The following is a 55,690-nucleotide window of genomic DNA, read 5'->3' as shown; positions in this document are numbered from 1 at the left end:
CGGCTGGACGACGGTGAGGTCTCCACGTACCTCGCCGACGTGGTGGAGCCCGGCGACGAGCTGGAGGTCCGCGGCCCGATCGGCGGCTGGTTCGTCTGGGACGGCGCCAGCCCGGCGCTGCTGGTCGGCGGGGGCAGTGGCGTCGTCCCGCTGGTGGCGATGGTGCGGCACGCCCGCGACATCGGGCGGCTGGACCTGCTGCGGGTGGCGGTGTCGGCGCGCACGCTCGCCGAGCTGCCCTACGCCGAGGACCTCGCCGCGGCCGGTGCGCTGATCGTGACCACCCGGGAGGCGCACGGCATCCGCCCGGCCGCGCGGATGACCGCGATGGACCTGCTGCCGCTGTGGGAGCCGGGGCAGACCGCGTACGTGTGCGGGTCCGCCGCGTTCGCCGAGGCCGCCGGCCAGCTGCTGGTCGGGATGGGGGTGGCGCCGTCCTCGATCCGGGTCGAACGCTTCGGGGCCTCCGGCGGACCGGCCGCGGGGGGCTGATCCCGGCGCCGACGGCGCGTCTCCTCGCGGCCCGGGGCGGGGGGCGTCCGAGGGGGTGCGTCGGGGTGGCTACAGTCGACCCGGAAACCGTGCTTAGGTGTGCCTAGCCTCATGCCGAGGCTCACACGGTGCGCTCGTCTGCACTGCCCCTCGTTCCGACCTCGGAGGATCGACCGTGAACCGGCCCGGGCGCGTCACCGCCACTGCCATCGCTGTGCTCACCGCCTCCGGCCTCCTGGCCGGCTGCGGCGGGGGCGCCTCGGACGCCGAGACGCTCACCGTATACAGCGCGCAGCACGAGAGCCTGGTCCGCACCATGCTCGAGGGCTTCACCGCGGAGACCGGTATCGAGCTGGAGTTCCGCGAGGCCAACGACCCGGAGCTGGCCAACCAGATCGTGCAGGAGGGCGAGGCGTCCCCGGCCGACGTATTCCTCACCGAGAACAGCCCGTCGATCGACACCCTGGAGCGCGCGGGGCTGCTCGCCCCTCTGGACCAGGCGACGCTCGACCAGGTGGGGGAGGAGTTCCGGCCGGAGTCGGGGAACTGGACCGGGTTCGCGGCCCGCTCGACCGTGCTCGTCTACAACCCCGCCGTCCTGTCGGCAGCGGAGCTGCCCGCGTCGATCCTCGACCTGGCGGAGCCGGAGTGGGAGGGGCGCATCGGCATCGCCGCCGGTGGAGCGGACTTCCAGGCGATCGTGGCGGCCGTCCTCGCGCTGCGGGGCGAGGAGGTCACCCGGACCTGGCTGGCGGGGCTGGAGCGGAATGCGGACGTCTACCAGAGCAACAGCGCGGTGATGAAGGCCGCCGACGAGGGCGAGATCGACGCCGGCGTCATGTACCACTACTATTGGTACCGCGACCAGGCCGAGGGCGGTCTGGTCGGTGACGACGCCGAACTGCACTTCTTCCGCAACCAGGACCCGGGCGCCTTCCTCAGCGTCTCCGGCGCCGGCGTCCTGGCCTCCTCCGACCAGCCCGAGCAGGCCCAGCAACTGGTCGCGTACCTGACCGGCCCGGAGGCCCAGCAGCGGCTGGCGGACAGCTCGGCGTTGGAGTACGCCGTCGGCACCGGTGTCGCCTCCGCCGAGGCGCTGCCCCCGCTGGAGGGCCTGCAGGCGCCCGACGTCGACCCCGGTTCGCTGGACCAGCGGCGCGTCACCGAGCTGATGCAGGAAGTCGGGCTGCTCTGACCACCACGGCGACCCCGTTCGCGGGCGCCGGCGCGCCTGCTCCGTCGGCGCGCCCGGGCGAGGGCCGGTCTGCCCGGAGGCCGGACGGCGCCACCCGGGTGCGCCGGTCCCCGGCGGTGCTGGCCCTCGCGACGCTGGTCGCCGCGCTGGCCCTGCTGCCGCTGGGCCACATCGTCGGGTACGCCCTGGAGATCGGCTGGAGCGGCGTACGCGAGCTGGTGTTCCGCGACCGGGTGGCCGAGCTGCTGTGGAACACCGTCCGGCTGGCCGTGGGCACCGTCGTGTGCTCCGTCGTCCTCGGCGTCGGTGCGGCCTGGCTGGTGGAGCGGTCATCGGTCCCGGCGCGGCGGCTGTGGCACGTGTTGCTCGTCGCCCCGCTCGCGGTGCCGGCCTTCGTGAACAGCTACGTGTGGATCTCCCTGCTGCCCTGGCTGGACACCTACGCCGGGGCGCTGCTGGTGGTCACCCTGTCCTACTTCCCGTTCGTGTACCTCCCGGTGGCAGCGGCCCTCCGGGGGCTGGACCCCGCACTGGAGGAGACCGCCCGCGGCCTCGGGGCGGGGCACGGCGCGGTGTTCCGGCGGGTGCAGCTCCCCCAGCTGCGGGTCGCGGTGCTGGGCGGCAGCCTGCTGGTGGCGCTGCACGTGCTGGCCGAGTTCGGCGCGCTGCAGATGCTGCGCTTCCCGACCTTCACCACCGCGATCTACGACCAGTACCGGTCCACCTTCAACGGTCCGGGTGCGACGGTGCTGGCCGGCGTGTTGGTCCTGCTGTGCCTGCTGCTGCTGCTGGGTGAGCTGGGGCTGCGTGGCCGGGTCGGCCTCGCCCGGACCGGCGCCGGTGTCGCCCGGCGGTCCCGCCCGGTGGCGTTGCGCGGTCTGACCGTCCCCGCCCTCCTGGCGCTGGCGGTGCTGGCCGGGCTCGCGGTCGGCGTCCCACTGGCCGGCGTCACCTGGTGGTTGGTGCGCGACACCCGCGCCGCCCTCGACCTCTCGGACCTGGCCGGCACCACCGGGACGACGCTCGTCCTGGCCGCCGTCGCCGCACTGGCGACCACGGCCCTGGCGCTCCCCACGGGCTGGCTCGCCGTGCGGGCCCGTAGTCGGGTGTCCACCCTGCTGGAGCGGAGCACCTACCTGGGCAGCTCGGTGCCGGGCATCGTCGTCGCGCTGGCTCTGGTGGCGATCAGCATCCGGGCCGTGCCGTGGCTCTACCAGACGACCCCGGTGCTGCTGGCTGCCTACGCGATCCTCTTCCTCCCGCGGGCCATCGTGAACGTCCGCTCCGCGGTGGAGCAGACCCCCCGGTTGTACGGCGACGTGGCCGCGTCGCTGGGCTCCTCGGGGATCGATCGACTGCGCCGGGTGACGGTGCCGCTGCTGGCTCCCGGCCTGGGGGCGGGCGCGGCGCTGGTGTTCCTGGCCGTGGTCACCGAGCTGACGGCGACACTGCTGCTGGCGCCCACCGGGACGGCGACGCTGGCCACGGCCTTCTGGTCGGCGAGCAGCGCGCTGGAGTACAGCGCGGCTGCGCCCTACGCGCTGGTGATGATCCTGCTCTCGGCGCCGGCCACGGTGCTGCTCTCCCGCGACGCCCGACGAGGTCTGACCACATGAGCTCCCTGACCGTGCAGCAACTGACCAAGTCCTTCGGGTCCACGCCGGTGCTCGCTGGTGTCGACCTGACGGTGCCGGGTCGCAGTCTCACCGCTCTGCTGGGCCCGTCCGGGTGCGGCAAGACCACCCTGCTGCGGCTGATCGCCGGCTTCGAGGAGCCCGACGCGGGAACGGTCAGCCTGGGTGGCGAGGTGGTGTCCGGCGACGGGCGCACGGTGCCCGCCCGCCGGCGCGGCATCGGCTTCGTCCCGCAGGAGGGCGGGCTGTTTCCGCACCTCACCGTGGCCGGCAACATCTCCTTCGGGCTGCCCCGACGGGAGCGTCGCGACCGGGGAAGGGTGCGGGAGCTGCTGGCGCTGGTCGGCCTGGACCTCGCGCTGGCCGACCGGCACCCGCACCAGCTCTCCGGCGGGCAGCAGCAGCGGGTGGCGCTCGCGCGGGCGTTGGCTCCCCGGCCGTCCCTCGTGCTGCTGGACGAGCCCTTCTCCTCGCTGGACGCCACGCTGCGGGAGGAGACCCGCCGTGAGGTCGCCGGGGCGCTGCGGGCGACGGGGGCCACCGCCGTCCTGGTCACGCACGACCAGGCAGAGGCGCTGTCGATGGCCGACCAGGTCGCCGTCATGCGTGGCGGCCGGCTGGTCCAGCTCGCCGATCCGCAGACGCTCTACCGACGCCCCCGCGACCTGGACACCGCCGCCTTTGTCGGGGAGGCGGTCGTGCTGGACGCCGACGTGCGCGGCGGGTGGGCGCGCTGCGCGCTGGGCTCGGTCCCGGTGGCCGCGGGGTGCCCCGACGGGACGGCGCGGGTCCTGCTGCGCCCCGAGCAGCTCCGGCTCGGTCCTCCGGTCGCCGGTGCCGCGCTCGCGGTGGTGCACAGCGTGGACTTCTACGGCCACGATGCGCGCGTGCTGCTCGACCTCGCGCCGGGGCTGCGGGTGGCGGCGCGGCTGGACGGTGCCGACCTGCCAGCCGGCGGACAACAGGTCGCGGTCTCCGTCGCGGGTACGGCGCTGGCCTTCCCCCGGGCCGACGCCCCCCTCCGCGAGTCCGTTCCCTCGCCGTGACGGTCGTCGGACCGAAGGGCGGTGGAGGGCAACTACTTAGGGGTGCCTAAGCTAATTCTGTGGATTTCTTCGTCTTCACCGTGGATCCGGCTTGCGCGCACGACGTCGTCGTCGGCGGGGCGGCCGGCGTCGTCGTGGACTGGGAACGCCGGGGGAAGGCGCGTCGGCAGCTGGGAGAGGGCACGCAGATCAACGCGGACACTCCCGCCGACCTCCGCCGGGTGCGTGCCGCCACCGACGGCCGGGTGCTCTGCCGGCTCAACGGCTTCGGGCCCTGGACCGCCGGGGAGGTCGAGGAGGCGCTCACCTCCGGTGCCGACGAGATCCTGCTGCCGATGGTGCGTGAGGCCGAGGAGGTGGACCGCACCCTGGAGCTGGTCGCCGGCCGCTGCGGCGTCGGCATCCTGATCGAGACCCAGGGCGCCGTCGAGCAGGCGGCCGCACTGGCCGCCCGGCCACTGAGCCGGGTCTACGTCGGCCTCAACGACCTGCGCATCGACCGCCGCTCGCGCGAGCTGTTCCGGCCCCTCGTCGACGGCACCGTCGACGCCGTCCGGGCGGTGGTCACCGTCCCCTTCGGCGTGGCGGGGCTCACCCTGCCCGGCGGCGGGTGGCCGGTGCCCACCCGGCTGCTGGCTGCTGAGCTGGTGCGCGTGGGCGCCGACTTCACCTTTCTCCGCCGCTCGTTCCACGCCGACATGGTGGGCAGGGACCCGTCCGTGGAGCTGCCCCGGATGCTTGCGGGCCTGACCGATCTGAGGTCGGCCCCGGCCGACCGGGCTGCCGCCGACCGCCGAGCCCTGGTGGCGGCGGTCGACGAGGCCGGGCGGTCGTCCATCGAACCGTCGGTCCCCGCCCCGATGCCGCAGTCGGCGTGAGGGCCCTGGTCACCGGGGCCGGCGGATTCGTCGGCCGGCACCTGGTCGACCGGCTGCGTGCGGATGGCTGGGACGTCGTCGGCCTCACCCGGGCGCAGGTCGACCTGGCCGACCCGCGGGGCGGCGCAGCCGCCGTCGCCGCGGCCGATCCGGACGTGGTCTTCTCCCTGGCCGCAGGCCGGGCCAAGGCAACCGCCGCGGAGCGGGCCGCCACCACGGCGGTGAACACCAGCCCCTGGCTCGTCGACGCGCTGCCCGACCGCTGCCGCACGGTCGTCCGGCTGGGGTCGTCGACCGAGTACGCCGCCGCAGCGCACCCACTGGCCGAGGACGCCGCCCTGGCGCCTCGGGGCTTCTTCGGCGCGACCAAGGCCGCCGGCTCGCTGCTGCTGCAGGCGGCCGCGGCCGAGCGCGGTGTGCGGGCGGCGGTGCTGCGCGCCTTTCAGGTGTACGGGCCGGGGGACCACGCCACCCGGCTGGTGCCCACCGTCCTGCGGGCCGCGGCCACCGGCGGCGTCGTTCCGTTGCCGGGCCACGTCAGCCGGCGCGACTGGGTCTGGGTGGAGGACGTGGTGGACGCCTGCGTCCGGGCGGCGCGGGCCGACGACCTGCCCCCTGGAGTGGTGCTCAACATCGGCACGGGGGTGCAGACCAGCACCGAGGAGCTCGTGGCGATCGCCCGTGAGGTGACCGGCCGGGCGATCGCCACGGCTCCCGGGGCCCACCCCGGCCGCTCGTGGGACACCGCCGACTGGGTGTGCGACCCGGCCGCGGCTGCCCGGTTGCTCGGGTGGCGACCGACCGTCGACCTGGCCACCGGGCTGGCCCGGACCTGGGCCAGCTCCGAGGCGCACGGCGACCCCGCAGCCGGGGGCAGCGGGGCCGCAGCCCGGTGACCGGATCCCGGGTCGCCGTCGTCGTCCCCGTGTACGGCAACGCCCCGACCCTCGGCCCACTGGTGGAACGGCTGGCCGCCGCGCTGGCCGGGTGGGATTGGCGGCTGCGTCTGGTCATCGACGCCTCGCCCGATGACAGCCTGGCGGTGGCCGAGGAGCTGGCCCGCGCCGATCCGCGGATCGCGGTCACGGTGCTGACGGTCAACGTCGGTCAGCATGCGGCCCTCACCCGCGGCCTGGTGGACGAGCGGGATGCCGATGCGTGGGTGTGCCTCGACGCCGACCTGCAGGACCCACCGGAGGCGGTGCCCGGGCTGCTGGAGCGGTTGGCCCGCGGGGACGTGGGCGCGGTCTTCGCCGGGCGGCGGGGACGGTACGAGTCCCCGGTGCGGCGGGCCACCGGTGCGGTCCACCGCCGCCTGGCCGCCTGGCTGACCGGCCTGCCCCCCGACGCGGGTGCCTTCCTGGTGATGGGGGCGGACGTCCGTGCCGCCGTCGTCACCGGACGTGTGCCCAGCATCGTGCTGGCCGTCGGCACCTCGGGGCAGCCGGTCGCCAGCGTGCCGGTGATCCGGGATCCCCGGCCGGTGGGTGACTCGGCCTGGACCGGGCGGGCGAGGCTGGCCCAGTCGGTCCGGTCGCTGGTCTGGGCCCTGCGCTCCCGGGGCTGAGCCGGCGCACGAGTGCCGCGCCGGCGGGTGCAGGTCAGCGCCGGCCCGGACGGTCCCAGCGCTGGACGATCAGATCGGTCTTCGTCGCCGGGAACTCCCATCGTCCGGTCTGCCGGAGCCCGGCCCCGATCAGCACGGCGTCGTCGTCGGTGGGGACCGGTTCACCGTCGATCAACCGGCGGACCAGCCACACCCGGTCGGCGCTGCCCGGGGCGTCGTCCGGTGGCAGGACGACATCGGGGCGGAGGTTCGGAGCCGACACCCGGACGTAGTGGTCCAGTCCGGTGGCCGAGCGCTGGTCCGCGGCGACGACGGGCTCCCCGGGGCGGTGCACCTGCGCCAGCAGGGCCACCACCTCGTCGGCCCGCTCCCGCGGTCCCCGATCGGCCAGTGGGGCAGCGGCCACCAGGGAGCAGCCCACCAGCAGTGCGGCCACCGGGCCGCGCGCCTCCCGTGGCAGCGACCAGGCGCCGGCTGCGGCGAGCACGCCGAGCCCGATCAGCCCGACGAGCAGGTACCTCGGGTGGTAGACCGGCCGCAGCTGCTCGATGGCGATCAGCAGGGCCAGCGGCACCAGCACCCACGTCGCGGCCACCACGCGGACGCCGCGGGCCCGCGCTGCGCCCACCAGCGCCAGGCCGACGGTCAGGTAGAGCGCCGGGCCGCGCCCGCCCGTCCAGGCCGCCGCCGCCAGCGCAACCAGCTCCCCGCCGGTGTCGCGGAGGTGCTCGGCATTGCGGCTGCCGGTGCCGTTGAGCAGGTTGACCACGATCAGCCCGACGGTCGGCAGGACGGCGACCGCCCCGACGGCGGCGGGTCCGACCGCCCGGCGGCCGCGCAGCACCAGCGCCGCCACCACGAAGGCGGCGAGCACGGTCGCGGCGTACCAGTGGGCCAGGCCCATGCCCGCGCCGGCCAGGCCGAACAGCACGAGGCCGGAGGGCGGGTCCTGCAGCCAGCGGGTCAGCCCCAGCAGCGCCCCGCCGGTCGCGAGCACTGCCAGCCCGTAGCTGCGCGCCTCCACCGCCTGCTCCAGCAGGAGCGGGCTGCTGGCGACCACCACCCCCGCCAGGACGCCCGTCGAGGTGCCGGCCAGCCGGCTGACCGCGCGGGTGATCAGCGCCAGCCCGCCGGAGGCGGCCAGGAGCGACAGCACCCGCAGGGAGGTGTCCCCGCCCAGGCCGGGCAGCGTGCCCCAGGCCCAGGTGACCAGGTAGTACGGGGCGTTGTAGGACGGTGGCACGTCGACCAGGTAGCTCGTGGTGCCCTGGCCCTGGACGACCGCCCGCACGATGGTGCCCAGCGACCGCCGGGAGACCTCCGCGGTGAACAGCTCGTCGAACCACAGCCCGTGGCCGGGGAGCAGGAGCACGGTGCCGAGGGCGAGCAGAAGGGCAGGGGGCAGCATCTCCCACGGCCGCCAGCGCCGGCCGGCAGGCCGCTCGGCGCCGCGTTCGACGCGGGGGCCGACCGTTGCCCCGGCCACCTGTGTCACGGGCGCAGCCTAGCCGCCCCCCGGGTGACTTAGGGGAGGCTTCCCTCTGGCGTGAGCGATGGCATGCTGTGCTGATCACCTCCTGGGGGCTGCCGGCCCAGCGTGGCAACCAGGTCGCCCGCCACCGCTGCCCCGCCGTTGGCGGTGAGCACCCGTGCGCCGAGATGTCGACGCCGGCGGACCCAGCAGCGCGGTGTCGGGCCGGACTCCGAGCGCCTCGAGATGGCCGAGCGCCTTGAGGTGGCGGTTGCCGCACGCGGTGAAGACGCCGCAGCGCCCGGGGCGTGCACCACGGGCTCGGGGATCCGCTCGTGGTCGACGCGCACGCGCCGGGTCCGCTACCCGGCCCGGGTCAGCGGAGAAACGGCGTCCGGTCGACGTGTGACCCCGTCTTTGACGGGTGTGCGCACCTCGGCACCGGGTAGATCGCGCCCGGACCGCGGCGCCCGACTGCCCGGCCGTCGTGACAGGAGAGGAACACCGTGGCCATCCGCGAGGAGGACGCCCGGGAGGAGCTCGGCGAGACGCCGGGGCCGACCGAGGACGAACTGCAGCAGGCGTTCGACACCATCGTCAGCGACGGCGCGCAGCGTCTGCACCGCAGCTGGCGGGAGGTCCTCACCACCGGCTTCGCCGGCGGCCTGGAGGTGGCCACCGGGATCCTGCTGCTGCTCGCGGTCTACGCCGAGACCGGCAGCCACCTGCTGGCCGGCCTCGCCTTCTCGGTGGGTTTCATCGCCCTCCTGCTGGCCCGCAGCGAGCTGTTCACCGAGGGCTTCCTCGTGCCGGTCACCGCGGTGGCGGCCGGCCGGGCCGGCTACGCGCAGCTGGGCAAGCTGTGGAGCGGGACCCTGCTGATGAACCTGCTGGGCGGCTGGCTGGTGGCCTGGCTGGTCGCCCACGCCTTCCCGGAGCTGGGCGACACGGCCATCGAGAGCGCCGCGCACTTCGTGGACGCACCGCTGGACCTCCAGTCGGCCTCGCTGGCGATCCTGGCGGGGATCGCCATCACGCTGATGACCCGGATGCAGCACGGCACCGAGTCGGACGGGGTGAAGGTGGTCGCCGCGGTGGCGGGCGGCTTCCTGCTCGCCGGGCTGCAGCTGTTCCACTCGATCCTGGACTCGCTGCTCATCTTCGTCGCGCTGCACGCCGGTGCGCCGTTCGGCTACGGCGACTGGCTGGCCTGGTTCTGGTACACCACGCTGCTCAACATGGCCGGTGGCCTGTTCGTGGTCACCCTGCTCCGGCTGGTCCGCAGCAAGGACATGATCAAGGACGAACGCGCCGCGGCCGGCGACGACTGAACGGTCAGCCCCGGACCGCGCGGCGCATCGCCGTCACGTAGCGGTCCAGGGCCAGGGACTGCACCCAGCTGCTGATCGGAGCGCCCAGGCGGGCGAGCGGGGTGGCCAGCCGGGAGAAGGCGCGCAGCTCGTAGTGCACCTCGCCGTCGGGCGCCCGCGTGACGACGAAGCTCTCCTCGCCGCTCTCCGGGTGGCCGGGGAGCGTGCCGTAGCCGAACCCGCGGCGGTACGGCTCGTCGACCACCCAGACGACCCGGCACGGGATGTCCAGGCCCAGCCGGCGCAGCCCGGCGGTCATCAGGACGACGGTGCCGACCGTGCTGGCCGGTCCGCTGGCCTGGATCCGCAGGCCGGCGGCGCGCTGAGCCGCCCAGCGGAACACCGCGGCGGCGGCGCGGTCGAACTCCGTCGCGCCCGAGCCGATCCGCTCGCGGCGGTCGACGTGGTCGTAGCCGGCCGGCAGCTCGGCGTCCCGGGTGGCGCCCACCTCGGGGTAGGTGAACGGTGCGTCGGCCAGCTGGGTGAGCGTCGTGCGGCGGAGGATTCCCACCCGGCCAGTGTGCCCGGCCGGTCAGGACCGGGCGCTGTGCGCCCTCAGGCGGTGCTCCAGCTGCGTGACCAGCGCCGGCAGCTCGGCCGCGGGGACCGCCCCACCCAGCCAGAAGCCCTGGATCTCGTCGCAGCCCAGGGCGCGGAGGTCCTGCCACGTCGCGGCGCTCTCCACGCCCTCGGCGACCACCCGCAGCCCGAGGTCGTGCGCCAGCCCGATGATCGCCCGCACGATCGTCCGTGAGCCGGCGTCGGTCAACATGCCCATCACGAACGACCGGTCGATCTTCAGCGTCTGCACCGGCAGCCGGGTGAGGTAGGCCAGCGAGGCGTGCCCGGTGCCGAAGTCGTCCACCGACAGGCCGACGTCGAGCACCCGCAGCTGGCGCAGCACCTCCAGCGCCCGCGCCGGGTCGTCCATCACGGCGGTCTCGGTGATCTCCAGCTCCAGCGCGCCCGGGGCCACCCCGGCATCGCGGAGCAGCGCGGCGATGCGCCCGGGCAGCGTCAGGTCGCCGAGGCTGCGCGCGGAGAGGTTGACGGCGACCCGCAGCGGGCGGCCGGCGTCGGCCCAGCTGCGGCTGTCGGCGAGCGCCTGCACCAGGACGGCGTCGGTGAGCTCGTGGATCAACCCGGTGTGCTCGGCCAGGTCGATGAACGCCCCGGGCAGCAGGAGGCCCCGGCGGGGGTGCTCCCAGCGCAGCAGGCCCTCCACCCCGATCACCCGGCCCGTGCGCAGGCACGCCTGCGGTTGGTAGTGCAGCCGCAGTTCGCCGCCGGCGACGGCCCGGCGCAGCTCGCCGTGGAGAACTAGCCGGTCGGCGTCGAAGGTGTCGATCGCGGGGGAGTAGACGACCAGCCCCGTCCGGTGGGCCCGGGCGTCGGAGAAGGCGACGTCGGCCCGGCGCAACAGCTCGGTCGGTTCGGTCACCGGGCCGGCCGCCAGCCCGGCGGACGCCGAGAGGTCCAGCACCAGGTCGCCCAGCCGCACCGGCTGCTGCAGCGCGGCGAGCAGCTGCGCGGACGAGGTGTCCGGGTCTGCGGCGGCCGGCCCGCTGAGCAGCACGCCGAACTCGTCGCCACCCAGGCGCGCCACCAGGGCGCCGGGCGGCGCGTCGTCGGTCAGCCGGGCCGCGACCGCGCACAGGAGGTCGTTGGCGGTGCGGTGGCCGAGGGTGGCGTTCACGTCGCCGAAGCCGTCGAGGTCGATGAGCAGCAGGGCGGGCGGAGGGCCGGCGTCGCCGGCGAGCGCGGTCGCCAGACCGGAGAAGAAGGACTCGCGGTTGGGCAACCCGGTGAGCACGTCGTGGCTGGACCGGTAGGAGAGGTCGGACTCGGCGCACGCCCGGCGGCGGTGCTCGCGCTTGAGCTGGGCCCCACGCCGGGCGCCGAAGCCGATCATGAACAGGTGACTGCCGGCCAGCACCACGACCAGGTGGTCGACCGGCACCGGCCCCTGGGACCACCGGACCAGGGTGGCGGGCAGGTCCGCGACCACGCTGAGCGCACCGAGGGCGACGGTGAGGAGCACGACCACGCCGATCTCGACCAGCACCGTGCGGCGCAGTTCGGTCACGTCCCGCCCCGTGCCTCGCATGCCGCCTCCTGGCGCCGGTGGCGCCGGCCGTCCGTGACCGAGTGCCCGATCCGGACATGGTGGTGCACAACCCATGTCGGCAGGGGCGTCCCGGGGTGTCGGTCATCCCTTCGAGGGGCGGGATGGCCCGGGCCGGAGCGGTACGTTGTGCGCACTGTGCTGCCCGCCGTCACCGCCACCCGCTACGTCACCCCGTTGCGCGAGGGTGGCTCGCTGCCCGGCCTCATGGAGGCCGACGACCTCGGCACCTACGTGGTCAAGTGGCGGGCGGCCGGGCAGGGCGTGAAGGTGCTCGCCGCCGAGGTCGTCTGCGGTGAGCTGGCCCGCCGGCTGTCGCTGCCGGTGCCGGCGCTGGTCACCGTCGACGTCGCACCCGAGCTCGCGGTGGGGGAGCCGGACTTCGAGGTGCAGGAGCTGCTGCGCAACTCGGCCGGGGTGAACCTGGGCATGGACTACCTGCCCGGCGCGCTGGACTTCGAGGCCGGCGCCGCCCAGGTGTCGCCGGAGCTGGGCGGGCGGGTGCTGTGGTTGGACGCGCTCATCGGCAACGTGGACCGGTCCTGGCGCAACCCGAACATGCTGTTCTGGCACGGCCGGCTGCACCTGATCGACCACGGCGCCTCGCTCACCTTCCACCACAACTGGGCCGGCGCCGCCGCCGCGGTCACCCGCCCCTACGACGCCGCCCAGCACGCGCTGGTCGAGTGCGAGCCCGACGTGCCGGGCGCCGACGCCGCGCTGGCCTCCCGGGTCACCCGGGAGCTGCTGACCGAGGTGCTCGCGCTGGTGCCGGACGCGTGGCTGGAAGGGCCCACGCCCGACGAGGGGCCTGCGACGGTGCGCGCCCGCTACGTCGACCAGCTGCTGGCCCGCCTCGCCGCCCGCGACGCCTGGCTGCCCGGCCTGGTCGCCAGCGCCCGGGCCGGCGGCGCCGGACGGCGGTCGGCGCCCCGCGGGCAGAACCGGCCGTCCTGGCTGGGGCCGCCGCCGCCCGAGGGGGTGACGCAGCGGTGAGGCAGACCTTCGAGTACGCCGTGCTGCGGGTGGTGCCGCGGGTGGAGCGGGGGGAGTGCCTCAACGCGGGGGTGCTGGTCTACTGCCGGCAGCTGGACTACCTGGGCGCCCGGCTGCACCTGGACGTCGACCGGCTGCGCGCGCTCGACGCGACCGCCGACCCGGCGGCCATCGGCGCCGCGCTGCAGGCGGCCGGCGACGTCTGCGCGGCCGAGCCCGCCGCAGGGGCGGCCGGCCGGGAGGCGCTGGGCTCGCGGTTCCGCTGGCTCACCGCGCCACGGAGCACCGTCGTCCAGCCGGGCCCGGTGCACACCGGCCTGACCGCCGACCCGGACGCCGAGGCCGACCGGCTGCTGAGGCTGCTCGTCCTCCCGGTCGAGGGCTGAGGGCACGACCGCGCAGTCGCGGTCGGTCGGCACGGTGTGTGCCCGCCGTCCAGCGGTCCCGTCGGACCCCGCTGGTAGATCCGGTGCATGGAGATCACCGCGGTGGGCGTCGCCGCCACCGACCTGCGCCGGGCCGTCGCCTTCTACGAGCTGCTCGGGTTCCGCTTCCCGCCGTTCGACGACGGCGAGGAGCACGTGGAGGCCACGCCGGGCACCGGGGCGCGGCTCATGGTCGACACGATCGCGATGCTGACCGAGCTGCTCGGGGAGGCGCCCCGGCCGGGCACCGGCGCGGCGTTCGCGAGCCGCCTCGGCAGCCCGGCAGAGGTCGACGAGGTGGTCGCCCGGGTGGCCGCGGCCGGGCACACGGTGGTGCTGGCGCCGTGGGACGCTCCGTGGGGGCAGCGCTACGCCACGGTCGCCGACCCCGACGGGTACCGGGTCGACCTCTACGCGTCGCTGCCCGGCTGACGATCCGGTGCCAGCAGGCTGTCGACCTGCGCGGCGAGCTCCGGGTCGGTGTCGGTGAACGGGGCGAGCGCCTCGTCGGTGCGGCGGGCGTACTCGACGTCCAGCTCCGTCACGCCGCCGGCGGAGTGCGTCGTCAGGAAGACGCGCAGGGTGCGCCACCGGACGTCGACGTCGGGGTGGTGGTCCAGCTCGTCGGCGGCCAGGGCGAGGTCGGCCATCACCTCTGCGGCGTCGGCGAAGTCGATGCCCTGCACCGTCCGTTCGATGCCGGAGGTGTCACCCGCCCACTCGGGGAGCTCGGCAAGAGCGGCGGTGAGCTGGTCGGGCGTCAGCGGGGTGCGGCGGGCCATGCCCCGATCCTGCCGCTCAGACGTGCAGGCCGCACTCGACCTTGTTCTTGCCGGCCCAGCGGCCGGCGCGGGGGTCCTCGCCGGGGGCCACGGGTCGGGTGCACGGCGCGCAGCCGATGGAGGCGTAGCCGATCTCCTGCAGCGGGTTCACCGGCACCTGGTGCTCGGCGATGTAGGCGTCGACGTGCTCCTGCGTCCAGGCCGCCAGTGGGTTCACCTTCACCATGCCCCGCTTGGCGTCCCAGTCGACGACCTTGGTGCCCGCCCGGGTGACCGCCTCGTCGCGGCGCACGCCCGAGCCCCAGGCGACGAAGCCGGCCAGCGCCTGTGCCAGCGGCTGCACCTTGCGCAGCGAGCAGCACAGGTCCGGGTCGCGCTCGTACAGCTTGGCTCCGTGCTCCGCGTCCTGCTCGGCCACCGACAACGGCGGCTGCACGTTGTGCAGCGTGATCGGCAGCACGCCGGTGATCCAGTCGCGGGTGCCGATGGTCTCGGCGAAGTGGTACCCGGTGTCGAGGAACACGACGTTCACCCCGGGGACGGCGCGGCTGGCCAGGTGCGCCAGCAGGCCGTCGGCCATGCTCGAGGTGATCGCGAACCCGTCGCCGAAGGTCTCCCCGGCCCAGGTGAGCACGGCGAGGGCCTGCTCGACCGGGTCGGCGATGCCGGCGAAGCGCGCGTCGGCCTCGGCGGCCAGCTCCGGTGTCGGCTGGACGACGGCGATGGTCACGATCGGTTCACCCCAGTTCCGGTCAGGTGCACGGTGAAGGTCCGCAGGCAGGCGGTGCAGTGCCAGCCCTCGCCCTCGGGGACGAGCTCCTCGTCGCCGCAGTACGGGCAATGGAACACAGGAAGCTGACGGGAACTTCCCCGTCGCGGCTCGCCCTCCTCCGACATGGTCAGACCAGCCACTCCTCTTCGGCGCGGGAGACGTACGCGGCGAACCGCTCGCCGGGCTCGCGGCGCTCGAGGTAGCCGCGGAGCACCCGCTCGCAGTAGTCCGCGGTCTCCTCCTTGGTGATCTTGTGGCCGCGGAACTTGCGGCCGAAGGAGGCCTCGACCCCGAGGTGGCCGCCCAGGTGCACCTGGAAGCCCTCGACGCTCTCGCCGGCGGCGTTGCGGACGATCATGCCCTTGAAGCCGATGTCGGCGGTCTGGAACCGGGCGCAGCTGTTCGGGCAGCCGTTGACGTTGATCCCGATCGGCTCGTCGAAGTCGGGCAGCCGCCGCTCGAGCTCGGCGTACAGCTCCTGCGCGTGGTGCTTGGTCTCGACGATCGCCAGCTTGCAGAACTCCAGGCCGGTGCAGGCCATGGTGCCGCGGCGGAAGGCGCTGGGCCGCACCAGCAGGTCGTGCTCGGCCAGCGCGTCGACCAGGTCCTCGACGCGGGCGTCCGGGACGTCGAGGATCACCAGCTTCTGCTGGGTCGTCGTCCGGATCCGCCCGCCCTGGGTGCCGTACTCCTCGGCGAGGTCGGCGATCCGGGTCAGCAGCGTGCCGCTGAGCCGGCCGGTGCGCAGCGCGAAGCCGAGTGCGTTGAGGCCGTCCTTCTGCTTGCTGACGCCCACGTGGTCGCGCTGGTCGTGCTTCGCCGGCGCCGGGGCGGGTCCGTCGGGGAGCTGCTCGTGCAGGTACTCGTCCTGGAGCACCTGGCGGAACTTCTCCGGGCCCCAGTCGGCCATCAGGAACTTGATCCGTGCGTGGTTGCGCGACCGGCGGTAGCCGTAGTCGCGGAAGATCGCGGTGCACGCCGCCCAGACGTCGGTCACCTGGTCGGGGCGGACGAACACCCCGATCCGCTTGGCGAACATCGGGTTGGTCGACAGGCCGCCACCGACCCACAGGTCGTAGCCGGCCTCGCCGTCGGCGTTCACCACACCGACGAAGGAGACGTCGTCGATCTCGGGCTCGGTGCAGTGGTCGACGCACCCGGACATCGACGTCTTCCACTTGCGCGGCAGGTTGCTGAACTGCGGGTCGCCCAGGTACTTCTCCACGGTCTGGGCCAGCACCTCGGAGGCGTCGATGACCTCGTCCTCGAGCACCCCGGCCAGCGGGCAGTTCAGCATGACCCGGGGGACGTCACCGCAGGCCTCGGTGGTGGAGAGCCCGATGGACTCCAGTCGCCGCCAGATCTCCGGCACGTCCTCGATCCGGATCCAGTGCAGCTGCACGTTCTGCCGGTCGGTCACGTCGGCGACGTCCCGGCCGAACTCCGTGCTGATGCCGCCGATGACCCGCAGCTGCTCGGTGCTCAGCTGCCCGCCGTCGATGCGCACCCGCAGCATGAAGTACTCGTCCTCGAGCTCCTCGGGCTCCAGCACGGCGGTCTTGCCACCGGGGATGCCCTGGGCCCGCTGGGTGTAGAGCCCCATCCAGCGCATCCGGCCGCGCAGGTCGCCGGGGTCGATGCCGCCGAACCCGGTGTGCGCGTAGATGTCGAGGATCCGCTGGCGGACGTCCAGCCCGTCGGAGTCCTTCTTCATCCGCTCGTTCGGGTTCAGCGGTTCGCGGTAGCCCAGCGCCCACTGCCCCTGTCCGCGGACGGGGCGGTTGCTGCTGCGAGTGGGGGTCGACACGTCAGTCGTTCTCCTCTGCGCCGGCACGGGAGCGTGCGCGACGCGGCCGGGTGTGGGTGCAGCGGGGAGGCTGCGGGGGAGCGGGGCCGGGGTCAGCGCGCGGCGCGACAGGCGGCGCTGGAGACCCGCGCCAGGTCGACGTGCAGACGCGCCACGAGCAGGGCGCCGCAGTCCGTCACGCTTCGATGGTGCCACACCGGCCCGGCGGCGGTGTTCAGTCGGCCGCGGGGACGCCGAAGGACCGCCAGGCGCTCTCCAGCTCGATGAGCTCGGCGACCTGCGGCGGCATGGTGCCGGCGACGACGTCGGCCAGGGTCACGTTCTCCAGCACCCGTCGGTAGCCCTCCCGGGCGGCCACCCACACGTTGGCCAGCGACGCGGCAGGCCCCGGGTACTCGACGTCCTCGGGGCGCTGGCCGTGCACCTCGGCGAGGAATCCCTGCTCCACCCGCATCACCCGGGCGATGGAGACCTCCGACGGGGGCAGGGCGAGGCGGTAGCCGCCCTCCCGGCCGCGCTGGCTGGTGACCAGCCGGGCGTGCTGCAGGTCGCCGAGGATCGCCTGCAGGAACCGGGCCGGGATGCCCTGGGCCTGGGCGATCCGCTCCGACGTCAGCGACTCGGGCGACACGGAGGCCAGCTCGACGGCCGCCCGCACCGCGTAGTCGACCCGGGCTGAGATGCGCACGGGGCTCATCCTGCCGTGTCTGGTTGGCTGGACCGCGTGCTCCAGCTGAGGTTCACCACGTTGGTGGAGGCGCCGCTCACCGTCGCCTTCGACGTGGCGCGGTCGCTCGGCCGGCCGTGGCCGCAGCCGCTGCGGGAGGTCGCCTCCGACCGGCCGTGGTCCGACGTCTACGCGGCGGAGCCCGGCCGGGGCCTGCGCCGGCTGGTGCACACGCGGCACTTCTCGGCGACCGGCGCCGGCACCCTGGTCGAGGAGCAGGTCGACTGGGAGACGTCGCTGCCCGGTGTGCTCGGCGGGCTGGTCGACCAGACGCTGCTGCGCGGCCGCGTCGTCCGGGCGATGCAGGCCCACCTGGACGCCTTCGCCGCGGCGGCCGCCGAGCGGGCCCTGACGGTGACCCAGGTGGTCGGCGCCGCGCTGGTCGACGACCGGCGGCGGGTGCTCGTCGCGCAGCGCGGGTCGGGGCCGCTGGCCGGGCTGTGGGAGTTCCCCGGGGGCAAGGTCGAGCCGGGGGAGGCCGACCTCGACGCGCTGGTGCGGGAGTGCCGCGAGGAACTCGGCGTCGTCATCGCCCCGCAGTCGTTCCTGGGGGAGGTGCCGCTGGACGGCGTCGTCGCCGGGGGCGCGCCCGGGGCGTCGACCCTGCGGGTGTGGTGGGGGCGGGTGACCGGCGGCGAGCTGGTGGCCCACGAACACACCGAACTGCGCTGGGTGGCCGACGAGGAGCTCGAGGCGCTCGACTGGATCTCCGCCGACCGCCCGTTGCTCCCCGCCGTCCGCGCCCTCCTCGCTCGTCTCTAGCGGGGGCGGACGCACGAGAGCGCCGCACCCGGGAACAGGTGCGTCTCTCTCGGTCAGTGGATCAGCGGCTCACCCGACGGCGTCCCGGCCCTGGCCGCCGAGCTCCGGTGCCTCGTTCTTCTCCTGTCCATCGCCCTCACGGGTTCCTCGTCGGTCGGTCGTCTGCGGCGCGGAGCACTCCGTGTCGATGGTGCGCACACGGAAGGTGGGCCCGGCGTGTCCGGGTGTGTCTCGCCCCACACGCGAGATCGTTCGTCGCAGTCGGTCCCAACCCGGAAATCCCGAGGCGCGCCGCGCCGGTGTTGCACCGATCTTTCGGGTCGCGTGCAGCGATCCTGAGCAGAGGTCACAAGTTGGTGACGGTCGTGGACGGCCCCTCCGGGGCTGCTTACTGTCCTCCCGTCCGCTCTGCACGACCGGGTGTCTGCCAGATGCGTACGAACTCGTCACCGACCGGCCACCTCGCCGTCACCGGCAGGTCCCGGTTCCCGACCGCCTCCCGTGCCAGTCGCGGGTCGAGGAGGAAATCGAACGTGAAGTTGAGCAAGCGCAGCGCGATGCTCATCGCTGCCGGGGTCTCCGGCACGATGGTGCTGTCCGCCTGTGGCGGCAGCAGTGACAGCGGTGGCGGCGGGAGCGAGTCCGGCGGCGGGCGTGTCGTGTTCGGCGAGTCCACCGACTTCCCGGAGAACCTCTTCCCGAACATCGCCGCCGGGAACGCGGTGTCGACCGCCAACATCATCCACGGGGTCCTGCCCGGCGCCTTCAACGCGCTGCCGGACTTCAGCGTCGTGTACAACGAGGACCTGCTGACCGAGGAGCCGACCCTCGAAGAGGTCGACGGGCAGCAGGTGAACACCTACACGATCAGCCCCGACGCGGTGTGGAGCGATGGCACTCCGATCACCGCCGACGACTTCGAGTTCACCTGGCGCAGCAGCCGATCCGGTGACCCGGCGGACGGTGGCTGCCCGGCGAACCTGTCCACCACCGGCTACGAGCAGATCGCCTCGGTCGAGGGCTCGGGCGACGACAACAAGACCGTCACGGTCACCTACGAGACCCCGTTCTCCGACTGGCAGTCGCTGTTCAGCGGTGACTTCGGCGGCGGCGTCCTGCCCGCCCACCTGATGGACGACGACGACCCGGTGGCGCTCTGCGAGACCCTGACCGCCGGCTGGCCGATCGCCCAGGGCCTGCCCGAGGACATCTCCGGCGGCCCGTGGCAGCTCAAGGCGGAGAACATCGACGTCGGCAACCAGGTCGTCGTCCTGACGCCGAACCCCGAGTGGTGGGGCGAGGGGCCGAACCTCGACCAGCTGGTCATCCAGAACATCGGCAACGACCCGACGACTGCGGTCCAGGGTCTGCAGTCCGGTGAGCTCGGCGTCATCTACCCCCAGCCGCAGCTCGACCTGGTCGACCAGGTCGAGGGGCTGGCGCCGAACGTCGAGAGCGACATCACCTTCGGTCTGTCCTTCGAGCACCTGGACTTCAACGCCACGGACCCGATCCTGAGCTCGCTGCCCGTCCGCCAGGCCTTCACCATGGCCCTGGACCGCCAGGAGATCGTCGACCAGACCGTGGGCCAGTTCTCCAGCGACGCCGAGGTGCTGCAGAACCGGATCTACTTCAACAACCAGCCGCAGTACCAGGACACCGCTCCCGAGCAGTACAAGGAGCAGAACACCGAGCAGGCCCGGGCCCTGCTGGAGAGCGACGGCTGGGTCGCCGGCCCCGACGGCATCTACGCCAAGGACGGGCAGCGCCTGTCGGTCCAGATCGACACCACCGCCAACAACCCGCTGCGGCAGACCACCATCGAGGTCATGATCCCGCAGCTGGCCGAGGCGGGCATCGAGGCGACGTTCAACGCGAACCCGGACATCTTCGAGAGCGCCGAGTCGCCCACCTCCCTGGAGGGTGGCGGTTTCCAGGCCGCGCTCTTCGCGTGGGTCGGGTCGCCGTTCCGCGGCGCCACGCAGTCGATCTACACCCAGCCGCAGGGTGACAACATCCAGCAGAACTACTCGCGGCAGGGCACCCCGGAGATCGACGCCCTCTTCGCGGAGTTCGTGAGCGAGCCCGACCCCGAGGCGCAGGCCGAGCTGGGCAACCAGATCGACGCCCTGCTCTGGGAGCAGGTCGCCACGGTCCCGCTGTACCAGAAGCCGACCTTCATCGCGTACCAGAGCTCGATCAACGGCGTCGAGGACAACTCGACCCAGGCTGGTCCGCTGTGGAACTCGGCGACCTGGACCGTCGACAACTGACCTCAGGGTCGAGCACGAACCACCAGCACTGAGCACCACCCGAGCCCGGCGCCGCCGTCCTGACGGCGCCGGGCGCCGGATCCGCGGCCCCCTGGGACCTCCCTCCTGGGGGGCCGTGGCTCGTCCGGGCCGGGGCGCGTCGGTCGCGTCCACGCCCCGGAGCGGCCGGCGGTGGTCCCCGCTCACCGCCGGCCGGCGGGGACCGATGGTCGGCCGACTGCGGGCCATCCGGACGCTCCGCACACCTCGTCGTCCCGCACCGGACGGCTTTCGCTCCCGGCGTAAGGTCACCGCATGTTCTTCTTCACGATCCGGCGTCTGCTCGCGTCGGTCCTCGTGTTGCTGGTCAGTTCGTTCCTGGTCTTCGCGCTGTGCGCCGCCAGCTTCGATCCACTGGCGAGGTACTACAGCCAGAACCCCCGGCCGCCGGAGTCGTTCTTCATCAACCTCCGCGAGACCCTGGGCCTGAACGACAACTTCTTCGTCCGCTACTGGCGATGGCTCTCCGGGGTCCTCAGCGGCGACTTCGGCGAGACCATCAACGGCACCCCGGTCGCCGACCAGCTGTGGCCGCGGCTGATGGTGACCGGCCGGATGATCGTGGGTGCGGTCGTGATCGCCATCCTGCTGGCGATCATCGTGGGCGTCATCGGTGCCGTTCGGCAGTACAAGGCATCCGACTACACCCTCACGTTCATCGCCTACATCCTCATCGCGCTGCCGACCTTCTGGTTCGCCGCGCTGCTGAAGGAGTACGTCGCCGGTGGGGTGAACGACCTGTTCGGGCAGCAACTGCTGTACACGATCGGTGAGGAGACACCGGGGCTCGCGCTCTACGCCTCCGGCTGGGAACTCTGGTCCGACCGGCTCGGGCACCTCGTGCTGCCCACGATCAGCCTGGCCGCGCTGTCCTTCGCCGCCTGGAGCCGCTTCCAGCGCGCAGCGATGCTCGACGTGCTCGGGTCCGACTACATCCGGCTGGCCCGGGCCAAGGGGCTCACCTACCGCCGCACCGTGCTCCGGCACGGCCTGCGCAACGCGCTGATCCCGCTGACCACGGTGGTCGCGCTCGGCGTGGGCACCCTGCTCGGCGGCGCGGTCATCACCGAGACGGTCTTCGTCTGGCACGGCATGGGCGAGTACCTGCTGCGCAACGGCATCGGGCAGGACGACATCAACGTCGTGCTGGGGTGGCTGCTGGTCAGCGCCGTGTTCGTCGTCATCTTCAACCTGGTCGCCGACATCCTCTACGCGGTGCTCGACCCGCGCATCCGGCTGTCCTGACCCGGCATCGCGAGAAGGAACGAGCTCATGGCCTCCACCCAGACCACGACCGGCCCCACCGGGCCGGTGGTGCCCGCGACTCCGGGCGCTCCCGAGGGCACCGGGATCGACCGGGAGTTCGGCGTCAAGGCGCGCAGTCAGCGCCAGCAGATCCTCGGCCGCTTCCTGCGCAGCAGGATCGGGATGACCGGAGCGGTCATCTTCGCCCTGCTGCTGGCCTTCGGCTTCCTCGGCCCGCTGGTGACCGGCGTCGACTACGCCCAGCAGAACAGCAGCTTCCAGTCCGTCCCGCCGGGCACCGCCGGCTACGTCATGGGCAGCGACGCGATCGGCCGTGACCTCATGGCCGGGATCATGACCGGAGTCCAGCGCTCGCTGTTCATCGTGCTGCTCTTCGTCGTCATCGCGTTCCCGCTCGGGCTGCTGGTCGGGGCGCTGGCCGGCTACTTCGGCCGGTGGGTCGACAGCGTGCTCATGCGGCTGGTCGACCTGATCCTCACCGTGCCGCTGCTGGTCGTGCTGATCGTCGTCGCCAGCAACTTCCCCGGCTCCCGGACGCCGCTGGGCGTCGGCATCATCCTCGGTCTCTTCGGCTGGCTGGACCTGGCCCGCATCGTGCGCAGCCAGTTCCTCTCCCTGCGGGAGAAGGAGTACGTCGAGGCCGCGCACGCGATGGGCGCCTCCAACCGGCGGATCATCTTCCGGCACCTGATCCCCAACGCGCTCGGCTCGCTGATCGTCTGGACGACGCTGGCCGCGGCCACCGCGATCACCCTCGAGGCCGCGCTGACCTACCTGGGCTTCGGCGTCAACGGCGCCAACCAGACCTCGCTCGGCCGGCTGGTCTCCGACGGCGTCCAGGCGGCGAGCACCCGCCCCTGGCTCTTCTACTTCCCCGGCCTCGCCCTGCTGATCATCGTGCTGTCGATCAACCTGATCGGCGACGGCATCCGCGACGCCTTCGACCCGAGCAACCGCCGCGTGCGGGCCTGACAGACCTGATGACGGAGAGCTCCTTGTCCACTTCTGCCGGGTCCACTTCTGCCGGGTCCACTCCTGCCGGGTCGACCCTCGCCGGCGCGACCTCGCTGGGCAGCCTCAGCGACTCCCGCACCACCGGCGGCCGCGACGGCGCCGACCCGAACGCCCCCCTGCTGGAGGTCACCGACCTCAACGTCCGGTTCCCCACCGAGGACGGCCTGGTGCACGCCGTCCGCGGCGTCGACTACACGCTGCGCTCCGGTGAGGTGCTCGGCATCGTCGGCGAGTCCGGTTCGGGCAAGTCGGTCACCTCGCTGGCGGTGATGGGCCTGCTGCCGGGATCCGCCCGGGTGACCGGCTCGGTGAAGTACCGCGGCCAGGAGCTGCTGGGGCAGAGCGACCGCAGCATGTCGCGCGTGCGCGGCAAGGGCGTGTCGATGATCTTCCAGGACCCGATGACGTCGCTGGACCCGGTCTACAAGGTCGGGGCGCAGATCGAGGAGACGCTGCGCATCCACGACAAGTCGCTGTCGTCGAAGGCCTCCGAGGCCCGCGCCGTCGAGCTGCTGGAGCTCGTCGGCATCCCCAACGCCGGGGAGCGGGTGCGCTCCTACCCGCACGAGTTCTCCGGGGGCATGCGGCAGCGCGTGGTCATCGCCATCGCGATGGCCAACCAGCCCGAGGTGATCATCGCCGACGAGCCCACGACGGCGCTGGACGTCACCGTGCAGGCGCAGATCCTCGAGGTGCTGCAGACGGCGCTGCAGGAGACCGGCGCCGCGATGGTGATGATCACCCACGACCTGGGCGTCGTCGCCGGGATCGCCGACCGCGTGCTGGTCATGTACGCCGGCCGGCCGGTGGAGGTCGGCAGCGTCGAGGAGATCTACTACGAGCCGCGGATGCCCTACACCCTGGGGCTGCTCGGCTCCCTGCCCCGGCTGGACTCCAGCACCCGTGAGCGGCTGACCCCGATCGTCGGCGCTCCGCCGTCCCTGGTGAGCCTGCCCCCGGGGTGCCCGTTCGCGCCGCGCTGCCCGCTGCACGTCGCCGAGTGCGACGAGGCCGAGCCGCCCCTGCTGCAGGTGTCCCCGGGGCACAACGCGGCGTGCATCCGCACCGAGCAGGTCGCCGCGGCCCACGGTCACGCCGCCGACGTGTTCAGCGCTACTGCCCAGGACCGCACGCTGGCCGCCGGGGCACTGCCGGCCGACGTGGCCGGCACCGAGGTCGACCGGGACGCAGCCACCCCGGCGACCCCGCCGGACGACCAGACCGAGCCCGGTGCCGCGCGCACCGGGAGTGACACCGGCAGCGTGATCAGCGACCGCGGTGCCAGCAACGGAGGACGGGCATGAGCGCCCCCACGACCGAGCGCCCCGCGGGGGGCGCCGCGACCCGCGAGCCGATCCTGTCGGTGCGCGGGCTGGAGAAGCACTTCCCGATCAAGGGCGGCGGGCTGATCAAGCGCACCGTCGGTGCGGTCCGCGCCGTCGACGGCGTCGACCTCGACCTCTACCCGGGGGAGGTGCTCGGGCTGGTCGGCGAGTCCGGCTGCGGCAAGTCGACCACCGGGCGGGCCATCCTCAACCTCCAGCCGGCCACCGCCGGCTCGGTGGTGTTCCAGGGCCGGGAGCTCGTCGGCCTGGGCCGCAAGGCGATGCGGCCCCTGCGCCGGGACATCCAGCTGGTGTTCCAGGACCCCTACGCGTCGCTGAACCCGCGCCTGCCGGTGTTCGACATCATCGCCGAGCCGCTGATCATCCACGGGCTCACCCAGGACGAGACCGAGCTGCGCGCCCGCGTGCGCGAGCTGGTGGAGACCGTCGGGCTCAACCCCGAGCACACCAACCGGTACCCGGCGGAGTTCTCCGGCGGGCAGCGGCAGCGCATCGGCATCGCCCGGGCCCTGGCGCTGCAGCCCAAGGTGCTCGTGCTCGACGAGCCGGTGTCCGCGCTGGACGTCTCCATCCAGGCCGGGGTCATCAACCTGCTCGAGGACCTCAAGAACGAGCTGGGCCTGAGCTACCTGTTCATCGCCCACGACCTGTCCGTGGTGCGGCACATCTCCGACCGGGTCGCCGTCATGTACCTCGGGCGGATCATCGAGGTCGCCGACCAGGAGGAGCTGTTCACCCGGCCGGCGCACCCCTACACCCAGGCGCTGCTGTCGGCGATCCCGCTGCCCGACCCGCGCCGCGAGCGGCAGCGCCAGCGGATCATCATCAGCGGCGACGTGCCCAGCCCCGCGAACCCGCCGTCGGGCTGCCGGTTCCGCACCCGCTGCTGGAAGTTCGCCAACGTCCTGACCGACACCCAGCGGCAGCAGTGCATCGACGTCGACCCGCCCCTGGAGGAGCGCGGCACCGGGCACCTCAACGCCTGCCACTACGCCGAGGTCAAGTCGGTGCTGTGACATCGCGGTCCTTCCGGACCGCACCGCGGCCAAGTGCCCTGCCGCGCCTGTGCTGAGCCGACCCGCGGCGTCATCCCCCTGCAGCAATGACCGTCCCCCTGCATCAACGCTGCTGCGGGGGGAGGGCCGGTGATCAGGTGACCTGATCACCGCCCGCGGTCCGTACCGGGGTGCGTTCCCGGTCGTCACGCGCGCCCGGGAAGATGTCCCGGTGACCGCTGATCGTCGCCTGCTGCTCGTGCACGCCCACCCCGACGACGAGACGATCAACAACGGGGCCACCATGGCCCGCTACGCTGCCGCGGGCGTCCAGGTCACGCTGCTCACCTGCACGCTCGGCGAGGAGGGTGAGGTGCTGGTGCCCGAGCTGGCCCAGCTCGCCCCCGACCAGGCCGACCAGTTGGGCGGCTACCGGATCGGTGAGCTGGCCGCCGCGATGGCCGCCCTGGGGGTCACCGACCGGCGCTTCCTCGGCGGCGCCGGCCGGTACCGCGACTCCGGGATGATGGGCACCCCGGCCAACGAGGCGCCGCGGGCCTTCTGGCGGGCCGACGTCGCGGAGGCCGTGGACGCCGCCGTCGCCGTCGTCCGCGAGGTCCGCCCGCAGGTGCTGGTCACCTACGACGAGAACGGTGGCTACGGCCACCCCGACCACATCCAGGCGCACCGCGTCGCGATGGCGGCCGTCGGCGCCGCCGCCGACCCCGCCCACCGGCCCGACCTCGGCCCGGCCTGGGCGGTGTCGAAGGTCTACTGGAACGCGATGCCGCGATCCGTGGTGCAGCAGGGCATCGAGGCGCTGGCCGCGCTGGGCGAGGCCGCACCGTTCCAGGTGCTCGGCGACCTGGACCAGGTGCCGTTCGCGGTGCCGGACGACGTCGTCACCACCGTCGTCGAGGCCCCCGAACAGGCGGCGCGGAAGGAGGCCGCGATGCGTGCCCACCGCACCCAGATCACCGTCGACGGGCCGTTCTTCGCGCTGTCGAACGGCCTGGGGCAGCAGCTGCTGGCCACCGAGCACTACCGCCTGGTCCGCGGCGTCCGCGGTCCGGCCGGCCCCGGCCCGCAGGGCTGGGAGGACGACCTGTTCGCCGGGCTGCCCGGGTGAACGCGCTGCGGCTGCTGGGCTGGGCGGTGGCCGCCGTCGTCGTCTCCGGCTGGCTGGCGGTGGTCGAGGTCTTCTGGCTGCCCTGGCGGCCGGCCGGCATCCCGGTGCCCATCTCGATCGTCGTCGCCGTGGTCGGCAACGTGCTGCTGGCGTGGGCGGCCCGGGAGCTGTCCGGTTCCCGCCTGGTGGGCGTGCTGCCACCGCTGGTCTGGCTGGTCGTCGCGGTGGCCGCGATGAACCCCCGCCCGGAGGGTGACCTGCTGCTGCCCGGCGGTGACGCGGTCACCACCACGGTCAACCTGGCTTTCCTGCTGCTCGGTGTGGTCTCCGCAGCCTTCGCCGTGGGGCAGACCCTCGGCGGCCCGCGCCGTCCGGCGCTCAGCCCGGGAGCCGCCGGTAGTGGTAGCGGTGGTGCTCGATGAAGCCCGCCCGGCGGTAGAGCGCCCGCGCCGGGGCATTGCTGGTCGTCACCTGCAGGTAGACCGAGTGGGCGCCCCGCTCGGCGGCCCAGCGCTGCAGCGCACCCATCACCGCGGTGGCCAGGCCACGTCGCCGGTGCTCCTCGGCTACGGTGACCGCGCTGACGCCGAGCCACCCGTCGGTGAGCACGCCGCGCCCCACCGCCGCCAGCGGCGCCGGTTCGGGGTCCAGCCGCACCGAGGCGAAGGCGACCTGCTCGGCGTTGACCAGCACCTCCCGCGCGGTCGGCGGCAGGGGCCGCCCGCGGTGCCGGTAGCCGGCCAGCCAGGCGTCGTCCGGGGTGGGGGAGAGGTGGACCGGCACGTCCGGCGCCGCTGGTGCGGTCAGCGGGGCGGTCAGCACGTGCACGTCCTCGTCGCGGGACCAGCCCGCGGCGGCGAACGCCGCGTCCGCGGCCCGCGCCTGCACCCCGGGCAGCTGCGCGCACGGCGGAATGCCCCGCTCGGCGTACCAGCGGCCGACGGCGCCGACCGCCTCCGGCAGCGGCAGCCCCGGGTCGCCGGCGACGAGCACGGAGTTGGCGCGGCCGGTGAACCCGCCGCCGGCGCGCAGGAGCCAGTCGCCCAGCGGCTCCTCCTCCGGCGCCCGCCAACCGCGGGCGGCGACCCGCTCCAGGTCGACGACGCCGAGCGGTGAGCGTCTCTGTCCCATGCCCCGATCCTGCGTGGTGCCCCTCGCGCGCACGTCGCCGGGTCACCCGCGAGAGGGCGGGTCGACCACCCGTCGCGCTGACCGCGGGGGTGCCGGGTGATACTTGACGGCGTACCGCTGCGGCCCTGGTCAGTACCGGGGTCGTCGCCCCTGCACGTCCCGGAGGAGACCCGTGACCTACGTCATCACCCAGGCCTGTGTCGACGTCCTCGACAAGGCGTGCATCGATGAGTGTCCGGTGGACTGCATCTACGAGGGCGAGCGGATGCTCTACATCCACCCCGACGAGTGCGTCGACTGCGGCGCTTGCGAGCCGGTCTGCCCGGTGGAGGCCATCTACTACGAGGACGACGTCCCGGACAAGTGGAAGGACTTCTACAACGCCAACGTGGAGTTCTTCTCCGACCTGGGCAGCCCCGGTGGCGCCGCCAAGACCGGCAAGATCGCCAAGGACCACCCGCTGGTCGCCGCCCTGCCGCCGCAGGGTGAGGGTTCCTGAGCACCACCGGGCCCGCCGGCCGGCCGCCGCTGCCGGACTTCCCGTGGGACTCGCTGGCCGCGGCCCGCGCCCGCGCCGCTGAGCACGCCGGGGGCGTCGTCGACCTGTCCATCGGGACGCCGGTCGACGACACCCCCGCCGTGCTCACCCGGGCACTGGCCGCCGCCGGCAACGCACCCGGCTACCCGACGGCGCTGGGCACGGCCGAGCTGCGCCGCGCCGCGGCCGGCTGGCTCGCCCGCCGACTCGGCGTGGAGCTGGCCGACCCGCTGGGCGCCGACCCGTCGGTGATCCCGACCATCGGCTCCAAGGAGCTGGTGGCGCTGCTGCCCACCATGCTCGGCCTGCACACCGGCACGGTGCTGGTGCCCGAGGTCGCCTACCCGACCTACGAGGTGGGCGGCGTGGTCGCCGGGCTGTCCGTCGTCCGCACCGACACCCCGCCGGTCGAGGCCGGGAACGCGGTGCTGGTCTGGCTGAACTCGCCGGGCAACCCGCACGGCCGGGTGCTCGGCGACGACGAGCTGCGCGCCTGGGTCGCGTGGGGCCGCGAGCACGGCGTGCCCGTGGTGGCCGACGAGTGCTACATCGAACTGGGCTGGGACGTCTCTCCCCGGTCGGTGCTGCACCCGGCGGTGTCCGGCGGCGACCACACCGGCCTGCTGGCGGTGCACTCGCTGTCCAAGCAGTCGACCGCGGCCGGCTACCGGGGCGGGCTGCTCTCCGGTGACCCGGCGCTGGTCCGCCGGGTGTGGGAGGTCCGCCGCCACCTGGGCCTGCTGGTGCCGGCGCCGGTGCAGGCCGCGATGGCCGCCGCGCTGGCCGACGACGCGCACGTGGAGGCCCAGCGGGAGCGCTACCGGTCACGGCGGGAGCGGCTCGTGGCCGCGGTCCGGGCGACCGGTGCGCGGATCGACCACTCCGAGGCCGGGCTGTACCTGTGGGTCACCCGCGACGAGGACTGCTGGACGACGATCGACTGGCTGGCCGGCCTGGGCATCGTGGCCGCACCCGGCTCGTTCTACGGCCCCGCCGGTGCCCGCCACGTGCGGATGGCGCTGACCGCCACCGACGAGCGCATCGACGCCGCCGTGCAGCGCCTGGCCGGCTGCTGAGGAACCCGTCCCCCCCTCACCCGCTCGGGACACGTGCCGGGGCCGGGGCCGTCACCTGTGACGGTGCTGGGCGGGGCTCCGCCCGGTGGAGCGCTTCACCGCCGCACTCAGGGCGAACGGGGTCGAGTATCCGACCTGGCGGGCGATCGCGGCCAGGGTGAGGTCCGGATCGCGCAGCAGGTCGGTGGCCAGCGCGATCCGCCAGCCGGTCAGGTAGGTCATCGGGGGCTCGCCGACCAGCGCGGTGAACCGGCGGGCGAGCGTCGCGCGGGCCACGCCGACGGCGGCGGCCAGCGACACGACCGTCCACGGCCGGGCCGGCTCGTCGTGCAGCAGGGCGAGGGCCGGGCCGACCACCGGGTCGGCGTGCGCGGAGTACCAACCCGGCGCCCGGGCTCCGGGCCGGTCGAACCAGGAGCGCAGCGCAGAGACCAGCGTGACGTCGAGCAGCCGGTCCAGCACCGCGGTCTGCCCCGGTGCCTCCCGGGCGAGCTCGCCGGCCAGCAGACCGACCAGGGCACCGGTGCCGGCGTCCGCGGGGACGACGGCGAGCTCCGGCAGCGCCCGCACCAGCCGCCGGCCGACCTCGCCGGGATCGGGGTAGGTGCCGGTGAGCAGCACCGTCTCCCCGGCGGCGTCGTTGCCCCAGGTGCGCGGCCCGAGGGTCGTCATCCCGGCGGCGGTGCTCGACCCGGCGGCGGGCGTGCAGAGCTGGCCGGGCCCGATGGTGACCTGGGGCGGCGTCTGCGGGGTGTCGGCGACGGTGTACGGCCGTGGGCCGCGCAGGAGCGCGACGTCGCCGGTGCCCACGAGGGTGGCCCCGCCGTCGTCGTCGAGGACCCACGCCGACCCGGCCAGCACGGCCAGCGCGGTGAGCGGCGCCTCGTCGGCGATCCGCAGTGACCACGGGGCCCGCAGCACCGAGCGCAGCAGGAAGGCGTCCTGCGCGCGCGGCGCGGTCAGCAGCGCGGAGACGGCGTCCATGCCCGGCACCGTAGACGCTCGCGTATGCGCAGGGGAGTCCTGGCGATGGACCGTCTCACCGGCCGCCGCTGTACTCGTGGCATGACGACGATCCTCGTGACGGGCGGTACCGGGACCACCGGGAGCCGCGTGACCGCGCGCCTGCGGGCGGCCGGCCACCAGGCGGTGCCGGCGAGCCGGGGCGGTGAGCGCCGACTGGACTGGGCCGGGCCCGGCGGCTGGGACGCCGCGGTGGCCGGGGTGGAGGCGGTGTACCTGGCCTACGCCCCCGACCTGGCGGTGCCCGGGTCGGGTGAGGTCCTGGCCGCGTTCACCGGCCGCGCTGCCGCGGCCGGGGCCCGGCGGGTGGTGCTCCTCTCCGGCCGGGGCGAGCCGGGGGCGCAGGCCGCCGAGCAGGCGGTCGCCGCGGCCGCGGATGCCGCCGGGGTCGACTGGACCGTGCTGCGGTGTAGCTGGTTCGCGCAGAACTTCACCGAGGGGGCGTTCGCTCCGGCGATGGCCGCCGGTGAGCTCGCCCTGCCGGTGGACGGGGTGCGGGAGCCGTTCCTCGACGCCGACGACATCGCCGACGTCGCCGTCGCGGCACTGCTGGGTGAGGGGCACGCCGGCCGGGTCCACGAGCTGACCGGCCCGCGGGCGCTCACCTTCGCCGAGGCGGTGGCCGCCGTCGCGGCCGCCACCGGCCGGCCGGCCGGCTTTCGGTCCGAGCCGGTCGAGGAGCACCTCGCCGGGCTCGCCGCCGCGGGGGTGCCCGACGAGGTCCGGGAGCTCATGCGGCACCTGTTCACCGAGGTGCTCGACGGCCGCAACACCCCGATCACCGACGGCGTGCGCCGCGTGCTCGGGCGGGAGCCGGCCGACGTCGCCGCGCACGTCCGCCGCGTGGCGGACGTGCCGGTCTGACCATGGAGCTGCTGCCCGGGGTGACCGCGCTCGGCGCCGGTCTGGTCGGCGGCGCCTTCGCAGTATTCAGCCTCATGGTGATGCCCGCGCTGGCGGCGCTGCCGCCGGCCCAGGGCGTGGCGGCGATGCAGTCGGTGAACCGGACGGCGCTGCGCCCGGTCTTCCTCACGCTGCTGTTCGGCACCGCCGCGCTGTGCCTGGCCACCGCGGTGCGTGAGCTGACCGGCGACGGTCGGCCGGCGGTGCTCGCCGGCACGCGGCCTACCTGGTCGGCGTCGTCGGGGTGACCGTCGCCGGCAACGTCCCGCTCAACGAGGCGCTGGCCCGGCTGGACGCCGGGTCACCCGCGGCGGGGGAGCGGTGGCCGGGCTGGGTGCGCCGCTGGACCGGCTGGAACACCGTCCGGGCGCTGGCCGGGACGGCCGCCGCGGCGCTGCTGGCCGCCGCGGCGGCCGGCTGACGTCAGGTCGCCAGCTCCAGGCGCAGCGGCCGCCCGCCGGTTCCCGGCGCCTCGGCCCAGCCGCCGTCCAGCGTCCACCGCCAGCCGTCCAGCGACACCCGGGCCAGCTGCAGCCGGTCGGCCGAGGCCACCGCCCAGTGCGCCGCGGGCCAGCCCTCGCCGGGTACGGTCAGGGCGCCGCCGACGCCGATCTCGGCCGGACCCGCCTCCCGGCGGACCGCGTCGGCCACGGCAGCGACGCGCTGGTCGACCGGGGTGTCGGTGGCGGTCGGGGCGTAGCTGCACGACAGCGTCCCCGGCCCGTCGGCGAGCAGCGCACCACCCAGCGCCTGCCCCAGCGGCTCCCACTGCTGGTAGGCCTCCGGGAAGCCGCTGCGCTGCACGGCCTGGGCCACCTCGGTGAGCCGGCCGGTCTCCCAGCCGGGCACCTCGACCAGGCCGTCGAAGAACATCCCGGCGGCGTACACCGGGTCCCGCACCTGCTCGGGGGTGCCCCAGCCCTGGGACGGGCGCTGCTGGAACAGGCCGAGGGAGTCGCGGTCGCCGTGGTCGAGGTTGCGCAGCCGCGACTCCTGCTGGGCGGTGGCCAGGGCGATCACCGTGGCCCGCGCCGGCAGCCCCCGGGAGCGGGCGACGGCGGCGATCGTGGCGGCGTGGGCCGCCTGCTCGGTGGTCACGGTGACGTCGGAGTCGGTCACCGTGCACGTCCCGCTCGCCACGGGGGCACTCTCGTCCCCGGCCTGCCAGACCGCCAGTCCGCCGAGCAGCAGCACCAGCGCCAGCAGCACCGGACCCAGGGGGCGCCGGCGGGCCCGTCTCCGCGCCCCCGGCCGGCGGGAACCGCGCGCCGCCGGCCGGGCCGGGGGGCGCCCCGACCGGGCCGGGGGGCGCCCCGACCGGGCCGGGGGGCGCCGCGTCGACGCCGGGGAGCTCGCCATCGCCGCCGATGCTAGGCAGCCAGGCTGTGCCTTCCCTGGCAGGACGACGCGGCGAGCCCCCGGTCAGCCGGTGGCGTGCGGCTCACCCGTCGGCGTGCTCAGTCGTTGGCGTGCAGGGCGGCGTTGAGCGAGCCCCAGTCGCCGTCACGGGGGGTGGCCTCCAGCGCCCCGGTGACCGAGTTGCGGCGGAACAGCAGCCCGTCGCGCCCGGAGAGCTCGGCGGCCTTCACCGTCGATCCGTCCGGGAGGGTGACCTTGGCGCCGGCGGTGACGTAGCAGCCGGCCTCCACCACGCAGCGGTCGCCGAGGGAGATGCCGATGCCGGCGTTGGCGCCCAGCAGGCACCCCTCGCCGATGGAGATGACCTGCTTCCCGCCGCCGGACAGCGTGCCCATGATCGAGGCGCCGCCACCGACGTCGGAGTCGCGGCCCACCACGACGCCCGCGCTGATCCGGCCCTCCACCATCGACGGGCCGAGGGTGCCGGCGTTGAAGTTGACGAAGCCCTCGTGCATCACCGTGGTGCCCTCGGCCAGGTGGGCGCCCAGCCGCACCCGGTCGGCGTCGGCGATCCGCACCCCGGAGGGGACGACGTAGTCGACCATCCGGGGGAACTTGTCGACCCCGAAGACGGTCAGGTGGCCGTGCGCGGAGCGCATCCGCGCCCGGACGGCGTCCAGCTCGGTGGCGAGCACCGGTCCGGCGCTGGTCCACGCCACGTTGGCCAGCAGGCCGAAGACGCCGTCCAGGTTCGCGCCGTGCGGCCGGACGAGCCGGTGGGAGAGCAGGTGCAGTCGGAGCCACGCGTCGTAGGCGTCGGCCGGGGGCTCGGCGAGGTCGGCGATCGTGGTCGCGACGGCGATCGAGGAGACCCCGCGCACCTCGTCGGAGCGGACCAGGTCGGAGTGGTCGGGGCCGAGCAGGCCCTCCAGCTCCAGCACGCCCAGCTGCTGGGTGCCGCTCCCGCCCTGGTCGGCGGAGCTCAGCGAGGGGGTCGGGAACCAGACGTCGAGGACGGTGCCGTCGGCGCTGAGGGTGGCGATGCCGACGCCGTTCGCGCCGGTGGTCTCTGCAGGGGTCGTCACGGTCGACCACGCTACCGAGCCCCGTGATCGACGCCGCAGACGATCGGAGCCGGCGGCCCCGGGCTGTTGGTGATCACGATGCCCGCCGTTGGCCGGGACGGCACCTGTCTCGGCCAGGGGCCTCCCGCGGCGGACGGTCCGCCCGGAGCCCCCAGGATCAAGCGGTGCAGGTACAGGACGACCGGGCGGCGGCCGGTCAGGGCGTCAACAGGCGGAACTTCCTCAAGGTCGGCGCGGCGGGCTCGGCCCTGCTGCTGGCGCCGGCGACGCTGTTCCGCCCGGCGCGGGCGCTGGCGGCCCCGGGTGAGGCGGCCCAGGTGGCGAGCGACAGCCCGCTGCTGCCCTTCGTCGACCACTACGACACCAACACCACCGACAACCTCAGCGCCGAGACGAACGCCGCGGTCGTCATCCTCTCCGGGATGCAGGACCTGTGGGTGACCGGGGCCAGCTGGGACGACGGCGTCGCGGTCGACCCGCTGCTGCGGCAGAACATCACCCACGTCGTGCAGGTCACCCGGGCGCGCACCGCCGCGGAGGCCGAGCAGTCGTTCATCTACGACCGCCAGCACCAGAGCTACTCGGTGACCGGCGGCCTCGGCCCGCTGACCGAGCTCTACCGGACCGGGGCCAAGGCGGTCACCAGCATCACCTCCGCGCCCGACGGCACCCCGCCCACCAAGATCGACGACGCCGTGCCGGCCGGTGCGCCCGCCGGCTCGTCGACCGGCGCCGGCTCGCCGTCCTCCGAGCTCGGCCGGGTGGTCGACCTGGTCAACACGCTGCGCGGTTCGAACACCTCGAGCAACCCCACCAAGTACACCTACCAGTACCCGCGCCCCTGGCGGCTGACCAGTGCCAGCACCGTCGTGCCCACCGGCGCCACCGACGACCTCGGCTACCCGGTGTACCGGTCCGACGTGGTGGTCGCCCCGCAGCTGCTGCGCCAGCGCAGCACCACCTCGGCCACGGACGGCGGCTACCCCAGCGGTCACACGAACGCGACCTGGCTGGCGTCGCTGGCCCTGGCCTACGCGGTGCCGGAGCGCTACCAGGAGATGGTGGCCTGGGCCGCCCGCCTGTCCGACTACCGGATCGTCACCGGCATGCACTCCCCGGTCGACGTGATCGGGCGGGCGGATCCTCGGCACGGCGCTGGCCGCCGCGAAGCTCCACGAGGCCGGCAACGCCCAGGTCAAGGCGGAGGCCCGCGCGCAGGCGCTGGCGTACTTCACCTCGCGGACCGGGACGACCGCCGACACCCTGGCCGCGTTCGCCCAGGCCGGCGCCGACCGGGAGGCGACCCGCCGGCTGCACCTGCAGCGGCTGACCTACGGCCTGCCCACCCGCGGGTCGACGTCGGTCCCGATGGTGGTGCCCAAGGGCGCCGAGGCGCTGCTGGAGACTCGGCTGCCCTACCTGACCGCCGAGCAGCGGCGCGAGGTCCTGCGCACCACCGCGCTCCCGTCGGGCCACCCGCTGCTGGACGGCCCCGAGTACTGGGGCCGGCTGGACCTGTTCACCGCCGCGGACGGCTACGGCCGCTTCGACGGCGAGGTCCGGGTCGCGCTGGACGGCGCCGCCGCCGGGTTCGCCGCCCGGGACACCTGGCGCAACGACATCACCGGCGCCGGCCGCCTCGTGAAGGCGGGTTCGGGCACCCTCGAGCTGGCCGGGGCGAACACCTTCACCGGAGGCACCCGGGTGCTCGACGGCACCCTGGTGGCCCGGTCCAACGGCGCGCTGGGCAACGGCCCCGTGCAGGTCGACGGCGGGGCCCTGCGCCTGGGCGCCGGGGCGACCGTGGTCGCGGCGCGCGGGGACGTCAGCCTGACCGGTGGTGCGCTGCAGCTGACCTTCGGCACCGGCGCCCAGCCCCCGCTGTCGGTGATCGGCACGGCGACCCTGGGGGCCGGCAGCCGGCTGGAGGTCACCGTCACCGACCCGCGCCGCTGGGCGCACGGCGGCGAGGTGCCGGTGCTGCTGGCCCGGTCGGTTCGCGGCGCCTTCGGCTCCGTGGTCGAGACGACCGGCAGCTGCCGGGTCGAGGTCGTGCACCGCGCCGGCGGCGTCTTCGTGCGGCTGACCCCGGCGCGCTGACCGCGGCCGGCCGACCCGCGCGTGCGGGCCGGTGACGGGCCGGGCCTGATTAGGCTCGGCCCGTGACCGCTCCCGCCCCGTTGGACCTGACCGCCGACGTGCTGACCCTGACCCGCGCGCTGGTCGACACCCCGTCGGTCTCGGGCGAGGAGGAGCCGCTGGCCGACGCGGTCGAGGCCGCGCTGCGCGCCCTGGGCGGGCTGGAGGTCGAGCGGCTCGGCAACACGGTGCTGGCCCGCACCAACCTCGACCTGCCCACCCGGATCGTGCTCGCCGGCCACCTGGACACCGTGCCGATCGCGGACAACCTGCCCAGCCGGGTCGAGACCGTCGACGGCGAGGAGCGGCTCTACGGCTGCGGCACCAGCGACATGAAGGCCGGTGACGCGGTGATGCTGCGGCTGGCCGCCCGCTTCGGCGTGCCCGGCGCGCAGCCGGCCCGCGACGTCACCTTCGTCTTCTACGACAACGAGGAGGTCGAGGCCACGCGCAACGGGCTGGGCCGGGTGGCCCGCGAGCGGCGCGGCTGGCTCTACGGCGACCTGGCGATCCTGCTGGAGCCCACCGACGGCGTCGTCGAGGGCGGCTGCCAGGGCACGCTGCGCGTCGTGCTCACCGTCCCCGGCAAGCGCGCGCACAGCGCCCGGTCCTGGCTGGGGGTGAACGCCGTCCACGGTGCCGCGGGCATCCTCACCACCCTCGCCGGGTACGACGCGCGCCAGGTGGAGATCGACGGCCTGCAGTACCGGGAGGGGCTCAACGCGGTGCGGATCGAGGGCGGCGTCGCCGGCAACGTCGTCCCCGACGAGTGCCGGGTGACGGTGAACTTCCGCTACGCCCCCGACCGCGACGAGGACGCCGCCGAGGCGCACGTGCGCGAGGTGTTCGCCGACGCGCTGGCCGCCGGCGTGACGCTCGAGGTCACCGACTCCTCCGGCGGCGCGCTGCCCGGCCTCGGCGAGCCGGCCGCGGCGGACTTCGTGGCGGCCGTCGGGCAGCCGCCGCGGGCCAAGCTGGGCTGGACCGACGTGGCCCGGTTCGCCGCCTTCGGCATCCCCGCGGTCAACTACGGCCCGGGAGAACCCAACCTCGCCCACCAGGTCGGGGAGTACACGCGCATCGACCGGCTCCAGCCGGCCGAGGACGCCCTGATCGCCTACCTCAGCGGGAGCGACGCATGAGCTCGACCGAGAACGGCCGCCGGCCGCGCCCCACCCGGCACCGGGGCCCGATCACCCTGCGCGGCGGTGAGCCCGACCCGCAGACCGAGGGGTCGACCACCGACCAGCGGCTGCTGGACCTGCGCGGCGCCAGCGACTGGGTGCACACCGACCCGTGGCGCGTGCTCCGCATCCAGAGCGAGTTCGTCGAGGGCTTCGGCCTGCTCGCCGAGCTGCCGCGCGCGGTGAGCGTCTTCGGCAGCGCCCGCACCCCGCGCGACTCCCCGTTCTACGAGACCGGGGTGCAGCTGGGCGCCGCGCTGGCCGAGGCCGGCTACGCGGTGATCACCGGCGGCGGGCCGGGGGCGATGGAGGCGGCCAACAAGGGCGCCTGCGACGCCGGCGGCATGTCGATCGGCCTGGGCATCGAGCTGCCGTTCGAGCAGGAGCTCAACGAGTGGGTCGACGTCGGCATCAGCTTCCGCTACTTCTTCGTGCGCAAGACGATGTTCGTGAAGTACGCCCAGGCCTTCGTGATCCTCCCCGGCGGCTTCGGCACGCTCGACGAGCTGTTCGAGGCGCTCACCCTGGTGCAGACCCGCAAGGTCACCCGCTTCCCGGTGATCCTCTTCGGCTCGGAGTACTGGTCCGGGCTGCTCGACTGGATCCGCACCACGATGACCGAGGCCGGCACGGTGGGCCCGCGGGACCTCGACCTGCTGCACGTCACCGACGACGTCGCCGAGGCGGTGGCGATCATCTCCGCCGCCGAGACCGAGCGGGAGCGGGACCCGGCCGCGGACGCCCCGTCGCCGGCGCCGGTCGACGACTGACCGTGTCCGCCGTCGTCTTCGTCCTCGGCCTGCTGGTCGTCGGCGGGCTGCTCTTCCTCGGCGGTTCGCTGCTGCTGGGCCGGGGGGAGACCCAGCCGCCGGCCGACCCGGCGCGCTCCCCGGTCGAGCTGCCCGACGACCGGCCGGTGGTCGCCGACGACGTGCGCGCGCTGCGGTTGTCGGTCACGGTGCGGGGATACCGGATGAGCGAGGTCGACTGGTTGCTGGAGCAGCTCGCGCAGGCGCTGGACGAACGCGACGCGGAGATCGTGGCGCTGCGGGCCGCCGCCGCGCCGGCCGAGCACCCCACGACCGAGCGGTCCACCACCGAGGACGAGGAGCGCACCGATGCCTGAGCTGGTCGAGCAGGTCGACGTCGACGCACCCCCGGAGCAGGTCTTCGCCGCGCTGGTCGACTGGGAGCGGCAGGGGGAGTGGATGGTGCTCACCGACGTCGAGCCCGACGCGGACTCCGGCGCGCAGGGCGTGGGCGGGCGGATCGCCGCGGTCACCGGCGTCCGGCTGCCGTTCGGGCTGCTCGGCGGCCGCCGTATCGGCGTGCTCGACACCATGCTGGTCACCCGCTGGGAGGTGCCGCGGCGGGTCGACGTCCGACACACCGGGAAGGTCGTGCGCGGCACCGGCACCTTCGAGGTGCTCCCGCGCGGCGAGAACGGGTCGACCTTCGTCTGGACCGAGGAGGTCGACCTGCCGCTGGGCGCGCTCGGCCGGGCCGGCTGGCCGCTGGCGCGCCCGGTGATCGCCGCCGCCTACCGGGTCTCGCTGCGCCGGTTCGCCGCCTACGCTCGCGCCCACGGGCGCTGACCGGCGGACGCCTCGGCCTCCCGGACCGCCGCCCGGCTGCGGTACCACTGCCGCCACAGCAGCGCGGCGACGACGACGTGCACCACGGTGCCGCCGTCGTAGAGCAGCCGCGCACCCGCCTCGGCGTGCGTCACGCCGGTCGGCGGGTGCGCGTACAGCCACTTCGCCAGCACGTCGTGGCCGGCCATCCCCGCGCCCAGCGCCACCGCCCGGGCGACGACGCCCCGCCGGTGCGGCGTGGGGTCGACGGCGAGGACGGCGGCGGTGGCCAGCCAGCCGGTCAGCAGCACGTGCACCGACACCAGCAGGTGGCCGCCGGGGGAGTGCGCGACCGCGCCGAGCAGTCCGCTGCCGTGCAGCACCCACAGCCCGCCCACGTTCAGCGCGACCGCGACGAACGGGTCGCCGAGCACCCGGGCCGGGGCCGAGCGCAGCAGCCGGCTCACCGTCCGCGCCCGGGCCACCGGCAGGGTGCGCAGCAGCAGCGTGACCGGAGCGGCCAGCACCAGCAGCACCGGCGCGACCATCCCGGTCAGCAGGTGGGCGGCGAGGTGCGCCCGCAGGTCCCCGTGCGCCTGCGCCAGCGGGCCGGTCAGCCCGGCCGCCGCCACGGCCAGCCCGGCCAGCCAGCTCGCCGTCCGCCGCGGTGACCAGCGCAGGTCGACCGCGGCGAGCAGGTAGCCGAACGCCAGCAGCGCCAGGACGGCGAGGACGACGCCGGTCACGAGTCTGCGGCAGCGCGCCGCCGTCCGAGCAGCAGCAGCCCGGCGGCCAGGAGGAGGAGGCCGGCGCCGATCCACACCACGTCGTAGGGGAGCAGGTCGACGCCGTAGCGGATCTGGTGCACCCGCAGCACCTTGTGGTCGACGACGCCGTCGAAGGTCTGGAACGCCCCGGCCCCGGTGAGCACCGCGCCCCACCAGGTACGCGGTGCGAAGGAGCGCCGCCGGCGGACGTCGGCCAGCAGCGCCAGCCCGGCGACGGTGGCCGACCAGGTGGCGGCGTGCAGCAGGCCGTCGGAGACCAGCGCCAGATCGCCGCCGGCGCGGTCGTAGAAGTGGTGCCAGTGCAGCAGCTGGTGGAAGACGATCTCGTCGACCGCACCCATCGCGCCGGCGCCGAACAGCAGGCCGGCCCACAGCAGCCGGCGGCGGTCGCGGGGCGCGGGCTCGGTCACGGTGCTCCCTCGGGGGGCGGCGGCGGTCGCCCCTCGCTGCCCGGCCGCCCCGACCGGGAAACGCCCGCCGGTCGTACGACCGCCGGTGGACCCGTTCCGGGCAGGATCCGTCCCCGGGCCGACGCGGGCGGAGGCCCGGCCGCCCGACGATCAGGTCATGACTGCTGTGCTCTCCGCCCGCGACGTGCGGATGACCTACGGCGCCGGCCCCACCGCCGCCCACGCGCTCGCCGGCGTCGACCTCGACGTCGGCCCGGGCTCGCTGGCGGTGATGGGCCCGTCCGGCTCGGGCAAGACCACGCTGCTGCACGTGCTGGCCGGCATCCTGCGGCCCTCCTCCGGGTCGGTGACCTGGCGCGGGCAGGACCTCGCCGGTCTCTCCGACGCCCGGCGCACCGCGCTGCGCCGCACCGACTTCGGTTTCGTCTTCCAGTCCGGCCAGCTGCTCCCCGAGCTGCCGGCGGTGGAGAACGCGGCGCTGCCGCTGATGCTCGCCGGGGCCGGCCGCCGGACGGCGACCGCCCGGGCCGCGGAGTGGCTGGGCCGGCTCGGGCTGGCCGGGCTGGAGCAGCGTCGGCCCGGGGAGCTCTCCGGCGGGCAGGGGCAGCGGGTCGCCATCGCCCGCGCGCTGGTCGGTGAGCCGGGTGTGGTCTTCGCCGACGAGCCCACCGGTGCCCTCGACGCCGCGACCGGCTCCGAGGTGCTGCGCCTGCTGGTGACGGCGACCTCGGCGGCCGGCGCTGCGCTCGTCGTCGTCACCCACGACGACCGGGTGGCCGCCGGCTGCGACCGGGTGGTGACGATGGCCGACGGCCGGCTCGTCGACGACCGGCGGGTCACGCCGGTCGCCGGCGGGGTGCCCCGGTGATCGCCGCGCTGCGACTGTGGGCGGGCCTGGCCCGCCGGCAGGGTGGGGACCGGCTGACCACCGGACTGGCGGTGATCGCGTTCACCGCGGTGACCTGGGCGCTGCTGACCACCCTCGGTGGGGTGCGGGCCTTCGTGGCACGCGCCGAGGTGCAGAGCGAGGGCATCGGCGAGATCTACGTGGTGCTGTCGCTGACCGCGGCCGCGCTGATCCTGGTGCCGCTGGTGACCCTGGGCGGGGCGGCGGCACGGCTGGCGGTGGCCCGGCGCGACGCCCGGATGGCCGCGCTGCGGCTGGCCGGGGCGACCACCGGGCAGGTGTCGGCGATGGCGGGAGCCGAGGCGCTCACCCAGGCGGTGGCCGGCGCGCTGCTCGGCGCGGTGCTCTACGGCGCGACGCTGCCGCTCGTGGCGCTGCTGCCCTTCCAGGGGCGCACGTTCGACGTCGCCGAGCTGTGGGTCGGCAGCTGGGCGGGGGTCGCGCTGCCCGCCGTCCCGCTGGTGGCGCTGGGCTCCGCGCTGGCCGCGCTGCGCCGGGTGGCGATCACCCCGCTCGGGGTGGCCCGCCGGCTGCCGCCGAAGGGGCTGTCCTGGACCCGGCTGCTTCCGCTGGTCGTGCTCGGCGGGGTGTTCGCGGCCACCGCCAACGGGATGCTCCAGGCCGAGCTCGTGGTGCTCCTCGCCGTGCTGCTGGGCAGCCTCGCCGGGGCGATGTGGGTGTTCACCCTGGTCGGGCCGTGGCTGGTGACGCTGGTCGGCCGGGTCGCCGTCCGCCGGGCGCAGAGCGTGCCCACGCTGCTCGCCGCGCGGCGGCTGCTCGACGACCCGAAGGCCGCCTGGCGCAGCGTCGGCGGGGTGGCGTTGATCGCCTTCGTCGCCGGCGCGCTCTGCGTCAGCCCGGCGATGGGGGCCACCGCGGAGGGCGAGGCGCACCTGGGCGCGGACATCGCGGTCGGCACGGCGGTGACCCTGCTGATCGCCGCGCTGCTCGCCGCGGTCTCCACCGGGGTGACCCAGGCCGGCCGGGCGCTGGACTCCGCCGCCGAGTACCGGGCGCTGCACCTCGCGGGCACCGAGGTGTCGGTGCTGCACGCCGCCCGGATGCGGGAGACCGGCCTGCCGCTGGCGGTGTGCGTGGGCGGGGCGTCGATCACCGCGCTGCTGATGATCAGCCCGTTCGCCGATCTGCTGGCCCAGGAGCCGGTCGGGCTGGTGCTGTTCGCCGGCTCCGTCGTCGTCGGGTGCGCGCTGGTGCTGGCCGGCACCGCGGCCAGCCGCCGGATGGTCGACCGCGCGGCCCGCTCGCTCGGCTGAGTGTGTTCGGCGCGGTGATCACCTCGCGCTCAGCGGTGCTTCCCCGTCGGGATGACCCCGCTCCGCGAGGGGTGATCATGGCGGCTCCGGCGGCTCCGGCGGCTCCGGCGGACCGCCACCACCGCCCACGCCGCGGCGACCAGCCAGACCGCGACCACCAGCAGCAGCAGGTTGCGCTCGAGGTCACGGGGCAGGAACGACGGGTTCGCCGGGCCGTCGGCGGGGGCGAGCAGGAACGGCAGCGTCACCAGCGTCAGCACCCCGCTGACCACCCCGGTGACGACGACCGGCGGCCGCGCCGGCGCGGGCAGGAACCGCGCGGCGAGCCAGCCCAGCCCGATCCACAGCGGGGCGATCACCAGGTCGTGCAGCAGGGCGCTGCCGATGAACCAGGTGGCCCAGGAACCCAGCGGGATCCGGGAGCCGGCGGTCGCCAGGTTCCAGCCGCCCCACAGCACCGCGGCCAGCCCCGGCCCGATGAACAGCCAGCGCCACCACGGTCGCAGCGCGGAGGTCGCCGGCCGGTCGGGGTCGCCGGCGTAGGGGTCGGCCGGCACCCGGTCAGCGGCCCGTGGGTCGTGCTCCCGGCTGCGCTCGCCCTCGATGCTCACGCCGGCCGCACCGCCGTGACCCACTTGGTCTGCATCACCCCGGGCCGGTTCGGCGCGATCAGCCGCACCGGGTACCCGTGGTCGAGGTCCAGCGGCTCGCCCTGCAGTTGCAGCGCCAGCAGCGTCAGCGGGCTGCGGGCGTGCGGCGGCGCCACCACCGACGTCCGGTAGAGCCCGCCGGGCTGCAGCGACTCGACGACGACCTCGGTGTCCCGGGGCAACCCGGCCTCGGCCAGCAGGTCGGCCAGCCGCACGCCGGTCCAGGTGCCGCCGGCGCTCCAGCCCTCCACGCAGGTGATCGGCAGGTCGACGGTGGTCTGCGGCATCGCCTGCAGGTCGGCGAGGGTGAGCTCCAGGCGGTCCGGGCCCGTGACGGTCAGCCGGTACGCCGGGTCGACGGCGGTCTCGGTCACCCCGGCCCGCTCGGCGGTCTGCCGCACGGGGAGGTCCTGGGGGCCGACGTCGGGGTGCCGCGGGGCGAGCACCGAGACGTCGGCCAGCGGGGAGAACGTCTGCCCGACCACGGTCAGCGTGACCGCCCCGGCCCCGGCACCGGCGGCGAGCACGAACGCGCGCCGGGAGACGGCCGCGTGCTCGGCGGACTCGTCGGTGGTGGTGAGCTCGACGGCCTGGTCCGGGGCGAGTCCGGCGACCGCGCCGGAGGAACCCCGGCGGGCCAGGCCGCGGCGGATCTCCGGCGCCTTGGCGCCCACGTGCACGGCGACGGCGCCGATGGCGACCCAGCCGGTCCAGTAGTGGGCGTCGGGGAAGAAGAACCCCCACGGGTACCACTGAGCGGTGTTGACCAGCCCGGTGAGCAGCTGGAACGTCGCGGCGCCGACCAGCACCAGGATGGACAGCCGGCTGATCGCCCGGGACGGTGACCCGGCGGGTGGCCACTCGAAGAGCTTCGGGTAGACCGTCCACAGCTTGACCAGCAGCAGCGGGATCGCGGTGAGCCCGACGGTGACGTGCACGCCCTGGGTGACCCCGTAGAGCCACACCGGCTGGGCCGGCCAGCCGAACCAGCCGGGCGGCTGCTGGATCCAGTGGCTGATCAGCCCGGTGCCGAAGCAGACCAGGAAGGCCGCGCCCAGCCACACGCCGACCCGGGCGGAGCGCCGCTCGGAGTGCAGCGGGCTGCCGAACGCGCCGCGCCGGAGCGGGCCGCGGCGCAGTCCGTCCGGCGGGGCGGGCAGCCGGGCGCCGAGGACCCGGTCCAGCGAGCCGGTCACGGCAGGCCTGCCGCCACCTCGTCGACCGCTCGGCGGGTGCGGCTGTCCGGCGGGCACAGCGCGGCCACCGCGAGCGCGTCCGGGAAGTGGTCGATGTCGGTGAGCTGCGGCAGGTCGAGCACGGTCAGCCCGGCGGACTCCAGCGCGGCTCGGGTGTGCACCGCGGTGTCCTCACGGGACATCGGCACGTCGGGCAGCACCTGCGCGCCGTCGGGGGAGTGCAGCCCGAGCGCCCACCAGCCGCCGTCCGGTGCGACGCCGAGCACAGCCGTCCCCGGCCCGGCGGCCATCAGCCGGTCGAGGGCGCTGGTCAGCAGCGCGGGAGTCACCTGCGGGGTGTCCATCCCGATCAGCAGGGTGGGCAGCGCGCCGTCCGGGCCGGCCATCGCGTCGGCGAAGGCGCGCGCCAGCCGGGTGCCCAGGTCGCCGTCGACCTGCGGGACGACGACGCAGCCGGACAGGTCCAGGTCGCGGGGCTCGCCGTCCAGGGCCACCACCCGGCGCCGCGCCGGGGTCGCCCGCACGACGTCGAGGGTGTCGCCGACCGCGGCCGAGGCGATCGCCGCCGCCTGCTCGGGTGTGCACGGCGGGGTGAGCCGGGTCTTGCTCCGGCCGGGCACCGGCGCCTTGGTGATCACCAGCAGCTGCGTCATCGCGCCAGCACCTCCCGCATGTCCCGGATCGTGCGCAACGTGCCGAGGGCCGTGCCGGTGACCTTGGACCTCGTGCCCTCGGCGCGCGGGGCGTAGTCGACGTCGACCTCGACGATCCGCCAGCCGGCGTCGGCCGCCTTCGTGACCATCTCCAGCGGGTAGCCGAACCGGCGGTCGGTGATCCCGAGGGCCAGCAGCGCCTCCCGGCGTCCGGCGCGCATCGGGCCGAGGTCGTGCAGCGCGAGCCCGGTGCGGCGGCGCAACATCACCGACAGCGCCAGGTTGGCCACCCGGGCGTGCAGCGGCCAGGCGCTGCGGTGCGTGGGCCGGCGGCGGCCGAGCACCAGGTCGGCGTCGCCGGCCAGCACCGGGTCGGCCATCTTCGGCAGGTCGGCGGGGTCCATCGAGGCGTCGGCGTCGCAGAAGCAGACGACCTCGTCGGTGGCCGCCTCCAGCCCGGCGTGCGCGGCGGCGCCGAACCCGCGCTGCGGCACGGGGACGACGGTGGCGCCGTGGTCGGCGGCGATCTGCGCCGACCCGTCGGTCGAGCCGTTGTCGGCGACGATCGCGCGGTAGCCGGCGGGCAGCCGGGGCAGCACCGCGGGCAGCGCACCGGCTTCGTTCAGGCAGGGGAAGACGACGTCCGGCACGGACGGACGGTAACCAGGTTCGGGGATCGTCGCCTGCTGTTCGGTCGTGGACCACCGATCGGGTGCCCCCGACCGGCCGGCCTGCCGCAGCGCCCCTAGGGTCGACCCGGTGCAGACGGTGCCGGCTCCGGTCGACTCCCCGGCCGGCGGTCCGCGCCGGTGGTGGGTGCTGCCGCTCGCCGTCGCCGGAACCGCGGTCTTCGTCGTCGCGATGGGCCTGATCGGCCGGCGGCTGACCGAGTCCGGCGTGCGCCTGCACCTGCTCGGCGGGTGGGTGCTGCGGGGCGCCTTCGGCGTCGTGCTCACCCCCGCGGTCCTGCTGCCGGTGGCGGTCGGGCTGGCCGGCGTGCTGTGGGGGCCGGCGCTCGCGGCCCGGGCGAGCTGGCGGCTGCTGCTGCCGGGCTCCGCGCTGGCCGCCGCCGGCTGGGCGGTCGCCCTCGCGCTGAGCTCCGGGGCGCACCGGCTGACCGAGCCGCTGGACTCGGTCTACGAGTACCCGCACGACGTGCCGCGGGTCGGCTCGATCGGGGATCTCCTCTCCGGCTTCGCCGCCTCGGTGCCGGCCGACGCCACCGATCCGTGGACCACCCACGTCGCCGGCCACCCACCGGGCGCGCTGCTGGCCTTCGTGCTGCTGGACCGGCTGGGGCTGGGCGGGCTGGGCTGGGCCGCCGCGATGTGCATCGCCGGTGGTGCGCTCGCCGTCCCCGCGGTGCTGGTCACGGTCCGGGCGGTGGCCGACGAGGCGAGCGCCCGGGTGGTCGCGCCGTTCCTGGTGCTCGCCCCGGCCGCGCTGTGGGTGGCCACCAGCGCCGACGCGCTCTTCGCCGGGGTGGCCGCCTGGGGCGTGGCGCTGCTGGCGACGGCGGCCGCCCGCGCGCCGGGCCTCGGCGCCGACCTGCGCGCCCTGGGCGGTGGGCTGCTCATGGGGCTCGCGCTCTTCCTCTCCTTCGGGCTGACCGCGCTCGGCCTGGTCGTGCTCGTGGTCGTGCTGGTGCACCGCGCCTGGCTGGGCTGGGCCGGGGTGGCCCGGGTCCTCGGCGTCGGGGCGGTGGGCGTGCTGCTGGTGGTCGCCGCGTTCGCCGTCGGCGGCTACTGGTGGGTGGAGGGCTTCACCGTCGCCGGCGACCGGGTGCGCTCCGGGCCGTCCTACGCCAACCGGCCGCTGGCCTTCTTCCTGTTCAGCAACCTGGCCGCCGCAACCCTCGCGGTCGGGCCGGCCGCGGTGGCCGGGCTGGCCTCGCTGCGCCGGCACCGGCTGGCGCTGGTGCCGCTGGCCGCGCTCGCCGGGATGCTGGTCTCCGACGCCACCGGGCTCGTGCGCGGCGAGACCGAGCGGATCTGGCTGCCCTTCTACGTCTGGCTGCTCGTCGCCACCGCGTTCCTGCCGACCCGGCAGCGCCGCTGGTGGCTGGCCGCCTCGGTGCTGCTCGCGCTGGTCATCGAGGTCGTCGTCCGCACCGAGTGGTGACCGGACCGAGTGGTGACCGCGCTGTCGACGCGCGTGGGGCGTGGGCCAGGATGACCGGCGTGCGGACGTCGGTGGTGGCTCGGTGAGCCGGCGGGGCTGGGCGCTGTTCGTCGCGATGTCGCTGATCTGGGGCGTGCCCTACCTGCTGATCAAGGTCGCCGTCGGCGAGTTCTCCCCGGTGCTGGTGGTCTTCGCCCGCTGCGTCATCGGCGCTGCGGTGCTGCTGCCGTGGACGATCGCCCGCGGTCAGCTGCGCCCGGCGCTGCGGCACTGGCGGGCGCTGCTGCTGTTCACCGTGCTGGAGATGACCGGCCCGTGGCTGCTGCTGTCCTGGGCCGAGCAGTCGCTGTCCAGCTCGCTGACCGGGCTGCTGGTGGCCGCCGTCCCGTTCGTCGCCGCGCTCACCGCCCGGATCGCCGGCGACGAGGACCGGCTCTCCCCGGTGCGCGTGCTGGGCATGCTCATCGGCGTCGTCGGCATCGCCGCGCTGCTCGGGCTGGACGTCGCCGGTGCCCAGCTGTCCGCGATCGGCGCCGTCGGGCTGGTGGTGATCGGCTACGCCACCGCGCCGATGGTGGTCACCCGCGCGCTGCCCGACGTGCCCGGCGTCGCCGCCGCGTCGATCGCGCTGGCGGTCACCGCGGTGGTCTACGCCCCGTTCGCGCTGCCCCGGCTCGGGCAGCTGCCCGGCGCGCCGGCGGACGCGCTGGCGTCGCTCGCCGCGCTCGGGCTGGTGTGCACCGCGCTCGCGATGGCGCTGTTCTTCGCGCTGATCCGCGAGGCCGGCCCCCAGCGGGCGCTGGTGATCACCTTCGTGAACCCGGCGGTCGCCGTCCTGCTGGGGGTGCTGCTGCTCGACGAGCCGTTCACCCTCGGCCTCGCCGTCGGGCTGCCGCTGGTGCTGATCGGCTGCGTGCTGGCCACCCGCCGCAGCCCCACCCGCCCGCACCCCTCCGAACTCACCGAGGTCGACGCCCCCGTCCCCTGACCCCCTGAGGAGAGCCATGACCGAACCGTCGACGTCGCCGGTGGTCCGCACCCGTGCAGGTGCGCTCCGCGGCCGCACCGAGAGCGGGACTGCGGTGTTCCGCGGCATCCCGTTCGCCGCGCCGCCGGTGGGCCCGCTGCGTTTCTCGGCGCCCCGGCCGGCCCCGGCGTGGGACGGCGTCCGGGAGGCCGACGTCTTCGGCCCTCCGCCGCCGCAGGCACCCATGGGGCCGCCGCCCCCGGAGCCGCCGTCCGCCGGGCCGGTGCGGCACGACCCGACCGACTGGCTGACCCTCAACGTCTGGACGCCGGACCCGGGCGCCACCGGCCTGCCGGTGCTGGTCTGGGTCTACGGCGGCGCCTACCGGATGGGCACCGCCGGCGTGCCCGAGTACGACGGCGCTGTGCTCGCCCGCAGCGGCGTCGTCGTGGTCACCGCCAACCACCGGGTCGGGGTCGAGGGCTGGGCGGAGTTCGACGGCGCTCCGGCGAACCGGGCGCTGCTCGACGTCGAGGCGACGCTGCGCTGGGTGCAGGAGGAGATCGCCGGCTTCGGCGGGGACCCGGCGCGGGTCACGGTGTTCGGGGAGTCCGCCGGCGCGGGGATCATCGCCGGCCTGCTGGTGATGCCGACGGCCGCCGGCCTGTTCTCCCAGGCGGTGCTGCAGAGCGTGCCGGGCACCTGGTTCACCCCGGAGCTGGCGCGCGACGTCAGCGCCGAGCTGGTCGCGCCGCTGGGTCTGCCCGCGTCGGCCGCCGCGCTCGCCGACGTCCCGCCGCAGCGGCTGGTGGACGCGCTGGGCGAGCTCGACCGGCGGCTGCCCGGGCTGGACCGCTGGGGTCTGGTGGCACACACCCCGACGCCGTTCTCCCCGGTCGTCGACGGGCAGGTGCTGCCCACCGACCCGTGGACCGGCCTCACGGCCGGTGCGGCCCGCGACGTGCCGCTGGTGGTCGGGCACAACCGCGACGAGTGGCGGCTGTTCCTCGTGCTGGCCGGTCAGGCCGGGGCGGTCACCGAGGAGATGGCGGCCACCGCGATGGCGGTCTTCGGGCCGGGGGCGACGCCGGAGACCCGGATGCGGGCGGCCTACCCGGAGGCCGGGGCCGAGGAGCTGTTCGTCCTGGCGCACTCCGACCGGATGTTCCGGGTGCCCAGCCTGGACGTCGCCCGGGCGCAGACCGCCGGCGGTGGCCGGGCGCACCTGTACGAGCTGACCTGGCCCGCGCCGGGCGGTGGCGGTGTGCTGGGCGCGTGCCACGCCCTGGACGTCCCGCTGGTGTTCGGCCGGCTCGACGTCGGGCTCGGCGCGCAGCTGCTGGGCAGCCCACCGCCGGCCGAGGCCGCCGAGGTCTCCGCGCAGCTGCAGGCGGCGTGGACCGCCTTCGCCCGGGACGGCGACCCCGGGTGGCCGGCGTTCGAGGAGAAGGCGGCGCTCACCCGGGTGTTCGACACCGGCGAGCGGGGCGGGGTGCGGCCCTACCCCGAGCAGGCCTCCCGCGACCTGTGGCGGAACGCGCCGATCGGGCTGCTCGACGTGCGCCGCTGACCCGCCCCCGTTCCGCCGAAATGGCCATTTTGGCGGAACGGAACGGAACGGAACGGGGCGGGTCAGGGGGCGGGGCGCAGGGGAGCGGTGGCGAACTCGCGCATGCCGTCGGCGAAGGCGACCCGCGCGCGGAAGTCGAGCTCGGCCGCGGCCCGCGCGGGGGAGGCCACCACGTGCCGGACGTCGCCGATCCGGTACTCCCCGGTGACCTGCGGTGCCGGGCCGCCGAACGCCTCGGCCAGCGCGGCGGCCATGTCACCGACGCTGTGCGGCACCCCGGAGGCGACGTTGTACGCCCGCAGCGCGGCGTCGGGCGCCTCGGCCTCCAGCGCGCGCAGGTTGGCCTGCGCGACGTCGGTGACGTGCACGAAGTCGCGCATCTGCCCACCGTCCTCGAACACCTGCGGGGCCCGGCTGCCCTCCAGCGCCGACCGGAAGATCGAGGCGACCCCGGCGTAGGGGGTGTCCCGCGGCATGTGCGGGCCGTAGACGTTGTGGTACCGCAGCGCGATCGCGCCGCCGCCGGTCGAGCGGGTCCACGCCGACGCGAGGTGCTCCTGGGCCAGCTTGGTCGCGGCGTAGGTGTTGCGCGGGTCGGCGGGGGTGTCCTCCCCGACCTCGCCCCAGGTCAGCTGCCGACCGCACACCGGGCAGGGCGGCTCGAACCGTCCGGCGTCCAGGTCGGCCCGCCGCCGTGGTGCGGCCGGTACGACGCCGTGCTCCGGGCACGCGTAGCGGCCCTCGCCGTAGACCACCATCGAGCTGGCCAGCACCAGCCGGCCGACGTCGGCGCGCGCCATCGCGGCCAGCAGCACCGCCGTCCCCAGGTCGTTGATCCCGGCGTACTCCGGCATGTCCTGCACGTCGACGCCGAGGCCGACCATCGCCGCCTGGTGGCAGACGGCGTCCACCCCGGCGAGTGCGCGGTCGACGGCCGCGGCGTCCCGGACGTCGCCGTGCAGCAGCTCCACGCCGTCCAGCCCGGGCACGCCGTCGGGGTAGCCGGGGTGGACCGCGGGGAGCAGGGCGTCGAGCACCCGCACCTCGTGGCCGGCTGCGCGGCAGGCGGCGACGACGTGCGAGCCGATGAAGCCCGCCCCTCCGGTGACCAGGATGCGCACGAGCGCAGACGCTAGCTTCGGTGCCCGTGGAGCGCTCCCGATGCGACTGGGCGACCAGCGCACCCGAGTACGTCCGGTACCACGACGAGGAGTGGGGGGTGCCCCTGCGCGGGGACGACGCCCTCTACGAGCGGCTGACCCTGGAGGCGTTCCAGTCGGGGTTGTCCTGGATCACCATCCTGCGCAAGCGGCCGGCCTTCCGGGCCGCGTTCGCCGGGTTCCGGATCGCGGCGGTCGCGGAGTTCACCGACGAGGACGTCGCGCGGTTGATGGCCGACGCCGGCATCGTCCGCAACCGCGCGAAGATCACCGCCGCGATCGCCAACGCCCGCGCGGCGCTGCAGGTGCCCGAGGGCCTCTCCGCGCTGCTGTGGTCGTTCGCGCCGGCCGGGCCGCGTCCCCGGCCGCAGACGCTGGCCGACGTGCCGGCCACCTCGGCGGAGTCGGTGGCGATGGCGAAGGAGCTGAAGCGACGGGGGTTCCGCTTCGTCGGGCCGACCACCGGCTACGCGCTGATGCAGGCCACCGGGATGGTCGACGACCACGTCGCGGGGTGTTTCCGGGCCGGTTCCGGGGCCTCGGTGTGACCCGTACCGGTGGGTCCGGGTTGGTCGATCGGCCCCCCATACGGGATCATGGGCGGAGGTTCTCTGCACAACTGGTGCCACACCGCGGCCGTCCGGCCACGGGTGGCGGGCGAAGGAGGCACGCATGGCGGCCATGAAGCCGCGCACGGGTGAGGGTCCCCTCGAGGTCACCAAGGAGGGCCGCGGCCTGGTCATGCGCGTTCCGCTGGAGGGGGGCGGCCGGCTGGTCGTCGAGCTGACCCCCGACGAGGCGAGCGCCCTCTCCGAGGCCCTGAAGGGCGCGATCAGCTGAACACCGCCGCGAGCCTGCCCCTGGGCAGCCCCGCGGGCGACGACGCGGCCCCGGCCGCCGGCAGCACGCCGGTGACCGGGGCCGCGTCGTCCCTGCCGGGGGCGCTGTCGTTCCCGCAGGTCACCGTGCTGCCCGCGCTGCCCGTGCTCGGGCCGGACGACGTGCTGGCGGTGCCGGTCGGCGCCCGGGGCGCGCTGCCGCCCTGGCTGAGCGGCCCGGACGCCGGTCCGCAGGTGCCGGTCGACCCGGAGTTCCTCGCCGGCGCACTGGCCGACACCGGCAACGGCGGCAAGCCCGGTGGGATCACCAACCTGCCGGTGCCGGGCCGGCGCCCGCGCAGCGTGGTCGCGGTGGGTGTCGGCGACGCCACCGTGCCCGACCTGCGCAGCTACGTGGCGGTCGCGGTCCGCCGCGCGCAGACCCTCGCCGAGCACGGCGCCCGCCGGCTGGTGCTGCCGCTGGACTCCGCCGCCGGCCCGGCCGGCGCCGAGGAGGTGCGCGCCGCCGTCGAGGCCGTCGTGCTGGCCGGGTACCGCTTCCGCACCTCGTCGACCCCGCACCCGCCCCGGCTCGCCGAGGTCGCCGTGGTGGCCGCCGACGCCGACGACCCGGCCGTGGCCGCCGGTGAGCTCGCCGGCTCGGTCGCCGCCGACGCCGTCGCCTGGGCCCGCGACCTGGTGAACACCCCCAGCGACACCAAGACCCCCGTCTGGCTCGCCGACCAGGTCCTCGCCCGGCTGGCCGGCCTCGCGCACGTCGAGGCCACGGTGCTCGGCCCCGACCAGCTGCGCGCCGGCGGCTTCGGTGGGGTGCTCGCCGTCGGCGGCGGCTCGGCCTCGCCGCCGCGGGTGGTCGTCGTCCGGTACACGCCGCCCGGGGCGGGGGAGGGGCACCCGGTCCTGGTCGGCAAGGGCATCACCTTCGACACCGGGGGCCTGTCGATCAAGACCACCGCCGGCATGCGCGAGATGAAGACCGACATGGCCGGCGCCGCGGCGGTGCTCGCGGCCGTCGACGCCGCCGCCCGGCTGGAGCTGCCGGTCGCGGTCACCGCCGTGGTCGCGCTCGCCGAGAACGCCGTCTCCGGCTCGGCCTACCGCCCCGCCGACGTCGTCCGGCACGTCGGCGGGCGCACCACCGAGGTGCGCAACACCGACGCCGAGGGCCGGCTGGTGCTCGCCGACGCACTCGCCTACGCGCACACGGAGCTCGGCGCCACCGCGCTGGTCGACGTCGCCACCTTGACCGGTGCGGTGAAGACCGCGCTCGGCGCCCGCACCGCGGGGCTCTACGCCACCGGCGACGGGCTGGCCGACGCGCTGCTCACCGCCGCCGGGCACGCCGGTGAGTCGTGCTGGCGGATGCCGCTGACCGAGGAGCACGTGGGTCACCTGCGCGCCCAGCTGGACTCCGACGTCGCCGACGCCAACAACGCGCCGGGCAACCCGGGGTCGACGACGGCGGCGCTGTTCCTGCAGCCGTTCACCGGCGGCCTGCCCTGGGCCCACCTGGACGTCGCCGGCCCGGCCCGCGCCGGCAGCGACGCCGCCGAGGTGGTCAAGGGGGGCACCGGGTTCGCCGTCCGCACCCTGCTGCGCTGGCTGGAGGCCGGTGCACCGGTGGCGGAGCAGGTCGTCCGGGACTGAACAGGTCGTCCGGGGGCCGAAGAGGTCGTCCGGGACCGAACAGATCGTCCGGGACCGAGCAGATCGTCCGGGACCCACGGGTGTTCCCGGGGCGCGCCGCGGGCATGGCAGTCCGTGACGTCGCGCCGCCCGGCGCGGCCGGACCCCAGGGGGACACCGTGGGCATGATGGACAAGGCCAAGAGCGCGCTGAACAGCGACAAGGGTGAGCAGGTCAGCGACAAGGGCCTGGACAAGGGCGAGCAGTTCGCCGACCAGAAGACCGGCGGCAAGCACGACGCGCAGATCGACAAGGGCCGCGACTTCGCCGACGAGCGGATCGGCCGCCCCGGCGACGGCAGCTGATCCACCGGGCCGGCGCCTCCACCGGGCGCCGGCCCCGGCCCTTCCGGCAGGATCGGTGGATGACCTCCTCGGACGAGCGGGACCAGCGCGGTCGGGACGAGCGGGACGAGCGCGGGGTGGTCTTCCCGGCCGGACCGGACGGGCGGCGCAGCACGGCCGCCGTCGGCCGGGCGGTGGTCGCCGACGCGCTGCGCCCCGTCGACCCGACCGGAGCGCGCGCCGCCGAGCACGAGACGAACTGGCGAGCCGGCTACCTGGCGCACGTCCGGCGCACGGTGGAGGCGGGCCTCGCCTCACCCGCGGCGGCGCGCAGCGTTGCCGCGGCCGGCCTGGACTCCCTGCACGCCCGGATGCGGGTCGCCGGCCCCGACGGCGAGGCCGAGCTGGACGCGCTGCGCACCGCGGATCCCCGCCGTTCGCCGGTCACCGTCGAGGTGCGCGGTGAGGCGCAGCCGGAGCGCGAGCTGACCCTGCCGTGGCGCGGGCAGCGGCTGCGCGGCGACGACGTCCGCCGCCGGCTGGACGCCTGGGTGTCGGGCGGGGTGGTCGAGCCCAGCTGCGCCGACGCGGTGCGCACCGTGCTCGACCACCCGGAGTGGCTGGCGCTGCACGGGCGCACGGTGGCCGTGCTGGGCGCCGGCGCCGAGATGGGCCCGCTCCCGGCCCTGCTGCGCTGGGGCGCCCGGGTGGCCGCCGTCGACCTGCCGCGGGTGGAGCTGTGGCACCGGGTGCTGGACACCGCCCGGCGCGGCGCGGGCACGCTGCTCCTGCCGGCCCGTCGGGACCACGCCGACCCGGCCGCCGAGGCCGGGGCCGACCTCGTCGCCGAGGTGCCCGAGGTCGCCGAGTGGCTGCTCGGCCTCCCCGGCAGCCTCGTGGTCGGCAACTACGTCTACGCCGACGGCGCCACCAACGTGCGGGTCTCCACCGCGGTCGACGCGCTCACCGTGCGCCTGCAGCACCGCCGTCCCGATCTCGCGCTGGCCTTCCTCGCCACCCCCACCGACGTCTTCGTGGTACCGCGCGACGCGGTGGCGGCCTCGGTCGCGGCGTACGCCGACCGGTCGCGGACGGCGAAGCTGCTGGGCCGGCCGCTGCGCACCCTGTCGGCGGGGCGGCTGCTGCAGCGCAACTACGTGCCCGGCGCCGACCCGGGGATCAACGACAGCCTGGTGCCCCAGCAGGGCCCCAACTACGCGCTGGCCAAGCGGGTGCAGCGCTGGCGGGCGACCGCCGCCCGCGCCGGCGGGGCCACCGTCTCGCTCAACGTCGCGCCCCCGACCCGCACCCGCTCGGTGGTGAAGAACCGGGCGCTGGCCGCCGCCTACGCCGGTGCGCACCGCTTCGGCGTCGAGGTGTTCGACCCCGCGACGTCGAACGTGCTGATGGCCGCACTGCTGGTGCACGACCTGCACACCGGTGGGGGCCCGGCGCACGCGCACCCGTGGCAGGACGAGGCGTACGCCGCCGCGCACGGCGGGCTGTGGCGCGGGCCGTACGCCCCGCGCAGCGCCCTCGGGCTGGCGGCCGTGCTCGGGGTCGCCGGCGCCCGCGGCTGAGCTGCCGGCGGTCGCCCGCGCGTGTTCCGCTCCGCGGTGGACCGCAACCCCTACGGTGCCGCCATGGAGCAGGCTCCCGCACCCATCGCGCCCACGCCTCGGCGGGCGCGGCTGGGCAGTCCGTGGACGGCGGTGCGGGTGGTGCTGGCGGTCGGCTGGGTGGCCGTCGCGCTCGTCGTCGTCCTCACCGGACAGCGGGCCGCGTCGCTGGACGACCTGCGCGGCGCCGTCGCGGACGGGCGGGTGGACGAGGTCGCGGTGACCGAGGGGCTGGAACCGGGGGCCACCGGCGCGGCCGTCCAGACCGCGGAGTGGCGCGCGGGTGGGGTCCGGCACAGCACCGAGGTCTGGGAGGTCAGCCCGGGGCAGCAGGCGCCGGACGGCACCCGCCCGGTCGTTCCCGGCGGTCTGGCCGACGAGCTGCGCACCGAGCACCCGGAGCTGCGCATCGTCCCGGCGGCCGAGCGGTGGTCCTGGTCGGAGGTGTTCGGCTGGCGGGTGTCCACCTGGGTGGGGCTGGTCCTGTTCCTCGGCGCGGTCGCGGTGGTGTTCCTGCTGGTCACCGGGCCACGGCCGGCGCGCGCCACCCGATGGGCCTGGTTCTGGCTGAGCTGGAACCCGGTGGGGCCGCTGGCGTTCCTGCTGCTGTCCGGGCCGTTCCCCGGGCTGCCGGCGCCCCGACCCGGGACCCGCCGGCTGACCGGCGGGTGGGCGTTCCTGCTCAGCCTCGTCCTCGGCTCCGCGCTCTTCTCCGCGGGCGGCTGACCGGTCTGCGGGGGCCGTGCAACCTCCCGGCCCCGGGCTCCGTCTCACGGGCATGAACCGAACGGACACCACGTGACACCGGACCGGGACGAGGCCTTCGCCGCCTTCGTGACCAGCTCCCGCGGCGATCTGCTCCGCACCGCCACGCTGCTCGCCGCCGGTGACCGGCACATGGCCGAGGACCTCGTGCAGGTGTGCCTCACCCGCCTCCACCTGGCCTGGTCTCGGCTGCGGGCCCCCGAGGCCCGGTACGCCCACGCCCGCCGGGTGCTGGTCAACGCCCTCATCGACGAGACCCGGCGGCCCTGGCGCCGCCGGGAGCAGCCCCGGGCGGAGCTCCCCGACACCGCTGCCCCCACCGGCAGCCCCGCCGACGACGAGCGGCTGGCCCGGCTGCGGCCGGCGCTGGAGCAGCTGCCCCCGCGGATGCGGGCCGCCGTCGTCTTCCGCCACCTGCACGAGCTGAGCGTCGCCGAGACCGCCGACGTCCTGAGCTGCTCGCAGGGCACCGTCAAGAGCCAGACCGCCCGCGGCCTGGACCAGCTCCGCCGGAGGCCGCGGAGCGCGGCGTCGGCTGACCCGCCCAGCCCGGATCAGGTCACCTGATCGTGGGGGGGGGGGGGGGGGGGGGGGGGGGGGGGGGGGCGGGGGGGGGGGGGGGGGGGGGGGTGGGCGGCGGCGCGGCGCGGGGGGGGGGGGGGGGGGGGGGGGGGGGGG

At 75.3% G+C, this 55,690-nt stretch carries 61 protein-coding genes and 1 pseudogene (1 of these 62 cut by a window edge); 42 read left to right on the top strand and 20 right to left on the bottom strand.

The window, feature by feature from the left end:
• From ACI783_RS04130 to ACI783_RS04100, 7 genes are all read left to right on the top strand, one after another.
• Positions 1-492: the 3' portion of an FAD-binding oxidoreductase gene (locus ACI783_RS04130; RefSeq protein WP_457139256.1), read on the top strand. It extends 300 nt beyond the left edge of the window; the window shows 492 of its 792 coding nt (coding positions 301-792); its start codon lies off the left edge, out of view; it ends in the stop codon at positions 490-492.
• Between the two features lie 175 nt (positions 493-667).
• Positions 668-1,687: an iron ABC transporter substrate-binding protein gene (locus tag ACI783_RS04125; protein ID WP_457139255.1), complete on the top strand. Its 1,020-nt coding sequence runs from the start codon at positions 668-670 to the stop codon at positions 1,685-1,687.
• Positions 1,688-1,785: 98 nt separating this feature from the next.
• Positions 1,786-3,303 carry an ABC transporter permease gene (locus ACI783_RS04120; protein ID WP_457139254.1) on the top strand — a complete coding sequence of 506 codons (1,518 nt, stop codon included), beginning with the start codon at positions 1,786-1,788 and terminating at the stop codon, positions 3,301-3,303.
• Entirely contained in the window at positions 3,300-4,367 is a 1,068-nt protein-coding gene (locus ACI783_RS04115) for an ABC transporter ATP-binding protein (RefSeq protein WP_457139253.1), read from the top strand. Before ACI783_RS04120 ends, ACI783_RS04115 begins: the two co-directional genes overlap by 4 nt.
• A 59-nt stretch (positions 4,368-4,426) precedes the next feature.
• On the top strand, positions 4,427-5,245 hold the full coding sequence (locus ACI783_RS04110) for an aldolase/citrate lyase family protein (RefSeq protein ID WP_457139252.1): 819 nt from the start codon (positions 4,427-4,429) through the stop codon (positions 5,243-5,245).
• On the top strand, positions 5,242-6,141 hold the full coding sequence (locus ACI783_RS04105) for an NAD-dependent epimerase/dehydratase family protein (RefSeq protein WP_457139251.1): 900 nt from the start codon (positions 5,242-5,244) through the stop codon (positions 6,139-6,141). Before ACI783_RS04110 ends, ACI783_RS04105 begins: the two co-directional genes overlap by 4 nt.
• Entirely contained in the window at positions 6,138-6,812 is a 675-nt protein-coding gene (locus ACI783_RS04100; protein WP_457139250.1) for a glycosyltransferase, read from the top strand. The genes ACI783_RS04105 and ACI783_RS04100 overlap by 4 nt, the downstream gene beginning before the upstream one ends.
• Positions 6,813-6,846: 34 nt before the next feature.
• On the opposite strand, the gene ACI783_RS04095 is transcribed toward ACI783_RS04100, so the two are convergent.
• Positions 6,847-8,307, bottom strand: coding sequence for a hypothetical protein (locus ACI783_RS04095; RefSeq protein ID WP_457139249.1), 1,461 nt, complete (start codon positions 8,305-8,307; stop codon positions 6,847-6,849).
• Positions 8,308-8,789: 482 nt separating this feature from the next.
• On the opposite strand from ACI783_RS04095, the gene ACI783_RS04090 reads away from it, so the two are divergent.
• Entirely contained in the window at positions 8,790-9,614 is an 825-nt protein-coding gene (locus ACI783_RS04090; protein WP_457139248.1) for a formate/nitrite transporter family protein, read from the top strand.
• Between the two features lie 4 nt (positions 9,615-9,618).
• On the opposite strand, the gene ACI783_RS04085 is transcribed toward ACI783_RS04090, so the two are convergent.
• Together ACI783_RS04085 and ACI783_RS04080 are read right to left on the bottom strand one after the other, a co-directional pair.
• Positions 9,619-10,164: a DUF1990 family protein gene (locus tag ACI783_RS04085; RefSeq protein WP_457139247.1), complete on the bottom strand. Its 546-nt coding sequence runs from the start codon at positions 10,162-10,164 to the stop codon at positions 9,619-9,621.
• Positions 10,165-10,185: 21 nt separating this feature from the next.
• Positions 10,186-11,760, bottom strand: a complete 1,575-nt coding sequence (locus ACI783_RS04080) for a putative bifunctional diguanylate cyclase/phosphodiesterase (RefSeq protein ID WP_457139246.1) — start codon at positions 11,758-11,760, stop codon at positions 10,186-10,188.
• 156 nt (positions 11,761-11,916) lie between these two features.
• Here ACI783_RS04080 and ACI783_RS04075 point away from each other — a divergent pair, with 156 nt between their 5' ends.
• The 3 genes from ACI783_RS04075 to ACI783_RS04065 all read left to right on the top strand — a co-directional run bounded on the left by ACI783_RS04075 (position 11,917) and on the right by ACI783_RS04065 (position 13,631).
• Positions 11,917-12,774, top strand: a complete 858-nt coding sequence (locus ACI783_RS04075) for a HipA family kinase (protein WP_457139245.1) — start codon at positions 11,917-11,919, stop codon at positions 12,772-12,774.
• Complete coding sequence (locus tag ACI783_RS04070; protein WP_457139244.1) at positions 12,771-13,160, top strand: DUF3037 domain-containing protein; 390 nt, start codon at positions 12,771-12,773, stop codon at positions 13,158-13,160. The genes ACI783_RS04075 and ACI783_RS04070 overlap by 4 nt, the downstream gene beginning before the upstream one ends.
• An 87-nt stretch (positions 13,161-13,247) precedes the next feature.
• Positions 13,248-13,631: a VOC family protein gene (locus tag ACI783_RS04065; RefSeq protein WP_457139243.1), complete on the top strand. Its 384-nt coding sequence runs from the start codon at positions 13,248-13,250 to the stop codon at positions 13,629-13,631.
• Here the strand turns inward: ACI783_RS04065 and ACI783_RS04060 are convergent.
• The 4 genes from ACI783_RS04060 to ACI783_RS04045 form a co-directional block, all read right to left on the bottom strand.
• Positions 13,610-13,981, bottom strand: a complete 372-nt coding sequence (locus tag ACI783_RS04060) for a 4a-hydroxytetrahydrobiopterin dehydratase (RefSeq protein WP_457139242.1) — start codon at positions 13,979-13,981, stop codon at positions 13,610-13,612. The genes ACI783_RS04065 and ACI783_RS04060 overlap by 22 nt on opposite strands.
• 16 nt (positions 13,982-13,997) lie before the next feature.
• Positions 13,998-14,711, bottom strand: a complete 714-nt coding sequence (locus ACI783_RS04055) for a phosphoadenylyl-sulfate reductase (RefSeq protein WP_457139241.1) — start codon at positions 14,709-14,711, stop codon at positions 13,998-14,000.
• Between the two features lie 169 nt (positions 14,712-14,880).
• Positions 14,881-16,560, bottom strand: coding sequence for a nitrite/sulfite reductase (locus ACI783_RS04050; protein WP_457139240.1), 1,680 nt, complete (start codon positions 16,558-16,560; stop codon positions 14,881-14,883).
• A 214-nt stretch (positions 16,561-16,774) separates the two neighbouring features.
• Positions 16,775-17,257 (bottom strand): RrF2 family transcriptional regulator, encoded by a 483-nt coding sequence (locus ACI783_RS04045; RefSeq protein WP_457139239.1) that lies wholly within the window; start codon positions 17,255-17,257, stop codon positions 16,775-16,777.
• 27 nt (positions 17,258-17,284) lie between these two features.
• Between ACI783_RS04045 and ACI783_RS04040 the strand changes: the two genes are divergently transcribed.
• The 8 genes from ACI783_RS04040 (at position 17,285) to ACI783_RS04005 (ending at position 26,533) form a co-directional block, all read left to right on the top strand.
• Positions 17,285-18,049, top strand: a complete 765-nt coding sequence (locus ACI783_RS04040; RefSeq protein ID WP_457139238.1) for an NUDIX domain-containing protein — start codon at positions 17,285-17,287, stop codon at positions 18,047-18,049.
• A gap of 533 nt (positions 18,050-18,582) precedes the next feature.
• Complete coding sequence (locus ACI783_RS04035; protein ID WP_457139237.1) at positions 18,583-20,322, top strand: ABC transporter family substrate-binding protein; 1,740 nt, start codon at positions 18,583-18,585, stop codon at positions 20,320-20,322.
• 294 nt (positions 20,323-20,616) lie between these two features.
• The gene (locus ACI783_RS04030; protein ID WP_457139236.1) at positions 20,617-21,606 is read left to right on the top strand and encodes an ABC transporter permease; all 990 of its coding nucleotides are present in this window, start codon (positions 20,617-20,619) and stop codon (positions 21,604-21,606) included.
• A 27-nt stretch (positions 21,607-21,633) separates the two neighbouring features.
• Complete coding sequence (locus ACI783_RS04025) at positions 21,634-22,599, top strand: ABC transporter permease (RefSeq protein WP_457139235.1); 966 nt, start codon at positions 21,634-21,636, stop codon at positions 22,597-22,599.
• A gap of 23 nt (positions 22,600-22,622) precedes the next feature.
• Positions 22,623-23,945: an ABC transporter ATP-binding protein gene (locus tag ACI783_RS04020; protein ID WP_457139234.1), complete on the top strand. Its 1,323-nt coding sequence runs from the start codon at positions 22,623-22,625 to the stop codon at positions 23,943-23,945.
• Positions 23,942-25,003 carry an ABC transporter ATP-binding protein gene (locus tag ACI783_RS04015; RefSeq protein WP_457139233.1) on the top strand — a complete coding sequence of 354 codons (1,062 nt, stop codon included), beginning with the start codon at positions 23,942-23,944 and terminating at the stop codon, positions 25,001-25,003. Before ACI783_RS04020 ends, ACI783_RS04015 begins: the two co-directional genes overlap by 4 nt.
• Positions 25,004-25,214: 211 nt before the next feature.
• Positions 25,215-26,111: an N-acetyl-1-D-myo-inositol-2-amino-2-deoxy-alpha-D-glucopyranoside deacetylase gene (gene mshB, locus ACI783_RS04010; RefSeq protein ID WP_457139232.1), complete on the top strand. Its 897-nt coding sequence runs from the start codon at positions 25,215-25,217 to the stop codon at positions 26,109-26,111.
• The gene (locus tag ACI783_RS04005) at positions 26,108-26,533 is read left to right on the top strand and encodes a hypothetical protein (RefSeq protein WP_457139231.1); all 426 of its coding nucleotides are present in this window, start codon (positions 26,108-26,110) and stop codon (positions 26,531-26,533) included. The genes mshB and ACI783_RS04005 overlap by 4 nt, the downstream gene beginning before the upstream one ends.
• Here ACI783_RS04005 and ACI783_RS04000 read toward each other — a convergent pair.
• Positions 26,490-27,242, bottom strand: coding sequence for a GNAT family N-acetyltransferase (locus ACI783_RS04000; protein ID WP_457139230.1), 753 nt, complete (start codon positions 27,240-27,242; stop codon positions 26,490-26,492). The genes ACI783_RS04005 and ACI783_RS04000 overlap by 44 nt on opposite strands.
• A gap of 172 nt (positions 27,243-27,414) precedes the next feature.
• Here ACI783_RS04000 and fdxA point away from each other — a divergent pair, with 172 nt between their 5' ends.
• Together fdxA and dapC are read left to right on the top strand one after the other, a co-directional pair.
• On the top strand, positions 27,415-27,741 hold the full coding sequence (fdxA, locus tag ACI783_RS03995; RefSeq protein ID WP_457083143.1) for a ferredoxin: 327 nt from the start codon (positions 27,415-27,417) through the stop codon (positions 27,739-27,741).
• Entirely contained in the window at positions 27,738-28,856 is a 1,119-nt protein-coding gene (gene dapC / locus ACI783_RS03990; RefSeq protein WP_457139333.1) for a succinyldiaminopimelate transaminase, read from the top strand. The genes fdxA and dapC overlap by 4 nt, the downstream gene beginning before the upstream one ends.
• 51 nt (positions 28,857-28,907) lie before the next feature.
• On the opposite strand, the gene ACI783_RS03985 is transcribed toward dapC, so the two are convergent.
• Positions 28,908-29,840, bottom strand: a complete 933-nt coding sequence (locus ACI783_RS03985; protein WP_457139229.1) for an AraC family transcriptional regulator — start codon at positions 29,838-29,840, stop codon at positions 28,908-28,910.
• Positions 29,841-29,969: 129 nt separating this feature from the next.
• On the opposite strand from ACI783_RS03985, the gene ACI783_RS03980 reads away from it, so the two are divergent.
• From ACI783_RS03980 to ACI783_RS03970, 3 genes are read left to right on the top strand one after another with little or no spacing between them, the layout of a single operon-like run.
• Entirely contained in the window at positions 29,970-30,743 is a 774-nt protein-coding gene (locus ACI783_RS03980) for an NAD(P)H-binding protein (RefSeq protein WP_457139228.1), read from the top strand.
• A 2-nt stretch (positions 30,744-30,745) separates the two neighbouring features.
• Complete coding sequence (locus tag ACI783_RS03975) at positions 30,746-31,030, top strand: hypothetical protein (RefSeq protein ID WP_457139227.1); 285 nt, start codon at positions 30,746-30,748, stop codon at positions 31,028-31,030.
• On the top strand, positions 31,027-31,203 hold the full coding sequence (locus tag ACI783_RS03970) for an anthrone oxygenase family protein (protein WP_457139226.1): 177 nt from the start codon (positions 31,027-31,029) through the stop codon (positions 31,201-31,203). The genes ACI783_RS03975 and ACI783_RS03970 overlap by 4 nt, the downstream gene beginning before the upstream one ends.
• Positions 31,204-31,205: 2 nt before the next feature.
• On the opposite strand, the gene ACI783_RS03965 is transcribed toward ACI783_RS03970, so the two are convergent.
• From ACI783_RS03965 to ACI783_RS03950, 4 genes are all read right to left on the bottom strand, one after another.
• Positions 31,206-31,991 (bottom strand): hypothetical protein, encoded by a 786-nt coding sequence (locus ACI783_RS03965; RefSeq protein ID WP_457139225.1) that lies wholly within the window; start codon positions 31,989-31,991, stop codon positions 31,206-31,208.
• Positions 31,992-32,239: 248 nt separating this feature from the next.
• Positions 32,240-33,226 (bottom strand): 2,3,4,5-tetrahydropyridine-2,6-dicarboxylate N-succinyltransferase, encoded by a 987-nt coding sequence (gene dapD, locus ACI783_RS03960; RefSeq protein ID WP_457139224.1) that lies wholly within the window; start codon positions 33,224-33,226, stop codon positions 32,240-32,242.
• A 355-nt stretch (positions 33,227-33,581) separates the two neighbouring features.
• On the bottom strand, positions 33,582-33,782 hold the full coding sequence (locus ACI783_RS03955; RefSeq protein ID WP_457139223.1) for a hypothetical protein: 201 nt from the start codon (positions 33,780-33,782) through the stop codon (positions 33,582-33,584).
• Between the two features lie 60 nt (positions 33,783-33,842).
• Positions 33,843-34,040, bottom strand: a complete 198-nt coding sequence (locus tag ACI783_RS03950; RefSeq protein WP_457139222.1) for a hypothetical protein — start codon at positions 34,038-34,040, stop codon at positions 33,843-33,845.
• On the opposite strand from ACI783_RS03950, the pseudogene ACI783_RS03945 reads away from it, so the two are divergent.
• From ACI783_RS03945 to ACI783_RS03920, 6 genes and pseudogenes are all read left to right on the top strand, one after another.
• A pseudogene (locus ACI783_RS03945) lies at positions 33,988-34,296 on the top strand (phosphatase PAP2 family protein); the annotation flags it as partial. The gene ACI783_RS03950 and the pseudogene ACI783_RS03945 overlap by 53 nt on opposite strands.
• 298 nt (positions 34,297-34,594) lie before the next feature.
• Positions 34,595-35,326, top strand: coding sequence for an autotransporter-associated beta strand repeat-containing protein (locus ACI783_RS03940; protein ID WP_457139221.1), 732 nt, complete (start codon positions 34,595-34,597; stop codon positions 35,324-35,326).
• 62 nt (positions 35,327-35,388) lie between these two features.
• Entirely contained in the window at positions 35,389-36,507 is a 1,119-nt protein-coding gene (gene dapE / locus ACI783_RS03935; protein WP_457139220.1) for a succinyl-diaminopimelate desuccinylase, read from the top strand.
• Positions 36,504-37,319, top strand: coding sequence for an LOG family protein (locus ACI783_RS03930; protein ID WP_457139219.1), 816 nt, complete (start codon positions 36,504-36,506; stop codon positions 37,317-37,319). The genes dapE and ACI783_RS03930 overlap by 4 nt, the downstream gene beginning before the upstream one ends.
• A gap of 2 nt (positions 37,320-37,321) precedes the next feature.
• Positions 37,322-37,675, top strand: a complete 354-nt coding sequence (locus ACI783_RS03925) for a DivIVA domain-containing protein (RefSeq protein WP_457083164.1) — start codon at positions 37,322-37,324, stop codon at positions 37,673-37,675.
• Positions 37,668-38,144 (top strand): SRPBCC family protein, encoded by a 477-nt coding sequence (locus ACI783_RS03920; RefSeq protein ID WP_457139218.1) that lies wholly within the window; start codon positions 37,668-37,670, stop codon positions 38,142-38,144. Before ACI783_RS03925 ends, ACI783_RS03920 begins: the two co-directional genes overlap by 8 nt.
• On the opposite strand, the gene ACI783_RS03915 is transcribed toward ACI783_RS03920, so the two are convergent.
• Positions 38,120-38,869: a cytochrome c oxidase assembly protein gene (locus tag ACI783_RS03915; RefSeq protein WP_457139217.1), complete on the bottom strand. Its 750-nt coding sequence runs from the start codon at positions 38,867-38,869 to the stop codon at positions 38,120-38,122. The two genes, ACI783_RS03920 and ACI783_RS03915, sit on opposite strands and share 25 nt — an antisense overlap.
• Positions 38,866-39,321 (bottom strand): DUF2243 domain-containing protein, encoded by a 456-nt coding sequence (locus tag ACI783_RS03910; RefSeq protein ID WP_457139216.1) that lies wholly within the window; start codon positions 39,319-39,321, stop codon positions 38,866-38,868. The genes ACI783_RS03915 and ACI783_RS03910 overlap by 4 nt, the downstream gene beginning before the upstream one ends.
• A 157-nt stretch (positions 39,322-39,478) precedes the next feature.
• Here ACI783_RS03910 and ACI783_RS03905 point away from each other — a divergent pair, with 157 nt between their 5' ends.
• Both ACI783_RS03905 and ACI783_RS03900 read left to right on the top strand, forming a co-directional pair.
• On the top strand, positions 39,479-40,189 hold the full coding sequence (locus ACI783_RS03905; RefSeq protein ID WP_457139215.1) for an ABC transporter ATP-binding protein: 711 nt from the start codon (positions 39,479-39,481) through the stop codon (positions 40,187-40,189).
• The gene (locus tag ACI783_RS03900) at positions 40,186-41,502 is read left to right on the top strand and encodes a hypothetical protein (RefSeq protein WP_457139214.1); all 1,317 of its coding nucleotides are present in this window, start codon (positions 40,186-40,188) and stop codon (positions 41,500-41,502) included. The genes ACI783_RS03905 and ACI783_RS03900 overlap by 4 nt, the downstream gene beginning before the upstream one ends.
• A 29-nt stretch (positions 41,503-41,531) precedes the next feature.
• On the opposite strand, the gene ACI783_RS03895 is transcribed toward ACI783_RS03900, so the two are convergent.
• Genes ACI783_RS03895 through ACI783_RS03880 form a run of 4 tightly spaced genes read right to left on the bottom strand, consistent with a single transcriptional unit; the run spans position 41,532 to position 44,651 of the window.
• Entirely contained in the window at positions 41,532-42,113 is a 582-nt protein-coding gene (locus tag ACI783_RS03895; RefSeq protein ID WP_457139213.1) for a hypothetical protein, read from the bottom strand.
• A complete protein-coding gene (locus ACI783_RS03890) occupies positions 42,110-43,348 on the bottom strand; it encodes a molybdopterin-dependent oxidoreductase (RefSeq protein WP_457139212.1) in 1,239 nt (412 codons plus the stop codon). Before ACI783_RS03890 ends, ACI783_RS03895 begins: the two co-directional genes overlap by 4 nt.
• A complete protein-coding gene (locus ACI783_RS03885; RefSeq protein WP_457139211.1) occupies positions 43,345-44,001 on the bottom strand; it encodes a TIGR04282 family arsenosugar biosynthesis glycosyltransferase in 657 nt (218 codons plus the stop codon). Before ACI783_RS03885 ends, ACI783_RS03890 begins: the two co-directional genes overlap by 4 nt.
• Complete coding sequence (locus tag ACI783_RS03880; protein ID WP_457139210.1) at positions 43,998-44,651, bottom strand: glycosyltransferase family 2 protein; 654 nt, start codon at positions 44,649-44,651, stop codon at positions 43,998-44,000. The genes ACI783_RS03885 and ACI783_RS03880 overlap by 4 nt, the downstream gene beginning before the upstream one ends.
• Positions 44,652-44,760: 109 nt before the next feature.
• Between ACI783_RS03880 and ACI783_RS03875 the strand changes: the two genes are divergently transcribed.
• From ACI783_RS03875 to ACI783_RS03865, 3 genes are all read left to right on the top strand, one after another.
• Entirely contained in the window at positions 44,761-46,122 is a 1,362-nt protein-coding gene (locus ACI783_RS03875) for a hypothetical protein (RefSeq protein ID WP_457139209.1), read from the top strand.
• Between the two features lie 82 nt (positions 46,123-46,204).
• A complete protein-coding gene (locus ACI783_RS03870) occupies positions 46,205-47,110 on the top strand; it encodes a DMT family transporter (protein ID WP_457139208.1) in 906 nt (301 codons plus the stop codon).
• A 16-nt stretch (positions 47,111-47,126) separates the two neighbouring features.
• Entirely contained in the window at positions 47,127-48,659 is a 1,533-nt protein-coding gene (locus ACI783_RS03865; protein ID WP_457139207.1) for a carboxylesterase/lipase family protein, read from the top strand.
• A 62-nt stretch (positions 48,660-48,721) separates the two neighbouring features.
• Here the strand turns inward: ACI783_RS03865 and ACI783_RS03860 are convergent, their stop codons facing one another.
• On the bottom strand, positions 48,722-49,780 hold the full coding sequence (locus tag ACI783_RS03860; protein ID WP_457139206.1) for an NAD-dependent epimerase/dehydratase family protein: 1,059 nt from the start codon (positions 49,778-49,780) through the stop codon (positions 48,722-48,724).
• A gap of 26 nt (positions 49,781-49,806) precedes the next feature.
• Here ACI783_RS03860 and ACI783_RS03855 point away from each other — a divergent pair, with 26 nt between their 5' ends.
• From ACI783_RS03855 to ACI783_RS03825, 7 genes are all read left to right on the top strand, one after another.
• Positions 49,807-50,367, top strand: coding sequence for a DNA-3-methyladenine glycosylase I (locus ACI783_RS03855; RefSeq protein ID WP_457139205.1), 561 nt, complete (start codon positions 49,807-49,809; stop codon positions 50,365-50,367).
• Between the two features lie 124 nt (positions 50,368-50,491).
• Positions 50,492-50,659, top strand: coding sequence for a DUF3117 domain-containing protein (locus tag ACI783_RS03850; protein WP_457066014.1), 168 nt, complete (start codon positions 50,492-50,494; stop codon positions 50,657-50,659).
• A gap of 71 nt (positions 50,660-50,730) precedes the next feature.
• Positions 50,731-52,305, top strand: coding sequence for a leucyl aminopeptidase family protein (locus ACI783_RS03845; RefSeq protein WP_457139204.1), 1,575 nt, complete (start codon positions 50,731-50,733; stop codon positions 52,303-52,305).
• Positions 52,306-52,472: 167 nt separating this feature from the next.
• Complete coding sequence (locus tag ACI783_RS03840; RefSeq protein WP_457139203.1) at positions 52,473-52,649, top strand: antitoxin; 177 nt, start codon at positions 52,473-52,475, stop codon at positions 52,647-52,649.
• Positions 52,650-52,708: 59 nt separating this feature from the next.
• Positions 52,709-54,208, top strand: coding sequence for a hypothetical protein (locus tag ACI783_RS03835; RefSeq protein WP_457139202.1), 1,500 nt, complete (start codon positions 52,709-52,711; stop codon positions 54,206-54,208).
• A gap of 63 nt (positions 54,209-54,271) precedes the next feature.
• Positions 54,272-54,973: a hypothetical protein gene (locus ACI783_RS03830; protein WP_457139201.1), complete on the top strand. Its 702-nt coding sequence runs from the start codon at positions 54,272-54,274 to the stop codon at positions 54,971-54,973.
• Positions 54,974-55,045: 72 nt separating this feature from the next.
• The gene (locus ACI783_RS03825) at positions 55,046-55,579 is read left to right on the top strand and encodes a SigE family RNA polymerase sigma factor (protein ID WP_457139200.1); all 534 of its coding nucleotides are present in this window, start codon (positions 55,046-55,048) and stop codon (positions 55,577-55,579) included.
• Positions 55,580-55,690 lie beyond the last annotated feature (111 nt).

Source organism: Modestobacter sp. SYSU DS0511 (assembly GCF_054050755.1).
This window is presented reverse-complemented; position numbering and strand designations above follow the sequence as displayed.

Bases quoted from the DNA above. Each gene is read 5' to 3' on its own strand.
- ACI783_RS04115 (WP_457139253.1), top strand. From the start codon at position 3,300: ATGAGCTCCCTGACCGTGCAGCAACTGACCAAGTCCTTCGGGTCCACG.
- ACI783_RS04080 (WP_457139246.1), bottom strand. From the start codon at position 11,760: ATGCGAGGCACGGGGCGGGACGTGACCGAACTGCGCCGCACGGTGCTG.
- ACI783_RS04065 (WP_457139243.1), top strand. From the start codon at position 13,248: ATGGAGATCACCGCGGTGGGCGTCGCCGCCACCGACCTGCGCCGGGCC.
- ACI783_RS04060 (WP_457139242.1), bottom strand. From the start codon at position 13,981: ATGGCCCGCCGCACCCCGCTGACGCCCGACCAGCTCACCGCCGCTCTT.
- ACI783_RS04045 (WP_457139239.1), bottom strand. From the start codon at position 17,257: ATGAGCCCCGTGCGCATCTCAGCCCGGGTCGACTACGCGGTGCGGGCG.
- ACI783_RS04030 (WP_457139236.1), top strand. From the start codon at position 20,617: ATGTTCTTCTTCACGATCCGGCGTCTGCTCGCGTCGGTCCTCGTGTTG.
- ACI783_RS04025 (WP_457139235.1), top strand. From the start codon at position 21,634: ATGGCCTCCACCCAGACCACGACCGGCCCCACCGGGCCGGTGGTGCCC.
- ACI783_RS04015 (WP_457139233.1), top strand. From the start codon at position 23,942: ATGAGCGCCCCCACGACCGAGCGCCCCGCGGGGGGCGCCGCGACCCGC.
- ACI783_RS04000 (WP_457139230.1), bottom strand. From the start codon at position 27,242: ATGGGACAGAGACGCTCACCGCTCGGCGTCGTCGACCTGGAGCGGGTC.
- ACI783_RS03985 (WP_457139229.1), bottom strand. From the start codon at position 29,840: ATGGACGCCGTCTCCGCGCTGCTGACCGCGCCGCGCGCGCAGGACGCC.
- ACI783_RS03975 (WP_457139227.1), top strand. From the start codon at position 30,746: ATGGAGCTGCTGCCCGGGGTGACCGCGCTCGGCGCCGGTCTGGTCGGC.
- ACI783_RS03955 (WP_457139223.1), bottom strand. From the start codon at position 33,782: ATGAACGACTGCTCGGCCTCCGCGGCGGTGCGCGCCCGGGTGACCTGC.
- ACI783_RS03940 (WP_457139221.1), top strand. From the start codon at position 34,595: ATGGTGGTGCCCAAGGGCGCCGAGGCGCTGCTGGAGACTCGGCTGCCC.
- ACI783_RS03930 (WP_457139219.1), top strand. From the start codon at position 36,504: ATGAGCTCGACCGAGAACGGCCGCCGGCCGCGCCCCACCCGGCACCGG.
- ACI783_RS03920 (WP_457139218.1), top strand. From the start codon at position 37,668: ATGCCTGAGCTGGTCGAGCAGGTCGACGTCGACGCACCCCCGGAGCAG.
- ACI783_RS03905 (WP_457139215.1), top strand. From the start codon at position 39,479: ATGACTGCTGTGCTCTCCGCCCGCGACGTGCGGATGACCTACGGCGCC.
- ACI783_RS03885 (WP_457139211.1), bottom strand. From the start codon at position 44,001: ATGACGCAGCTGCTGGTGATCACCAAGGCGCCGGTGCCCGGCCGGAGC.
- ACI783_RS03865 (WP_457139207.1), top strand. From the start codon at position 47,127: ATGACCGAACCGTCGACGTCGCCGGTGGTCCGCACCCGTGCAGGTGCG.
- ACI783_RS03850 (WP_457066014.1), top strand. From the start codon at position 50,492: ATGGCGGCCATGAAGCCGCGCACGGGTGAGGGTCCCCTCGAGGTCACC.
- ACI783_RS03840 (WP_457139203.1), top strand. From the start codon at position 52,473: ATGGACAAGGCCAAGAGCGCGCTGAACAGCGACAAGGGTGAGCAGGTC.
- ACI783_RS03835 (WP_457139202.1), top strand. From the start codon at position 52,709: ATGACCTCCTCGGACGAGCGGGACCAGCGCGGTCGGGACGAGCGGGAC.
- ACI783_RS03830 (WP_457139201.1), top strand. From the start codon at position 54,272: ATGGAGCAGGCTCCCGCACCCATCGCGCCCACGCCTCGGCGGGCGCGG.